This is a genomic window from Bifidobacterium biavatii DSM 23969 (genome assembly GCF_000741165.1).
GTDB classification, from domain to species: Bacteria; Actinomycetota; Actinomycetes; order Actinomycetales; family Bifidobacteriaceae; genus Bifidobacterium; species Bifidobacterium biavatii.
In genome coordinates, this window is record NZ_JGYN01000025.1 from 1 (window position 1) to 42,847 (window position 42,847).

Consider the following 42,847-nt stretch of genomic DNA (forward strand, 5'->3'; position numbering starts at 1 on the left):
GGCGCTGCCGCCCGGCGCGCGGCGATGGCCCCGCCGATTCAGGCGATGAACGAAACCGTGAATCCGGAAAAGCCGGTGTGGCCTCGCGGCGTGGCGGGCGTGCTGATGATCGCGTGCGGCGCGCTCGCATGGCTGTTCTGCTGGCGCATCGCACTGGCGAAGGCGGACAACACCGTACCGATCTCGCCGTGGCATTGGCTGAACGATTGGAGCACGCCGCTCGGCACCGGCTGGCCACTCGGCGTGGGCGCCGGGCTGATCGTGATCGGCGTGATCGTGCTCTCCCCCGCGCTGGTGGGGCCCGCGGGCGCAATACTCGGCTGGATTCCGGCGCACGTGTTCACGGTGACCGGCCGATTGGCGACGCGCAACCTGTCGCGCGGCAAGCGACGCACGGCGAACACGGCGGCCGCGTTGTTCGTCGGCGTCGCGATCGTCAGCTGCCTGTCGGTCGTCGCCTCGTCGGCGAAGGCGTCGGTGACCGGCATCGTCGACTCCGGTCTCACGTCGGACTTTTCGGCCATGTCCGTGGCGAACGGGCGCATCCCCGACGACGCGGTCAAGGCGATCGAGAACACGCAGGGCGTGGGATCCGTCTCGCGTTCGCGCATGCTGCTCGGCGTCACGTACGGTTCCGGCAGCGACAAGACCACGGCGATGACGTTCGCCGAACAACCGTCGCTGTTCACCAATGTGTTCGCGCCGGTCACGAACTCCGGCGACGCGGACAAGGCGCTGCGCGGCGGCGAACTGGTCGTCGGCATCACGGTCGCCAAGGACAACGGCTGGAAGGTCGGTGACACGGTCACGGTCAACGGCCGGCAGGTCGTCGTCGACAAGGAGGCGACCGCCAAGGCGCAGGCCGACTACCAGCAGCAGGTGCAGAGCAAGGTCGCCGCGTTGCAGGCCGAGGCGCAACGGCTCATGGCCGCGGGCGACGCGGCCGGCGCGCAGTCCAAGATCGACGAAGCGAAGCAGGCGGGCGAGGACGCGCAGCACGTCGACCCGTCCACGCTCGTCAAGACGAAAACGCTCGACACGCATGTGAAGGCTCGGATCGGCGCGATCATCGAAAATTCCGTGTACCGTTCGATGGTGCTCATGAACGATGCGCTGGCGGGCAGGATCGCGAACGACTACACGATGTTCACGATCATGCTGTTCGTTAACGCGAAGGACGGCGAGGATCTCGCCGCACTCAAGAAGCGGCTCGTCGACGCGGTGAAGCCGTATTACGTGGTGAACGTGCAGGATCGCGAGGAGTTCAAGTCGACGATGAGCTCGATGGTCGACCAGATCCTCATCATCCTGTACGCGCTGCTCGCCCTGTCGATCGTGATCGCCGTGTTCGGCATCGTGAACACGCTGGCGCTGAGCGTGTCGGAGCGCACGCGCGAACTCGGCTTGCTGCGCGCGATCGGCACGTCGAACGGTCAGGTGCGCGGCATGCTCGCGATCGAGGCGTCGATGATCGCCGTGCTCGGCACGCTGATCGGCGTGGTCGTCGGCACGGCCGCGGGCGTGGTGATCCGGCAGGTGTACGAGTCGAACGGTTTGGAACGCCTGTCGATCCCGTGGGGACAGCTCGGCGCGTTCCTGCTGTGCTCGATCGTCGTCGGCGTCGTCGCGGCACTGCCGCCGGCCCGCCGCGCCCTCAAGGTCCCCGTCCTCGACGCCGTCGCCACCGACTAAGGACCATTTCGATCGATATGACGCGTTCGCACGATTTCGGAATCGCGCTACGACGCTGGCGGAGCCTCGGCTCCCTCGGCTGAGGGAGCTGTCACGGCGTAGCCGTGACTGAGGGAGCGTCGCGGCACGCCAGTGCCGCCAACAAGCACGGCATCGCGCGATAGCGCGATTCCATCTACCGGTTCTTGAAATAGGCGAAGAGCTGGCGCTCACGGGTGAGCAGGATCGCAACGAACCCGCCGAGCAGGAGCCCCGCGAATCCGGCCGCGGGCACGCGCAGCAGCGTGTCGTACAGTGCTGGAGCGTTCGCGGGATCGCACGTCAGCCACACCCATGCCGCGAGCGGCGAGCACAGCAACATCGCCAGAAGCGCGGCGGCGAACAGTTCGAGCAGCACCTGCAGCACCAGCACGCCCTTGGGCAGCCCCGCGTGCAGTGCGGACGCGAATTCAAGCCGGCGCACGCGAATCATCACGAAGCCGAGTGCGAACGCGACCACGAGCATGACCCACGGAGCGAACGCCGTGAGCCGCTCGTTGAACAGGTTCGCCGAGGGCGGCGTGCTGCCGAACCGCGTGTTGAGCTGGCTGACCTGCGGACGCTGCTCCTTGCTGGTGACATTCGCGGCGAGATAGACGAGCGTATCGATGCTGTCCGGCACGGGCCACGTGCGCACCATGCACACGTCGAACGGTTGCGCGGAGTTGACCGGTTCGAGCACGGCGTACGAATACTGGCTGTCGCGCCCGTCGTCCGGATACTCGTAGACGCCGCGCACGCGCACCCGCCCGGAGCCTTTCAACGCCATCGTGCGCCCGGCTTGCGCGCCGAGCGCGTCCGCCACGTCCGAGGACAGGATGACGCCCATGCCGTCGCCGTCGTCGGCGAGCGCCGGCGAGAACAGGCCGACCGCGCCGGGCGTGGTTTCGTAGGTGGGGATGCCGGTGGACGGCAGGGTCGCGAACGTGATCTTGCGGTCCGCCTGACGCAATGCGCCGGCCGCCTGTACGCCGTTGACGCCGGCAAGGCCCTCGCATGCGGCGCCATCGATGCCGTGCCGCAGGGTGATCGTGACCGTGGCCGCGCCGGATTGCGCATACGTGCGCGACTCGTTGATGAGCCGGTTGGTCTGGGCGAGGTCCATGCCGAACAGGAGCGCGATGCCGAGAGCCAGCACGAGCGTGGCCGCGAACGTATGGCTGGTGCCGGAGACGATGCTGCGCCACGCTTCGCGCGCGGCGATACGCGCCTTGACCCGCGCGATCTGCCGCGACGGGCGCGCGTCATGCGATGACGAGGATGGTTCCGTCATGCCCTTGCCTCCTTTCCTACTGGTATCGTTCGAGGTCAATGACGTCGCTGGCCGCGTCGCGCGTGCGGTGGTCGTGCGTGGCGACGACCACGATCATGCCGGAGCGCGACAACGCGCCCAGATACTGGTCGACCGCGTCGGCCGTGCGCATGTCCAGTTGGGCGGTCGGCTCGTCGACCAGGAGCAGGTCAGCGTTCGTCGCGACGCCGCGCGCGAGCATCAATCGTTGGGCTTCCCCGCCGGACAGTTCGCCGAACCGTTTGCCGGCCGATTCGGACAGGCCGAAACGGTCCAACTGTTCCAACGCCAGACGTTCGGCCGTCGCAATGTCATATCCCTGGCCCAAGTACGGCAGGGTGACGTGATCCAACGCGGTGCGCCGGGCCACGCCGACCGGGTTCTGGAACACCCAACTGACCTTGCGCACGCCCCGGCGCACGACCTCGCCCTCGCTCGGCGTCTGCCAGCCCGCGATGATCGACAGCAGCGTGCTCTTGCCCGAACCGGACGGACCGACCAGCGCGTATACGCGCTCCGGCAACAGGGTCAGCGTGATGCCCCGAAACAGGCGCGTCCTCTCCCCGAACGCATGGCCCACATCCTTGAGTTCCACCACGGGTCCCATGGCGTCACCTGCACGGTTGCGCGTCGTCGCCCGGCGCGATGTCGACCCGGCCGAGCGAGTCCGCGTCCACGGTGATTTTCGTCTTGCCCAGTTCGGACGCGATGATCGTGGCCGGCACCGGCTTGCCGTCGGACGCGACGCAACCCGTCTCCCCCGTCACGTCGTACAGGGCGGACGGCGGCACCTCCCACACGTTCAACGGTGTTTTCAGCACCCACTTGAACGTGACCGACAATGATCCCGGCATGCTGCCGCCGTCCGAGACGCCCGCGGAATCGGATCCGCCGGACGCCATACCGCTGCCGGAGGCCATGCCCGCCTGCGTTTTCGCCACCAGATACTCGTTGCTCGACATGATCGCGTCCAGCTCGCCGGCATCGGTGATCGCCGTCGTGTCAGCGGGCAGGTCGAAACGCTGGTCGCCCACGACGATCACGCGATCGCCGGCCACCGCCTGCGTGTTGGGCAGGCTCACCGCCGCGCTGGTCGGCGTCGCCCCGGTGGAGAACAGTTCCGCGCCGGGTGTGACGTTCTGCCCGACCTTCGCCGTGCACGCGGCTATGGGAGCGGACGTTTGGCTGAGCCAGACGAAGTTCGCCGGGCCGATCGTCCATCCGGTCTCCTCGGCGAGCGCTTTGGCTCCGACCGACTGGGCGAGCGCGTTGTAGGCGACGATCGTGTCCCATGTCATCGTGTCGGTGTTCGGTGCGGCATAGCCCAATCGGATCAGTTCGCGGTTCAACGCCGCCGCATCGCGCCCGCTCATGCCCGACTTGAGTTCGCGGTACATCGGCACGTCGGTGTGCAGTATCAGCTGGCCGACCTCGTCGATCGCATACAGGCTCGACCCGGATTGCGCGGTCATGCCGGGCGCGCACGAACTGCCGGTGACCGTGCCCGCTCCGACGGACGTCACGGACTGGCCCGTGCCCGACGAAACCGTCACCGTCGCGTCGCGCGAATCGTCGTATTGGCCCGACACGGGGTCGACCGTCCCGCCCTTCGCCGTCGACACCAGCGTGGGCGGAATCATGCTTTTCGTCAACAGAAATCCTCCCGCCACGCCGCACGAGGCCAGCACCAATCCGACCAGCACCATCACGGACACCGTCACCGGCGTACCACCGTCACGCCGTTTACCTATACAAAACCCCATGACACCCCCTCACCACCACACTGTCCCCGGCACGGCCCATTCCGCACCGGTTCTTCTATGCTATGCCAACGAACGTCATGACGCGCCTTGCGTGGCTTTCCTCGCATCGTCAATGATGTATGGGGTCTGTGGAACATGATTGCCATAATGCACCTTGCTTCGCATCATATTGCGGGTCAGACGCATCCGAATAGCGACCGTATGCTTTATCCCATGACGTTTCGGAATGATCTCCTTTGGCTTTTCTGGCGTTGTTCTCATCAAACATTTGGAGGAATTCCGTACTGGTCATGCTCTCATCCACCAGGCCGTTACGTTGCAGGCATCGAAAGATCTCCTGTTGAAATTCCTTATCGGAAAGATGTTCCGGTGATAATCGGTCTTGTCGACCAACGCTCACACACCAAATCACTCACGATTGCGGCGCTGCCGTGATGGCGACGTGGGTACGGAGGTATTCGTCGATGGCGGTCAATCCGCTGGTGTCGCCTTGTTTGATCTGGGCGACGAGCCGGTCGTAGTCCACGGTGCCGCCCGACTGCATTTCGGTCATGGCTCGCGCGTCTTCCTGTGAGACCGAGTCGGGATCGGTGACCGCTATATATGCCCAGTACTTGACCCACAACTGTATGGGGAATCCGTTGATGTTCTTCGTTTCGATCAGTTTCTCGCTGGGATCCCCAGGGTCTTCGGACCACGACATAACGACGTGGCATAGTTCGAGGTCCGTCCTATCCCTGCCGGAGAGGTAGGCGTGCACGGTCGAATCGAGCACGTAGCTGATGTCCCATGCGTCCGGCATCGTGACCCGGTAGATGGGATATTCGATGACTTTTTGAGTCATGAGAAGATTCCCGTATTGCCATACGATGTCTAATGCCCCATTGCTGCGTCTCTGGTACACCCTGTACTGACCGGCGGTTTGCGTTTCCCACTCAGCTGGTGCGTCTGCAGGATCGGAGGTTTTGCCGAGCTGCAGGATCCTGTCCATGCACGATCGTGTCTCGTCGACGATGTTGCCGGTAGCCGTTTCGGCATGCAGCCATATGCGCGTGTGATCCTCGGAACGTTGCCATGACACAGTATTGGCATTCGTGTTCCTGGGTTCGCACTCGAGCCATACGCGGTCGAGCCCGGTGTCGATGGTGGTCGAGGCCGGCTTGTCGGTCTTCCACGTGCCGACTACTGGGTCCTCAAGCGTGTGGTCCTTCCGTTTCGGGCTGGCGTATCTCGCCAATGGGCCGGCGTTCGTGTCCGTTCCGGCAGTCACATCCGGTGGTGACGGTGCGTCGCCACCGGCGTCCGACGACGAACAGCCGGACAATCCGCACGTTAACATCAGCATTATTATCAATCCGGCTGCCAGTTTCCTCATTGAGCGCTTCATTGTGTCTCCTACGATTTGACGGTTATGAGTAACAGCGCGTTCGCCGTTACTGTCGGGAAGCTGCAGCGCATTGCTGGAATGTTTGCGCCTGCTGCGGGTCGTAGTCGAGGCTGCTGGGATCCTCGTATCGTTCAAATAGCTTGTCGCGCAGGCTCATGTCTCCGCTCTTGATGGAGTTCCAGTACTCGTCGAATGTAATCGACCTATCGATGAGGCCCTTGCGTTGAAGACAATCAAAGATCGGTTCGCTGGGATTCTTGTGTTCGGGGTTGTTACGTATCTGCCGTGCGAGTTCCAGCAATGGATCGAATCCGGTGGACCTGCCGCACTTTTCCTTGGCTTGATTGGATTCCTGTCCGGTTGCGTTCCGTGTCCGCTCGGTGCTGTTGACTGCTTCTCCGCCGTCGCCTTTGTCGATGTAGGTCCATTCGTAGCCGAGGTCGGCCATGCACTTGGTCATGTCGGATTCGATCTGGGCCTGTTCGGCGTCGTCGATGACCCCGTCTTCAAGCACCTTGCGCACGGTCTCGTTATCAGACTCGTCGCGTACCCGCTGCAGGGAAGCACCCCACGGGCCGGAAAACGGATCGGTCTGACCACTGTCAGACTCAGACCGCATGGCGCAGCCGGAGCACGCCAACACTGTAACAAGCGACAACAACGCCGCCATTCTTCTCCGCCCCATCGCCGTTCACCTCGATCATGATTCCGGACCGCACACGATCCCTGCGAGAACCCATCTCATCGTCATCTCGTCATTGAGGAATGCATCGCGCCGCTCATGGCGATGAACATTCAGACAAGGGCCAACATCGCCCTTGGAGACATAGTCCATATCCGTACGAGCATATGGAACCGGCCCCCGCAGCCTCCGGTAGGAACCAGTCTACTGCCCCATGCCAACAACACGCAAAAGCCAAGCTTGCCGGGGATCCGAAAGCTCTGGCGTAGGATGGAATAGTCCATCCGACAGCCGAAGGAGGCCATCATGCCCATTCCCAATGAGATTCCGGCCCATGCGCGCGTGGTCGTGCGCGTGTCGGAAGGCGTCGATCCGGTCGATCGTCGTATGAAATACCGCGACTATGTGGGGCATGTGCGCTCGTGGGACGGGCATCGTCTCGAACTGACGCGCGACGCGGCCGCCAACGGCTCGCGCCCCGAACAGAACGTCACCATCGATGCCGATACGATCATCACGCTGAAACCCGTCCCCGAGCGCAACTTCACCCGTCCCTGACGGCATTGCGGCCTGTCGGCACTGCGGTCGGCGCATCGCGTGCGGATGCGACCGCTAGACGGCGGAACGCACCTGCACACACACGGCATGGTCGCCGGCGAATCCGATGACGTGTTCGCCGCGGCGCGCCGACGCGAGCAGTTCGGTCTGCCAGTGCGACGGATCGAACGCGACGTCGCGTTCCTCGTACCGCACGTCGTCGGAACGCTGCATCATCTTGTAGTCGCGGAACGGCTGTCCGTCGGCGAAGAACCGGGTCATCGCGCCGTCGTCGCCGTCGCGCAGCGCATCGGCCACGGCCGTGAGCCGTCCGGCCATCGCACGCAGCAATGATTCGACGTTCGCGGCATCCTCGTCGACCATCGCGCGCGTGCGGTTCGGATCGGTGAGCGCGACGCGCGTCATGTCGCGCCACGAGCCTGCAGCGAGCGCGGCAGCGATGTTGCGGTTCGGATCGTCGACGAGCTGGTTGATGAGCGCCGTGGCGACGACGTGCGGCATGTGCGAGATGAGCGCGGCAGCCTGATCGTGCACCGTGTCGTCGAGCACGATGATGCGGTTACCCGCGCCCGAGACGATCAGGTTCGCGACGTCGCGGAACCGCTCGTACGACGTGTCGTCGCGCACGGTGACGGCCCACAGCGCGTCGTCGTAGAGCGCCGGATCGGCGGCCTGCCAGCCGGACAGTTCGTTGCCGGCCATCGGGTGCGCGCCGACGTAGCACTCCCCCAGTCCTGCCGCTTCGACCTGCTCGCGCACCATGCCCTTGACGCTGCCCACATCGGTGAGCGTGGTCGCGGCCGGGTCGAGCACGGGTTTCAGTTCCGCGAGGATCGCCGGCATGGCCTTGAGCGGATTGCACAGGACGATCACGCGCGGCTTGGCCGCGGCCAGTTGCGCGAGCGACGCGACGCAGCGGATGCCGTCGGCCTCGGCCTGCGCGTACGGATGGTCGCGATGGTTCCATGCAATGACGTGCAGGCCGCGTGCGGCGAGACGCCGGGCGAGCGAGCCGCCGATCAGGCCGAGTCCGACGATGCCGACGGTCATGTCGGCGACCGTCTTGTCGGCGATTGTCTTGTCGGCGACGGTCTCACGATCATCAGCGGCCGCGGTTCCCGTCGTCGAACCGTTCGTCTTGTCTACCACAGCAGTTCCTTTCGCGTCGTCGCCTCGTTCTGCCAGCCGCCCGCCGGCGTGGCGTTCGCATCGTTCTCCGCAATCGCATCCGGGTCGAGCCGCACACCGCCGTTGGGCAGCGACCATGCGTATACGGGCGGATTGGGCCGTTCCTGACGCGGATAGACGGCCAGCGTTTTCACCCAGTCGCCGTGCTCGGCCACTTCGGTGAGCGCCGAACGGAAACGATCCTGCCACGGCGCGGCGTCCATCGTGGCGATGAAGCTGTACGTGCCGCCGCGGCCCTTGATCGGCCGGGAGATGAAGCTGGTCATGTTCAGTCCCGCGTCGCGCAGCACGTCGAGCAGGTTGGCGAGCACGCCGGGGCCGGTGCTGAGCGGAATGAGCGTGACAATCGACTCGAATTCGTCGGTGCGTTCGCGGAGCCGTTCCAGCAGTGCGGGCATGTCGCCGCGCGGGGCGAGCACGAGGAAGTCGGTGTGCGCGCCAGGATAGTCCTCGACGGCCGTGGCGACGCGCGTGAGCCCGTACAGTTCGCCGCAGATGGACGGGCCGAGCGCGACCTGTCCGGGCTTGAGATCGCGGCAGCCGGCGCCGTTCGACGCGGCCGGTACGGCCTTGAGCCCGTGGTCGGCGGCGAACCGGCGGCATTGCGCGAGCCCGTGCGGATGCGCGGTGATCGTCGTGCAGTCGTCGATCGCTTCGCCGGGACGCACGAACACGTCGAACGACACGTCGACGCCGACACGCGCGAACGCGGCCACGTCGGCGGCGTCGATGAGCGCGTCGAGATTCGGTACGACGTAGCCTTCGATGTTGTTCTCCCACGCGATCACGCCCCAGTCGCCGCGTTCCTGCACGGCGTTGAGGATCGAGATCGCGTCTGGTTCGGCCTTGAGCTCGATATTTCCCTCCGCCAGCGCGGACAGCGAGGATGCGGCCCCGAGCGCGGCCTGATGGGTGAACGTGCCTTCCGGCCCAAGATAGTGCAGCATACGCACGGCTTGCCCCTGTTCGTAGTCCGTCATGCCGTCTCCGTTTCTTCGGCCGCACGGTAGGAGCGCACGTCATCGGCCTGTCTCGCATCATTCGCACGTCGTACGTCGTTCGTCGATGCAACGTCGTGTGCGTTCGCCGATTCGACAACGGGCTCGCCCTGCGCAGCAGTCGATTCGTCAGCGGCCGCATCGTGCGCAACGTTCGCAACCGTGCGCGTCCGTCTGCCCGATGCCGCGTCGATGCGGAACCATGCGGGAGGCATGAGCAGCAGCGCTACCTGCACGATGATGCCGCCAAGCAGCCAGATGTAGCCAGCGTGCTGGCTGAAATACGGTAGGGTGTCGGTGTTGAATCCGGCCGGCGTGAGCACGTCGCCGCCCGCCGCGCCGGCTGCGATCAGCCATGCGGTCGCCGACGAGAAGATCAGATGCACGGCGAGTCCGGTCACGCCGCAACGTGAACGCGCGCACCACGCGGACATGCCAAGGATCGCAAACGCGAGCATGAGTCCGTACGGAATGTTCATTGACGCGCCCATGCGGTGCGCGAACGTGCCGATCAGCGCCGCGCCGACGCCCGCCGCCGCGGTGACGAGCATGCGCAGCGGCATGTTCAGCTCGTGCGTCCACGGCATCATTCGATCGTTCCGAGTTGAAGTCATGCGTTTCAGTATAGGTTTACGCTGCGCTCATCGCGCACCGTGCACCGTATGACGGGCGGAACCGCGGACAATGCCGGCGGTGCACACACATTCCCTCGGCGTTGTCGGGAGAAGGTCCAACACACGCCGGCCACGGGGATGGAATGTCACGCAGTGTTGCCGTCCTGTAACTGACAATCGTCGCACAGCCGGTCACGAGATGGAACATCGCGTACTTTTACCATCGCGTGACTGCACGACCAACAAGCATCCGGACAGGGGATGGTTCATATGCGTCATCTTCCATCGCGTGACTTCTTTTTCCGATTATCAAGCGGTCACGGGATGGCAAAACGGAGTTATCTGCCATCGCGTGATTGCACGCCCAGTCACGCGATGGCAGAGTGGTCCGATTTTCCATCGTATGCCCCTCACAGCCGGTCAAGGGATGGAAAATTGGACGCAAATGCCAGCCCGTGACCGATCAAACACGGGAAGCAAGCGTCTACTGCCAATCCTCCCGAAACGCGATGGAAAAACCGGGTGATATGCCATCGCGTGACCTCTTGTGACGGTGCTCGAGCCATATAGATCCCAACACGCTCAAATCCCACACATGGAATCTTGGATGAAGCAGACGGAGGCCCGACATTACCTCCAAACTAATAAAAAGGGCACCGGAGATTGATCCCCGATGCCCCGGTCAGTTCAACGGCTAACAGGCTTACTTGTTGGCCTGATTGTTCTGACGACGCTGCTTGGCGCGCCACTTGTACCAGTCCTCGCGGCCGAGGATGATCTTGCGCACGCGGATGGATTCCGGCGTGACCTCGACGCACTCGTCCTCGTTGGCGAAGTCGAGCGACTCTTCGAGGCTCATCTTGACCGGCGGGGTCAGGGTTTCGAGCACGTCGGCGGTGGAGGAGCGCATATTGGTCATGTGCTTGGCGAGCGTGATGTTCACGTCGAGCTCGTCGGGCTTGTTGTTCATGCCGACGACCTGGCCCTCGTACACGTTGGACTGCGGCTCGACGAAGAAGATGCCGCGGGCCTGCAGACGCTGCATGGCGTACGGGGTGGCCACGCCGGCGCGGTCGGAGACCATGGAGCCGTTCTGGCGGGTCACGATGGCGCCCGCCCACGGCGCGTAGCCGGCGGACAGCGAGGAGGCGATGCCGGTGCCGCGGGTGGCGCTCAGCAGCGCGGTGCGGAAGCCGATCAGGCCGCGGGACGGCACGGTGAACTGCAGGCGCACCCAACCGGAGCCGTGGTTGGACATGGAGTCCATGCGGCCCTTGCGGTCGGCGAGCAGCTGCGTGACGGTGCCCATGTACTCTTCCGGCACGTCGATGGTGGTGTTTTCCATCGGCTCGTTGATCACGCCGTCGATGGTCTTGGTGACGACCTGCGGACGGCCAACGGTCAGCTCGTAGCCTTCGCGGCGCATCTGCTCGGCGAGCACGGCCAGCGCGAGTTCGCCGCGGCCCTGCACCTCCCACGCGTCCGGGCGCTCGGTCGGCAGCACCTTGATGGACACGTTGCCGATGAGCTCGCGGTCGAGGCGGTCCTTGATCATGCGGGCGGTGAGCTTGTGGTCCTTGCCTTCGCGGCCGGCGAGCGGGGAGTCGTTGACGCCGAAGGTCATGGAGATGGCCGGGTCGTCGACGTGGATGAGCGGCAGCGGCTTCGGATCGTTCGGGTCGACGATGGTTTCGCCGATCATGATGTCGTTGACGCCGGCGACGGCGACGATGTCGCCCGGGCCCGCGGATTCGACGGGCTGGCGGTCGAGGCCCTGCGTGCGCAGCAGCTCGACGACGCGGAAGTTCTCGATGGAGCCGTCGACGCGGGACAGGCCGTAGGTCTTGCCCTTTTCGAGGGTGCCGTTGTAGATGCGCACGAGGCCGAGTCGGCCGAGGAAGTCGGAGGAGTCGATGTTGGCGACGTGGGCCTGCAGCGGCGCGCCTTCCTCGTACTCCGGGGCCGGGATGTACTTGATGATGTCCTCGAAGAGCGGCTCGAGGTTGTCGTTGTCCGGCAGGGCGCCGTTCTCCGGCTGGTTGGCGGAGGCGTAGCCGGCCTTGGCCGCGCAGTAGACGACCGGCAGGTCGAGCAGGTGGTCGAGGTCGAGGTCGACGCCTTCCTCGACGACGTCCTGGGCGAGGCCGAGCAGCAGGTCGGTGGATTCGGAGACGACCTCTTCGATGCGGGCGTCCGGACGGTCGACCTTGTTCACGCACAGGATGACCGGCAGCTTGGCCTCGAGGGCCTTGCGCAGCACGAAGCGGGTCTGCGGCAGCGGGCCTTCGGAGGCGTCCACGAGCAGGACGACGCCGTCGACCATGGAGATGCCGCGCTCGACCTCGCCGCCGAAGTCGGCGTGGCCGGGGGTGTCGATGATGTTGAGCGTGATGCCGTCCGGGTAGCCGTACTTGGCAGCCAGCGGGCCGGTGTATTCGACGGCCGTGTTCTTGGCGAGGATGGTGATACCCTTCTCGCGTTCGAGATCGTTGGAGTCCATCACGCGATCCGGCACGGCCTCGCGCTCGTTGAACACATGGGACTGCTGGAGCATCGCGTTCACCAGCGTGGTCTTGCCGTGATCGACGTGCGCCACGATCGCCACATTTCGAATATCACCACGAACCGCCATCGAAAACCTCTCTTAATCGACTTGTCGTTGCTTGCGTAAATTCAATGCGTACGGTAATTGGTTCTACCTGTTCTTTGCACACAAACCGGCCCAATCATACCGGCATGCTTCGACGGACGCCGTCGGTCGTACGATCGTCCGCCGCTCGTCAACCGGCCGTCAGTCGGTCGCCGTCAACCGTCAGTCGGTCGTCAATGCAGACATCACCGCGTCGGCCGCGGCCCGCCGCGTTGGCTCCCCCGCTCCGCCGGCGGCCGTGCGACGCACGAGACGGTCGAGGTCTTCGCCGGCGAGCCCGTCCGTGGGCTGTTCGTCCGACACGTACCGGTAGACGGCGGCCGGCCGCTGCCGTCCTTCGCGGATCTTCTCTCCCGTTTCGACGATGCTGCCACTGGCGAGCATCTTGCGCCGGAAGTTCGCCAGGTCGACGCTGTCGCCGGTGATCGCTTCGGTCAGCCCATGCAGCTGGCGCAGCGTGAATTCGGGCCCGACGAGACGGGCGACGAGTTCGGGATAGGCGATGCGCTCGCGCAGCTGCCGCAGCGCGTGATCGATGATCTGCCGATGATCGAACGCGAGTTCCGGCAGCGCGTTTTCCGGGAACCAGCGCACGTTGTCCGCTTCGGCGAAGTCGCGCGTTTCGGCCTGTCCGACGAGCGCCCAGTAGACGATCGACACCATGGGCAGTCCGCCGCGCGACCGGTCGGGGTCGCCGAACGTGTGCAGCTGCTCGAGATATTTCGGATGCAGGCTGGTGGTCGATTCGAGCGCGAGATACGCGGATTGCTCGAGCGACCGGTCGGCGCGCAGATCGCCGCCGGGCAGCGCCCAACGGCCTTGGAACGGCTGGCGCACGCGTCTGACGAGCGGCAGCCACAGTCGGCCGCGCTCGGTCTCGTCCGAGGCCGGTCCGAGCGCGAGGATCACGACGGAGACGCCGACCTGCGGGGGCTGCATTCTGCGTTCGCTGACGTTGCAGTATCCCATGTGCCGCACTCCCTGCTCTTGCCCGGCTCGCCGCCGGAACGTTTTTCCGAGTCCGGTCGTCGACCATATATCAGCCCAACATTGTAATGGTAACGATGACTATAAGTCAGTTCGGCCGCCGGACGGTCACCGTCCCGCGGCCGCCGCGTCCGCGACCGCGTCGGCGGCGGGCAGGAACGGCGCGAGTTCGGGCAGCTGGGCGAGGCTGTCCAATCCCATTTTGTCGAGGAACAGTTCGGTGGTGACGAGCCGCGCGGCGCGCGATTCGGGGTCCGCGCCGTCCTCGTGCACGAGTCCGCGCACGGTGAGCGAGCGGATCACGCCGTCCGAGTTTACGCCGCGGATCGCCGCGACCTGCGCGCGCGTGACCGGCTGCTGGTAGGCGATAATCGCGAGCGCCTCCATCGCGGCCTGCGACAGTCGCGCGGTCTGGCCGTCGGTCACGAACGCGGCGACGACCGGCTCGAACTCGGCGCGGCTTGCGTACTGCCATCCGCGTGCGGTGCGGCGCAGCTCGAATCCGCGCTGTTCGGCGTCGTAGTCGGCGCGCATCAGCTCGAGCGTTTCGCCGATCACGGCCGCGCTGCGTCCGAGCACGCGTGCCAGATCGGCTTCCTGCTGCGGTTCGTCCGCGGCCATGAGCACCGCTTCGAGACAGGCGCGCAGACCGCCCTCGTAGTCGTCCGCGCGTCGCGCCGGCGCGGTGTCCGCCGTTGACGCGCCCGTTGCCGTGCCGGTTGGTTCCGTTGCCGTCATGCAAAGTCCTTTTCGCTGATATTCGTCATCGTGTCGTCATGATCGTCGCCGTCACCCGAGTCGGCAACATCATGCGCCCAGCGCAAATGCAGCGGCTCGTATGGCCCGTCCTGCCGGAATTGGACGACGCCCTGCTTGAAGAAGGCAAGCACGGCGAGAAATCGCGCGACGACCTGCGCCTGCGAGGCCGCGTCTTCGGCGAGTTCGTCGAAAGTGAGCGATTCGCCCTCCCCCAGCGCGCGCAATCGGTCGCGCACCAGCGCCGCCTGTTCCTTCAAATCGGCGGGAGGCACGTGCAGCTGGTGCGTGGCCACTTCCTCCGGAGGTCGGTTGGCGATGGCCCGCGCCGCGAGCCGGGCGAGGTCGAGCGGTGTCGCGGTGAGCGCGAGCTCGGGCAGGATGGACGCCACGGCCGGGTCGATCGCCGCCGGATGCGGGTATCGGCCGGCGTTGGCGCCGAATCGTGTGCGGAAGTCGGCGGCGGCCTGTTTGAACGCGCGGTATTGCAGCAGGCGCGCGAACAGCAGGTCACGTTCGCGCAGCGCCTCCATGCTCGCCTCGTCGCGCGGCCCCTCGTCGGTGCCGGGCAGCAGCGCGGCGCTTTTCGCTTCGACGAGGATCGACGCGACGTCGACGAATCCGCTCGCCTCGTCCATGTTGCGCGCGAAGTCCATGCCGCGCACGTAGGCGAGGAATTCCTCGGTGATCGCCGACAGCGACACTTCGGTCAGGTCGAGCCGGCGGTTGGCGATCATGCCGAGCATCGCGTCGAACGGGCCGGAGTAGACGTCGAGGTTCACGCGGAAGCCGCGCTCGGCCTGTACGGTCGGAGCCGCCGCAGCGGCCTCGTCAAGCGCGGTTTCGTCAAGTATGGTTTCGATCTCGGTCGTTGCCACGATTGCCGCGTTCAGGCGATCACCCCGCGGGCGACGAGTTCGCGGGCCACTTCGCGGTATTCCTTGCTGGTCTTGTGGCCGGGCGCGAAGATGGTGATCGGCGCGGCGGCGACCGTGGAGTCGGGCAGTTTGATGGACCGGGAGATGACCGTGTGGAACACCTTGTCCTGGAACGCCTCGTAGATGCGCTGGAGCACCTCCTCGCAGTGCAGCGTCTTCATGTACATGGTCACGAGCACGCCGTACACCTGCAGGCCGGGGTTGATGCGCGACTGCACCTTTTCGATGGACTGCATGAGCAGGGCGACGCCGCGCAGCGCGAAGAATTCCGCGGCCACGGGGATGATCACGCCGTCGGCCGCGGTGAGCGCGTTGACGGTGAGCAGGCCGAGGGACGGCTGACAGTCGACGATGATCACGTCGTACTCGTCCTTGATTGGGCGCAGCACGCTGGCGAGGATCTGCTCGCGGCCGACTTCGGTGACGAGCTGCACTTCGGCCGCGGACAGGTCGATGTTGGCCGGGATGATGTCGAGGTTCTCGAATTCGGTGTGCTGGATGACCTCGTGCACGTCCATGCGCGGGTTGAACAGCGCCGTGTAGATCGTGTTGTCGACGAGGTTCGCGTTGATGCCGAGGCCGACGCTGGCCGCGCCCTGCGGGTCGAAGTCGACGATGAGCACGCGGCGGCCGTACTGGCTGAGCGCGCCGGCGATGTTGATGGAACTGGTGGTTTTGCCGACGCCGCCCTTCTGGTTGCACATGGCGATTACCCGCGCGGGACCGTGCTGTTGCAGCGGTTCGGGTGCGGGGAAGGTCTCGTATTCACGTCCAAGCAGATCGGTAGGCATACTAGTTACCTTATCATCTCCGTCATCGTGGGAACCCCGTCGCGCCGAGCGTTCGCCCCGTGGGGACCGAACGCGGCGTTGCCGGCGTGTTCCGCTGAAAAATCCATGATTATTATGGTCGCACGTTTGTACGAATCGGCCGTGGGCGCATCTTCCGCGTGTCACGCGCGTCATCGTGCCCGCGGATGGGCGGTGAGGTAGGTTTCGATCAGGTTTTCCGGGCTGACGTGCGTGTAGATCTGCGTGGTGGTCACGGAGGCGTGGCCGAGCAGTTCCTGCACGGTGCGCACGTCGGCGCCGCCCTGGATGAGATGCGTGGCGAATGAGTGGCGCAGGGTGTGCGGATGGAGCGGCTTGTCGATGTGCGCGCGTTCGCCGGCGAGCCGGACGATCTCCCATACGGATTGCCGTGACAGCCGCTTGCCACGCTTGTTGAGAAAGATCGCGCGACGTTCCGGCTTGGTTTTCGCTGCGGATTCGAGCGCAGGCCGGCCTGCGGCGATGTAGCGGTGCAGCGCTTCGCATGCGTAGGTGCCGAGCGGCACGAGCCGCTGCTTCGATCCCTTGCCGGTCAGACGTGCGACGTGCTCGTCAAGGTCGATGTCGGCGAGGTCCGCGCCCACGGCTTCGGAGACGCGCGAGCCGGTGGCGTACATGAATTCGAGGAGCGCCTTGTCGCGCAGCAGCACCGCGTCTTCGGCCGAAACGACCGACGCACCGCGTTCTCCCATCACGGCGGGCTTCACGGCGGGCTGCGGCACCGCGTCCAACAGGCGCGCGACCTCGTCCACGGTGAGCACGTCGGGCAGCGTGCCGGCTCCCTTGGGCGGCTTGACGGCGGCGGACACGTCGTCGGCCACGACGTGCTCGGCCAATGCGAACCGGTGGAACATGTGCACGCTGGCGAGCCGGCGGGCCTTGCTGCGTGCGCTGTCGCCGGCGGCGTCGAGATGGGCTACGTAGTCCTCCACGTCACGCCGGCTGATGTGGGCCGGATCATCGATGCCGCGCTCCCCCAGCCACGCGAAGTACTTGCCAAGATCGGACTCATAGGCCGCGACCGTCGCCGCCGACAATCCCCGTTCCACCGCGATGTGCGCGATGAACCGTTCGCGCAGCCGCGCCAGCGCCGATGCGTTGTCCAACTCCCCCATCATCCCCCATTCCTATGCGATCGCCCGTCGTGTGGGCGAAAACAGAAAACCCCGCACGATGGCGGGGTTTTCACGATCATTGACGGCCGGCGCTCACGCCAAGCCGATCAACGCATTGAGCGAAGCTCACCGGTCAGACTCAGGCCTCGACCGGAGCGTTCACGTCCTCCGGCAGCGCGGCCTTGGCGGCCTCGACGATGGCCTTGAAGGACTCCGGATCGGAAACAGCGATCTCGGCGAGAGCGCGGCGATCCAGCTCGATGCCGGCGAGACGCAGGCCCTGGATGAAGCGGTTGTAGGTGATACCCTCGGCGCGGACGGCGGCGTTGATGCGCTGGATCCACAGCTTGCGGAAGTCGCCCTTGCGAGCCTTGCGGTCGCGGAAGTTGTAGGTAAAGGAGTGAAGCAGCTGCTCCTTGGCCTTGCGGTAGAGACGGGAGCGCTGGCCGCGGTAGCCGGAAGCCCTCTCGAGAACGACGCGACGCTTCTTGTGGGCGTTCACTGCGCGCTTGACACGTGCCATATTCTATTCCTCAGCTTTCTAATGACGTTTTGTTTCGAATCGGCTCGGCGTCAGAGGCCCAGCAGCTTCTTCATGACCTTGGTCTGGCCGTTGGCGAGCACGGCGTCGGCCTTGAGCGCACGGCGCTTGCGGGCGGACTTGTGCTCCAGGTTGTGGCGCATGGCGCTGCCGGCCTGCATCAGCTTGCCCTTGCCGGTGACGCGGACGCGCTTGGACGCGGCGGAATTGGTTTTCATCTTCGGCATTGCTGCCCTCCTTGTTGGTTACTTCGTTTCGGAAGTCTGGTTGTCTTCGGCACCGGACACCGATGCCTGCGCCTCGGCTGCGGCCGCTGCCGTCGCCTCCTGCTTGGCTGCCAGACGTGCCGCCTGACGTGCCTGGCGCTCGGCGCGCGACTGGTCGCCGCGACGACGCTGTTCGGACTGGGTGTGCACCTTCTTGCCCTTGGGCGCAAGCGTCATGATGATGTTGCGTCCCTCCTGCTTGGGGGCGGACTCGATGGTGCCGTACTCCTGCACCTCGTCGGCCAGTCGCTGCAGCAGCTCTACGCCGCCGATCGGGCGGGACTGCTCGCGGCCGCGCAGCATGATCGTGACCTTGACCTTGTCTCCGCCGCTCAGGAAGCGGGTGACGTGGCCCTTCTTGACCTGGAAGTCGTGCTCGTCGATCTTCAGGCGGAAGCGGATTTCCTTGATCTCCGCGGTGCTCTGATTGCGGCGGGCCTCACGAGCCTTGATCTTCTCGTTGTACTTGAACTTGCCGTAATCGATGAGCTTGGCGACCGGAGGCTTCGCGTTGGGCGCCACCTCGACGAGATCGAGGTTCGCTTCCTTGGCCAGGTTCAGTGCGACGGAAGTCGCGATGACTCCCACCTGCTCGCCGTTCGGGCCGATCAGACGCACCTGGGAGACGCGAATCTCGTCGTTAATGCGTGGTTCGTCGCTGATGATGACTCCAATCCTCATGTTCTCCGAAGCGGACCCACTGTCACCTTTCGCGGCATTCGAATTCGTGGCACAGCATCGTCAACACCTTTGCAGGCATCGATCATCATTCGCACAATTATCGTGTGCTCGGCGCAGCGATCATGCGCGCCCAATCACGGCCATTCTCGCCGTCATCGCTAGGCTGTTGCCTTGAACCCGAGGCCATGAAAGGCTTCCAGGTGGGGTTGCCCCGCTTTCTTGATTTCTCAAGCCTTGTAGATAGTACCACATCGCCGCCACCGGCGTGTCGCACCGCCGACGACGGCGTCGTCGTGACGTACGAACGCACGCCCCGCCGTCACTGCACGGCCTTGAGCAGTCCGGTGATCCCCTCCCGCTTCAGCAGTTCGCGGTACGGGCCGGCCTGTTCGGCGATGATGTTGTCGATCGCGCGCATGCCGAGCACTTCGACGGGCGCCTTGTCGTCGGTCAGGATCGTCGCATCCGTCTTGTCGCGCGGATCGTCGACCGTCTCCATGCGTCCGGCCACGTCGTGCATCGTCGCGGCGAGCTCGTGGCTGTGCGTGCGGTCGTACGCGCGCGTTTCCAGCGTTCCGGGATCGGACAGCGTTTCCACGTCCTCGCCCTGCTTCATCGCCGTGGTCGCGCCGCCGATGCCCATCGTCTTGGCGAACAGCTCGCGGTTCGTGGTGCCGGGCACGTCGGCCGTGCGCACGTTGGCGGAGCCGAACACGGTCGAGATCGTGTCGGTGAGCGCCTCGTTGATCGAGCCGCGCCCGTCGGAGATCATGTTCATGTTGACGACCATCACGCCGCCCGGATTGAGGTGCCGCTTCACCATGGAGAAGAATTCGGTGGAGCTCATCTGGAACGGGATGGTGATGTCCTGGTACGCGTCGACCATGATCACGTCGTACGTGTCGCGGCTGGCGGCGAGCCATGCGCGCCCGTCGTACGTCGACACGTCGATGTCGGAGGGCTCGTCGAAGTACTCCCCGGCCAGCCGCGTGATCTTGCCGTCGATTTCCACGCCGGTGATCGCCATGTCGGGATAGTACTGGCGCAGCTGCCGCGCGTACGTGCCGGTGCCCATGCCGAGGATGAGCGCGGAGCCGGCGTCGTCGGCGAGCGTGGGGGCGGCGAGCGCGGTGTCGTAGTACATGCCGGTCAGGCCAGGCTGCTTCATGGTGACGGACTGCACGCCGAAGAGCACGTTGGTGGACAGGATCGTCCGGTCGGCGAGGTTCTTGACCTGCAGGTAGTTGTAGATCGACTCACCCTCGTAGGCGACGACCGACTGGTTTTCCCAGAACGCGAAGCCGCTCATCGGCGAGAACACGCCAGACAGGATGAAGATCGCGGCCGCGACCGCGCACGCGACGCGGCGGATGCGCGCGGCGAGGAAGTAGACGATCGGCAGACACAGCAGCAGCCCGGAGAAGATGAGGAAGGTGACGAACGTGCCGACGGCGGGGATCGTCACGAACGTGGGCAGGAATGTGCCAAGGATGGAGCCTACCGTGTTGCATGCGGACAGGCGGCCGACGACGGACGCGTTGTCTTCGAGCGAGTCGGTGGCGAACTTGTTGAGGCCGGGCGTGACGGTGCCGAGCAGGAACAGCGGCGGCACGAAGATGATCATGCAGCTGACGAACGCGGCAACGACGAGGAAGTTCGTGGAGACGGTGACGATGAGCAGTCCGGAGATCGCGATGATGAGATACTTGCCGACGAGCGGGATGAGCGCGATCCATACGGCGGCGACAAGAATGCGGAAGTACAGTTTGTCGGGGTTGGGGTCGCGGTCGGCCCAGCGTCCACCGAACACGGCGCCGAGCGCGAGCGCGATCATGATGGTGCCGATGATGATGGTCCATACGATCTGCGAGCTGGAGAAGTAGGGCGCGAGCAGTCGGGACGCGCCGAGCTCTGCAGCCATGACGGCCATGCCGGAGAAGAATTCGGTGACGTACAGGAAGATCTTCGACTTGAGGATCGGCCGTTCCGTCTTCGCATCCGCCTTTGCCATGTCGTCTCCCGTTCTCTCGCGTCTTCGGTACTTCTCGCGAGACTACACCACCGTGCGTTTCGGCGCACTGCATTCGCAAGCCCGGAGCGTGGCGTACAGTGAGGCGCATGAGCGAACAGACTTGCGTGATTTTCGCGGCGGGCGAATACTACAGCGATCCGATCGACGTGCCGGACGGCGCGTTCGTGATCGCGGCGGACGGCGGGTTGGACCATACGCGCGCATTGGGCGTGCGCGCGGACGTGGTGATCGGCGATTTCGATTCATTGCACGGCGCGCGTCCGGCCGATACGGATCATACGATCGCGCTGCCGAGCGAGAAGGACGATCCGGATCTGCTGAGCGCGCTCAAGGTCGGCTGGTCGCGCGGCTGCCGCACGTTCCACATATACGGTGCGCTGGGCGGGCGCATCGACCACACGATTTCAGCGATCCAGCTCACGGCGCTGCTCGCGCGGCACGGCGGCATCGGCTTTCTGCACGGCGACGGCACGATCGTCACAGCGATCCGCGACGGCGCGCTCGCGTTCGCGGCGCATGAGGCGACGCCCGGCCGCATGGTGTCGGTGTTCTCGCATTCGGACGTATCGCGCGGCGTGAACGAGCCGGGACTCAAGTACGAGCTGGTCGACGGGACGCTGACGAGCGACGTGGTGCAGGGCGTCAGCAACGAGTTCCGCTCCGGCGTCGCGTCGGAGATCAACGTGCACGACGGCACGCTGATCGTCACGTTCCCGGCCGAGTCGCCGACGCCGCGCGTGACGCGATACCGCGAATTCGGAGGCGATCTGGGCGCGCTCGACACGCACGTCTCCCCCATTCTCGTGAAGTAGGCACGTGAAGTAGGCGCATCCCGCGCGACGGACGCGTCCAAGCGGCCGTCAAGCGGCATCCACATCCTGCGCAAGTCTTATGTGAGCGTTCACGGAAAGTTTGCCCGATACGCGAAAACACGCCCGCATATCGTTGCGAAAGGTACAGGCGACGCATTAGAGTGGGACATGTTGGTAAACAATGGCCCCAGCGTGCCTAGGCATGTGCCGGGTCACCCTACAAGGGAGAATTACATGACAGTTAAGATTGGTATCAACGGTTTCGGTCGTATCGGTCGTCTTGCCTTCCGCCGCATCTTTGACCTGCAGCAGAAGGGCGGCGAGGCCGCCGACATCGAAGTCACCGCCATCAACGATCTGACTTCCCCGTCCGCTCTCGCCTACCTGCTGAAGTACGACTCCACTCACGGCACCTTCAAGCACGCCGACGGCACCCCGGTCGACGTCAAGGCCACCGACTCCGCCATCGTGGTTGATGGCAAGGAGTACCCGGTGTACGCCGAGCCGGATGCGAACAACATCCCGTGGGTCAAGAATGACGGCGTCGAGTTCGTCCTCGAGTGCACCGGCTTCTACACCTCCGCTGAGAAGTCCCAGGCCCACCTGAACGCCGGTGCCAAGAAGGTCCTCATCTCCGCTCCGGCCAAGGACGCCACCACCCCGACCGTCGTGTTCGGCGTGAACCACGAGATCCTGAAGCCGACCGACAACATCGTGTCCGCCGGCTCCTGCACCACCAACTCCATGGCCGCCATGGTCAAGCTGCTCAACGACAAGTGGGGCATCAAGGTCGGCTTCATGACCACCGTGCACGCCTTCACCGGCACCCAGATGATCCTCGACGGCCCGCGTGGCAAGAAGTCCGGCCGCGACCTGCGCGCCGCCACGATCAACACCATCCCGCACTCCACCGGTGCCGCCAAGGCCATCGGCAAGGTCGTGCCGGAGGTCAACGGCAAGCTGCAGGGCCACGCCCAGCGCGTTCAGGTCCCGGACGGCTCCATCACCGAGCTGACCACCGTGCTTGAGAAGGAAACCACCGTCGACGAGATCAACGCCGCGTTCAAGGCCGCCTTCTCCGACACCCCGTACTACGGCTACAACGAGGATGGCATCGTCTCTGGCGACATCATCGGCGACACCCACGGCGGCGTCTTCGATCCGACCCAGACCGATGTCAACACCGTTGACGGCGTGACCATGGCTCGTACTGTCGCCTTCTACGACAACGAGTACGGCTTCACCTCCAACATGGTCCGCACCCTCGAGTACTTCGCCGAGATCTCCGAGTGAACCACCGCGGCTAGGCCGCTAGGTTCCTAAGGACCATATGAAATGGCCCCTCCAGCAATGGAGGGGCCATTTTGTTGTTGCGTGTCTGTTCTCATGGCTCATGGCACGGCAGGCAGCCGTCAACGGCGGGTGGATTCGCGTTCGAGGAGGCGGAAACCGGCGGTCTGGCGGCGGGGTTCGCCGTCGTAGGTACCTTCGATGCGCGAGACGAGCATATTGACAGCCTTGCGCGCGAGATCGGCCATGTCGACTTCAACGGTGCTGATGCTCGGCACAGTCCACCGGCCCACGGAAATGCCGTCGAAGCCGATGACGAGCGCATCGTCGGGCACGTGCACGCCGCGGTCGGCGAATCCGCGGATCAGGCCCAGCGCAATCGAGTCGGTCGCGCATACCACGCCGTCGAACGAGATGCCGGAATCGACGATGTGATGCGCGGCGTCAAGTCCGGGATCGGTCCACCAGCCGGCGGGAATCAGGCGCGCATCGTCGCATGGCAGTCCGGCGTCCAGCAGCGTCTGCCGGAACGCGTGCGTGCGGGCCGGGCCGGTGTCGCGTGAGCCTTCCGCATAACTATCGAGCTCGGCCCGTCCTCCGCCGACGAATAGCAGATTGCGGCATCCGCGTTCGATCATGTGCCGGGTCGCGGCCGTGACGCCTTCCTCGTTCGGCGTCATCACCGTATCAAGCACGGGCTTGGCGTGTGCTTCGTCGAGCAACACGACGGGTCGGTTCACGCTCAGCCGCTTGATCTCCTGCGCGGGCAGTCCGGACGGGTTGAGGATCACGCCGTCACAGTACTGGTTGGAGATGGAGCTGACGGCGGCGCTCACGTTGTCCGTATCCATGCCGGTTTTCAATACAACGGCCTGATAGCCGGCTTCGCGGATCACGTCGGACGCCACGTCGGACAGACGCGAGTAGAAGTACGGCACGTCGAGCTCATGCACGACGATGTCGATCACGTTGGTGCGGCCGCGGCGCAGGGACCGAGCGGACGGATTGGCGACGTAGCCGAGCTTCTGCGCGGCGGCCACGACCTTGTCCATGGTGTGCTTGGAGACATGTTCTCCGCCGCGCAATGCGTAGGACACGGTCGCCGGAGAGACTCCGGCTTCTTTTGCGACATCCTTGAACGTGACCATGAGTACCGCCTTTGTGTGATCGGGGCTTGCTTTCGGCAAACAATCCCCTATTGTAAGGGCCTTCCGACCTGTGACGGCACAGCTCCGGAATCGCCGTGAACGAGAAAGGAACGGAATCGTCCACGGCATTCCGGCAGGTGCACCTCCCGGGTCGGAAGGCCGAGTCTGTTTGCGTTCGTTATAGTCCGGATTACCGGTTGAGAGGGTGACCGATAAACCGGACCACGTCGTCAGTTCTGCTTGGCGTACGTGTCGACCCACTTCTGGTAGATCTTGACAACATCGTCGATCTGCAGCGTCTTCAGATTCTTCTGGAACTCATTCCACGAAGCGTCGTCGAGACCTCCCTGCGAGATCCACTTGGCGATGACCGGCATGGCGTACGAGAACAGCGGCGTGTTGATGTTGGAGATGGTGGTCTGATCGTCGGAGCTCGGGGTGACCCACTGCGGGATGGTATCGCCCTCGCCGATGTTCTTCTGGTCGGGGGCATACACCTCGGCGGCCTTGATCGCACGTTCGCTGGAGGCCATGCCCGGGCCGCCAACGGTGAAGTCGGGACGCATCCATGCCAGGGTGCGATCGGCCAGACCATAGGTGACGGACGTGTCGGCGAAGGTTTTCTCCGGAACGGAGTACTTGTTCTCCCCTTCCTTGGTGACGTAGGTGCCCATGTCGCCGTAGTAGCCTTCGATGGTCAGATCCGGGTCAAGCATGGCGTTGATGATCTTGAACGCGGCGTCCTTGTTCTTGGCGTTGGCCGACACGGCGGCGCCGTTGTACACGTCGGCGACCGGCGCCTCCCACGTGACATCGGAATCCGGCGTGGAGGCGCTTTCCTTGGGCACGCGCATGGTGATGTACTGGTCGATGTTCTTGCCGAAGTCGGACACCTCCCAACCGAAGGAGACACCGACGCGGGCAGTGTCGCCGCCAACTTCGCCGCTCCACGTGGAATCGTCCTTGGTCATGGCGTTCTGCGGGACCAGTCCCTGCTCGACGAGCGAGTGGTAATACTCGATGACGCGACGGAAGTTGTCGGTCTGCATGAAGTTGCCGACCTTGCCGTCCTTGGAGTACAGGCCCTGCGTGCCGGTGCTGAAGAACTGAGTGGTGATGCCGGTGGAGTTGAGCAACAGGAAGCTGTCGTACCAGCCAAAACCGGTGGTGCCGAGCGCGTGCGGGCTGAACGGAATCTCGTCGGCTTCGCCGTTGCCGTTCGGATCCTGCGTCTTGAACGCCTTGAGCACGGCGGTCAGTTCGTCCCAGGTGCGGGGTACTTCAAGGCCGAGCTTGTCGAGCCATGTCTTGTTGATGCGCATGAACTGGCCTCCGGCAAGGGCGGCCGGAGAATTGCCCGCATTGGAGGGGATCTGCCAGATATGGCCATTGAGATCAGTGGCGAAGCGACGCGATGCTTCGGATTCCTTGAAGTATTCCTGAACATTGGGCATCTTGTCGAGATCATCCGACAGATCTTCGAACAGCGGGTACTTCGCCAGATCCTGGTTGCTGTAGCCCCAGATGGTCAGGTCCGCGACCTCGCTGGCCGCAAGGGACGCCGTCTTCTGCTGACTCCACGCGTTTTCGGATGCCTCGCGCCATTGGATTGTGCAATCGCAGGCTTTCTCGAGGTCCTTGGCATACTTCATTTTGCTGATCGCGATCATGGGCGATCGCTTGATGATCTGCACGGTGACGATCGGCTTGCCGTTGGCGTCGGTCTTGCTGTCCTCGCCGCAGGCCGCGAGCCCGGTCAGGCAGGCGGCCGCGCTGATGGCCGCGATGGTTTTCTTCGCCGTCGAATATGACTTCCTCATCATGTGTCCTTTGTTCGTCGTTCGGTGTCGCGCCGGTTCCGTCGTCGGGCCGGCTCGGCGTGTTGTGAATTTTGCATCGCGTTTCATATCGATATAAAATTCATATCGATATCATAAATCGATGGTCGGCGAAACGCAAATCGTGACACGAGTCAACCACCGGCCAAGCAAAGGAGACAGCATCATGGCACAGCGCAATGCGGCGCCCGAACCCAACAGCCAAGCCGCAACCGGGCGCACCCCGATCACCGTCGACGTGCGCGACACGCCGGTCAAAAACCAGGGCGACCTGTTCGGCGTGTTCTTCGAGGATCTCAATCACGCGGCCGACGGCGGCCTGTACGGGGAGCTCGTGCGCAACCGTTCGTTCGAATTCGACCCGATCGACAACGCCTCCTATACGGCGCTCACCGCATGGCGCAAAATCCAGCGTGGCGACGCGATCGTCGGCCTGCACGTCGACGACGCGCATCCGCTCAACGAACGCAACCGACACTACGCGCGACTTAACGTCATCCGCTGCGGCGACGGCGCCGGTATCTCCAACCTCGGCTACGGCGACGGCATCCCCGTGCGCGACGGCGAGGAATACCGCTTCTCCTGCCAGGTGCGACTCGATGGCACCCCCGCGCATGACAGCAGGCACGGCGCCGACCCGATTTCGATCATCGTCTGGCTGGAGAACGCGGACGGCACGGAAACATACGGCGAAACTGTGCTGCCGATCCCGACCGAAGCGCACGACTCGTGGACACAGGTCGAAGGCACCGTCACCGCGTTCATCAGCGGGCGAGACGGCAGCCGCGACGGCGTCGGCATGCAGAACGACGGCGACCGGCAGCGGGCAAAGGCCGACGCCAACGACCGCGTCGACCCGGCCGGCCGGCTCACGCTGATGTTCGACGCGCCGTGCCATGTCTCGCTCGACATGGTCTCCCTGTTCCCTGCACGCACGTTCAGGAACCGCCCGAACGGCATGCGCCGCGACGTCGCGCAGCTCATCGCCGACATGAAACCGAAGTTCATGCGCTTCCCCGGCGGGTGCGTCATGCACATCGGCTCGCTGGACGCGGACGACCGCGACAGCATCTACCGCTGGAAGAACACGGTCGGACCGGTCGAACAGCGCCCGACCCGGCGCAACAGCTGGAACTACAACAGCACGTTCGGGCTCGGCTACTTCGAGTTCTTCCAGTTCTGCGAGGACATCGGTGCAGAGCCCCTGCCGGTGATCGCCGGCGGATGGGATCCGCACAATCTTGAAGCCACGCCGATCGAGGACATGCAGGAGTGGGTCGACGAGGCGCTCGACCTGATCGAATTCGCCAACGGACCCGTCGATTCCCGCTGGGGCTCCGTGCGCGCACAGATGGGCCATCCCGGCAGCTTCCATCTGAAATATCTCGGCATCGGCAACGAGGAGACGGGCGGCGAATTCTACGAGCGTTATAGCATCATGGCCAAGGCCGTGCGCGAACGGTATCCCGACATCCGGCTCATCGGCTCCGCCGGCCCCTCGATCGGCGGACAGCAGGAGGCCAAGCTGTGGGAGGACGCGGCGAAAACCGGCACCGCGTTCATGGACGAGCACTACTATCACGCGCCCGAATGGTTCATTGCGAACGTCGACCGCTACGCCTCCTACCGTGCGGACGAGGGCTGGCCGCGCGCGTTCCTTGGCGAATACGCGTCGTGCGGCAAGGCGTGGCGCAACGCGCTCGCGGAGGCGGCGTTCCTGACCGGCGTGGAGAAGGCGCCCGGCATCGGGCTCGCCTGCTATGCGCCAATGCTGTGCAACGTCGCCTACCGCAACTGGGATCCGGACATGATCTACTTCGACGGCACGCGCGCGTTCGGCACGCCGAGCTACTGGGTGCAGCGCATGTTCATGACCGGCCAAGGCACGCAGCTGCTCGCCGCCAGCGACGACATGCCGAAGCCCGCGACCGAACCGGAGCCGCTGTCATTGGCTGGACTGCTGCGCATGACCACGACGCACGCGCGAGTCGACGTCGCCGGATTCACGGTGCGCGACGCGAACGGCGACGTGCTGCTGCGCGACGACGATTTCACGATAGACGCCGACCATGCGATGCGCGACTGCGGCAGCGTGCCCGCCGACTCGTACACGGTCGAGTTCACGTTCACGCGCCACAACGGCGAGCTGCGCGACGAGCTGAACGGCAAGTACGGGTTCGGGCTCGATTTCGCCATGCACGACGACAAGAACCTGCTGCGGTTCTACATCAACGGATGGCAGCGGCTGTGCGGGCTGCACGGCATCACCAACGGCGGCCTGTGCACGACGAACTCGCACGTCGTCACCGAGCGGGGCATCGCCTACCGCTGCCGACTGTCCGTCGACGGCGCGCGCGTGCGCGGCTGGATCGACGACACGCAGATCTTCGACCGCACGTTCAAGCGCCCCGACCCGCGTCCGCTCTACTATTCGGCCGTGCGCGACGAGACGACCGGCGAGACGATCGTCAAGCTCGTCAACGTGACCGACGCGTCGCAGCCGGTGGCTGTCCGTTTCCCGCACGCCGATGACACGGCCGCGGACGGCGATTCCCCGGCGGACGGTCATCGTTGCGCCGGCGCACGGCAGGCCGTGGTCGAGTCGATCGCCGACGTGCCGCTCGACGCCGAAAACGACTTCGACGCGCCGGAACGGGTGCGCCCACACACCCGTCTCGTCGGTATCGACGCGGACGGCACGGTGTCGCTGACCGTCGGCCCCCATTCCTTCCACATGCTGCGCGTCCGCTGACCGGCGAGCTTGGGTTGAGGGCCGCATCGAACCGTATTGACGATGCGTTTGCGGCCCTCAGCCCGCGCAAGCCGGGACGGCGTCGTATGATGGGGCGACATGGGCAAGAAATCGAAGAACGAGAAAGGCAAGGGCTCGACTCCGGCGACCGTGCAGCTGGAGAAGGCGGGCGTGCCGTTCGAGACGTACGAGTACGAGCATTCCAACGACCACATGGACGACGGGTACGGCGTGGAGGCGGCCACGAAGCTCGGGTTCGACGAGCATCAGGTGTTCAAGACGCTTATGGCCGACACGGGTTCCGAACGCGTGGTGGGCGTGGTGCCGGTCAGCGGGCACATGGATCTGAAGTCTTTGGCCGCGGCGGTGGGCGCCAAGAAGGCGGCCATGGCCGACCCGAAGGTCGCCATGCGCGAATCTGGGTATGTGGTCGGCGGCATTTCGCCGCTCGGCCAGAAAGTGCACCACAAGACCGTGCTCGACGAGAGCGCGCTGCAGTACGACCGGATTCTGCTGTCGGGCGGCAAGCGCGGCTTTTCGATCGGCATCGCGCCCGAGGACCTGCTCAAGGTGCTCGACGCGGTCGCCGCGCCCATCGGCACGTGGTGAAGCGTGCCCTGCGGCCGGCATCGCGCAACGGTCATGCCGCGATGCCGGCCGCAGATGATGCGTTTACCCGAACGGCTTCCATACCGGATCGTCGGGGAAGCCGAGATTGATGCTGTTGGCGATCAGGCAGGAACGAACCTGCATATCCTTGAAGTTCACCACAGCCGACCCGCCTGTGTCGATGCTGTCCTTATCCGATTCGAATTGCGCGACCGTATAGTTCGCAGGGGCCAGATCGTTCCGCTTCAGGCAATCCACTGCGCCCTCGCTGCTGTTGCTCGACAATGACGGATTGCCGAACTGCAGACGATATACGGAGTCCACGTTTATCAGATAGGCACTGTTGCAGTCGCTAAGATCCTTGAACAACTTGTCGCCCTGCTCCTTCGTTCCGCCACTGATATCCAGACTCGCATGGTAGTACAAGCCGTTGGGATATCGGACGACGCCGGGTTCCGAATAGCCGCGATCGACCATGCACTGCCTGAAATCGGACCACGCCTGCTCATAGTCCGAGGCCGTCACCTCGCCGCCGTTCTCCTTCGCCCGTTCTAGCATGGCCCGCTGCGAATCCGACATCGAGGCCGACTTCAGCAACGTTTCGATGTAATCGCTCATCGAAGACGCCAAATGGGTTCCCTGAGCCGAATTCTGATCGCGGGATGCGGACTCATCCGACGACGTATCGCCATTGTCATTCGTGCCATGCTCGCACGAGGCGCAGCATGCGACTAGGCACCCTACCAACAGACATGATGCAAACCGCTTCGTCCTATTCATCAGTACTCCCCGAAAATGCGACTTTTCACCTTCTGTTCACCCCCTCTGGCCGACGCCGTCGAATAGCCGTCGCACGGCGTCAGCCGAAGGCGCCGTTTATCCGAACGGTTTCCACGCCTTGGTGTTGTCGTTGACGGTGATGCCGTTGGCGGCCAAGCATGATGCGACGGACGGATTGCTCACATCCAGTTCGGAATCATCGTTATGACCCATCCCCCGACTGAATGCGTCCTGCAATTGTTCGGCCGTGTAGGAGGCGCCGATAAGCTGCTCGCGACGCAGACAATCCACGGCCGCCTGATAGGAGTTCTGTTCCAGCGACGGGTTGCCCACTTGGAGCTTATATGCGGCGTTGACGGCATTGAGATACGTGAATGAGCAGTGGCTGTTGTCCTCGGACAGCTTGTCGATCTGCTCTTGGCTCATGCCTTCGACGTTCGTCACCGGTTTGACGTAAATGCCGTTGGAATACTGTATGACCGTCGGAGTGGCATATCCCAGCTGTACCATGCACTGCTTGAAATTGGACCACGCCGTTTCGTAGTCACCGGAAGACAATGTTCCTCCATTGGCCTTGGCTCGTTCCAGCATGTCCTTCTGCGACTCGTCCATCGGGATATCCGCAGGCTGGGTCTCGATCAGCACGTCAATGTAGTCGCTCAGCGACGATGCCAGCTTCTCCCCCTGCAACTCCGTCGTGGACGAATCACTCCGCGAAGAATCATGCGAGGAATCGCGTTCCGCCGCAGGGCCGGCGCATCCGAAAAGCAGCAGGACCGCGCTCATCATCACTGCCACGCCGATGCCACGAATCCGTCTCATATCATTCCTTCCGACGTATTCTCCGCTCCTGAAAACAGTCGAAACCGTCTTCTTTCTTCTTCACGGCGTCTACCGGACGAGCGCGCCCTCTCGTTGATGAGATCCTTTGCAGCGTTGCTGGGATTCTATCCGGTTAGAGATGAGTATGACATATACTGCGGCAAAGGAATACCGCCCGCATACGCATGTTGCGTACATGGGACAAGTCGCCTGCTCGTTCGCCCAACACGCTGTATTACAAGGTTTTCAGTGATGTGCAAGGCAATGGGATGGGGATATACTGGGGAATGTTCCCCGTTTCGTCAGGAGGTGCCCCATGAGGTTTGCAGCCGCACTGCTAACGTTACTATTTTCGTGTTCCGGAGTCCCGTCTGCTCCGACCGGTGCCGTCTTGTCGGCCGCGACGGTTGCCGAGCATGCCTCCATGACCTTCTTCGTGTGCCCGCCTCCCCTGAAATGGCTGTGCGGACGTTGACCGACATGACATCCCCCTCGATCGGCACTCAGAATGCCGCTCCGTATCTCGTCGGCATCGTCGACAACGATTCGATGGCCTTGCGGGCACTGACCTCATTGGTGGAATCGCTGCCCTCATGCGATGTGGCGTGGGCCGTCAGCTCCGGCACGCAGGCACTGCAGCACTGCCGCCGCAGCGAGGAAAGTCCCGATCTGCTGCTCGCCGACATGTCTCTGGAAGGCATGCAGGGGCCTTCCCTGTGCGAAAGGCTTCGCCTACACAACGGCGTCACCGCATTACTGGGCGTCACCAGTTTCTCGCTCGTCCAATACCGCAGTCCGCTGATAGCCGCGGGCGCACAGGGGCTTGTGTCCAAAACCGACGAGCCGGGCATGATCGACGCCATTCGCATGCTGTTGGCGGGAAATGCCATGCCGGGGTTCGAAACCGCTCCGATGGCTCATCTGAGATTGAACGCGAATCCGCCGAATCACACGCTCACTGGTCGCGAGGAGGAAATCCTCCGTATCTGCGCCGACGAGGGATTGAGCGACGTCGAAATCGCGGAACGACTGAATCTGTCCCCGGCAACCGTTCGCAAACACCTGCAGCACGTGCTGCAGAAAACCGGAAGCCGCACCACGCGCCAGGCCATAGCCGAATGGTGGCGACGCCATGCGTGACGGGATCATGCGCATGCTGCGCCGCATGCCTGCCCGGACATGGCCGTCGATACTGCTGGCGGCCGTCACCGTCTGGTGGCTGCTGTTCGAACGGGTATCCGGCGTCCAAATCGCCGCCTCATGTGTGCAGGCCGCATTGCTGCTCGCCTCCATCCGCTTTCCCGTCGGTGCGCTCGTCCTGTTTCTGCTGGTCGACGCGGTGCTGACGCCGCTGGGCGTCGTCACGTTCGCGCTGCCGGGCGCACTGTACTCGATCGGCATGATCGCCTATTGCACCAGCGACATCGTCGCCGTGGCGATCATTATCGCCATGAGCATGCAACAAACGGCGCAAACCGCGTTCCTCTACGATTCGGCCAGCGGTCTCGACTGGCGGAACTATCCCACGTTCATCGCCATGTACGCACTGTCGGCCATGTTCGGCGTCGTTTTGCGCCGCAACAAACAGTACTATGCCATGCTGCGGCGCAACGAGCGCATACAGGCGCGCATCGACGCGATGGACCGCAACCTGTACACGGCGATGCAGATACACGACGCGGTCACCGGCGACCTGTCATCCATCGTGCAGATGTCACGACGTGCGCAACGTCACGCCACCGACGATGCGGAAGCGGAATGGCATACCGTGGAACAGCTCGCGCTGAAAGCGTTGTCCAGCGTGCATCAGGTCATCGAACGCCTCGAAACCGGCGGAGAGGCGCCGTCGGAACCCGCCAATGTGAAGGAGGCGATCGCGCGCATACAGGAGGAAACCGACCGGTGCGAAGCATTGCTTGCCAAGCAGGGATTCGTCGGACACGCCACGCTGCAGCAGATCGGTTATCCGACCGACGTGCCGGCGGCCTCGATTGACGTCATCATCATGCTGCTGCGTGAACTGAGCGCCAACATCATCCGGCACGCCGCGCCCGGCAGCCGATACCAGATCTCCGTACTGGTCAACGTGTCCGGGTGCGACGTCTCCTCCGTCAACCCGGCAACCCGGCCGGACGAGGAGGCGGAGTTCCCGGGCGGGCACGGTCTGGCCCAACAGCGCGCCGCCGTGGAGCGTGCCGGCGGATACATGAGCGCGATCGTGGACAACGGCGAATGGCTCTTCCACGCGCACGTTCCACTGCCACGGATATGAACGTGCCACGCAAGAGGGGCGATTTGCGCCCGGCATATTCGGACGCCGCCCTGCCGCATTCGGACGCGTGAAGCACGGAACCGGCCGGCTACGGCCAGAACCGAGAGGACACCTGAGAGTACCTCGCATACTCAACATGAGTACACAAAGATTTCCCCCTTGTCGCGGTTTGTGTCATGCTTGTTCGTAATCGGACGGGATCTGAGAGCGATGACGCGAAGATCTCGTCAACGAGAGGGCGCGCTCGTCCGGTAGACGCCGTGAAGAAGAAAGAAGACGGTTTCGACTGTTTTCAGGAGCGGAGAATACGTCGGAAGGAACGATATGAGACGGATTCGTGGCATCGGCGTGGCGGTGATGATGAGCGCGGTCCTGCTGCTTTCCGGATGCGCCGGCCCTGCGGCGGAACGCGATTCCTCGCATGATTCATCACAGAGTGATTCGTCCGAGACGAAACCGCAGGGGGAGAAACTGGCTTCGTCACTGTCGGAATACATTGACGAAGCCATTGGCAATGAGCCGGAAGGCTACCCGATGGACAAATCGCAAATCGCAATGCTGGAACGAGCTCAGGCCGATGGCGGCAAGGTTTCCGCAACGGATTATGAAACGGCGTGGACCAACTATCGTCAGTGCATGGTTGCGAAAGGATATGCGGATCCTGCGCTGCTTAAGTACTCCAACGGCGTATACGAAAAGCCCGTCACAGACGCTTCCGGTTTGTCTCGGTCTCAGATCGACAAGCTGACCGCTGATGACAGATACTGCGAATGGTCGTATGTTCACACGATCGATGATGTTTATCGTCTGCAGGTCGGTAATGCCGAGCTGATATGGGATCCTTACGAAGCTGCGGTGGATTGCCTGCGTCGGAACAATCTCGTCCCTCAAAGTTATACGGATGATTCGTTACGGGAAGATCATCAGCTCAGACTCGAAGGAAAAGAGACATCCGTCGACTTTGCCGATCCGTCGATTTCTTCTTGCATCGCAGCCAACGGCCTGACCATAGGAAACCCCGACACGGCATGGAAGCCGCTCGGATAAGCCGCGTGCGCGCTATTGCGCACGCGAAGGCTGCCGGCTGCGAAGCTCAGCCGGCAGCACGAAGTGCATGTTTTCCTTGATGGTTTCGACTGCGGTGACGTCGGTGAATCCGCGGTCGCGCAGCGCGTCGATCACGCCGGAAACGAGTTCGTCGGGTACGGACGCGCCGGACGAGACGCCCACGGCTTCGACGCCGTCGAACCATGCCGGGTCCATTTCGCTCGCGTCGTCGACGCGGTGCGCGGTGCCGCGCGTGCCGAGCGCGTCCTGTGCGACTTCCATCAATCGCACGGAATTCGACGAGTTCGCGGATCCGACGATCACCACGCAGTCGGACTGTTCGGCGACGAGCTTGACCGCGGTCTGCCGGTTCGACGTCGCGTAGCAGATGTCGGAGCTGGGCGGTTCCTTGATCCACGGAAAGCGCGCTTTGAGCGCGGCGATCGTGCCGGCGGTCTCGTCGATGCTCAGCGTGGTCTGGCTCAGCAGCACGAGCTTGGTGTCCGGCGTGAAGTCGAGCGAGTCCACGTCGCCGGCGTGTTCGATCAGGTGCACGTGTTCGGGGCTCTCCCCCACCACGCCGACGGCCTCGTCGTGGCCTTTGTGACCGATGTAGACGATCTCATAGCCTTCCTTCACGAAGCGCAGCACTTCGCGGTGCACCTTGCTCACCAGCGGGCAGGTGGCGTCCACGACGTGCATGCCGCGTGCGGCCGCCTCGGCCTTGACGGCGGGCGACACGCCGTGCGCGGAGAACACGATCGGAATGCCCGCGGCGGCGGCCTCGTCGGGGATTTCAGCGAGTTCCTGCACGAACACGGCGCCCTGCGCGGCCAAGTCCTCGACGACATGCTTGTTGTGCACGATCTGGCGGCGCACGTACACGGGCGGCAGGCCGTCCTCGCGCGGCGCGCTTGCCGCCTTGAGGATCGTCTGCACGGTGAGGATCGCCCGGTCCACGCCGGCGCAGAAGCCGCGCGGGTCAGCCAATACGATTCGTTTCGCCATCACATCCGCCTTTCGTCGCCGTTTTCCGTCCATACCTTACCCGTTCCCCGTCGAAAACGTTCGCTGCCGGGCGACGAACCGCAATTTTCTCCATTTATTCCGCACGACATACGGATGCTTGCCGCCACGAGCGCGGTACACTGTGTTGTTAGCGGTAACATCCGTTGCCGAACAACCGAAATACCACGTAATTCACTATGGAGTGATGCAACATGACGAAGAACTTCCCGCCGCGCACCGGCCAGCAGTACTCGATCCACTACGGCGACTGGGCCGCGGTGATCACCGAACTCGGCGCGACGATGCGCAAGGTCACCTACCAGGGCAAGAACGTGATCGTGCCGCTCGGCCCGGACGATCCGATCACCTGCTGCCACGGCCAGCTGCTCATCCCGTTCCCGAACCGCATCAAGGGCGGCGAATACACGTTCGAAGGCAAGACGTACACGCTGCCGATCGACGAGCACGACCGCAACACCGCCATCCACGGCTACGGCTACCGCTCCTACTGGAAGCTCGAGGAGCTCACCGAAACGTCCGTCACCCAGTCGTGGCGCGTGCCGAACATGCTCGGCTACCCGTTCGACCTGATCGTCACCGCCAAGCACGAGCTGGACGCCGACGGCCTGCACATCACCGTGAGCGCCTACAACAACGGCGACGCGAACGCCCCGTGGGCCCTCGCGATCCACCCGTGGCTCGACAACGGCTTCAACGGCTACGGCGACGAGATCGACGGCCACAACGCGCAGTGCCGCCTGACCGTTCCGGCCGACACGCACGTGACCGTGGACGAGAACCTCATCCCGACCGGCACCGAGCCGGTGAACGGCACCAAGTACGATCTGCGCGAGCATCCGCTGCTGACCGGCCAGCCGTTCGACGACGCGTGGACCGACGTGCACCACGACGCCGACGGCACCGTGACCGCCACGTTCACCCGCCCGGACGGCCTCGAGATCAAGGTCGGCGGCGATGAGACGATCACCTCGTTCCAGGTGTGCACCGGCACCGGCTTCCCGGCGTACATGCACCCGGCCGGCACCGCGGTCGAACCGCAGACCGCGTACGCGAACGCGTTCAACACCGGCAACGAGCTGATCGTGATCAAGCCGGGCGAGACGAGCACCACCAAACTGTTCATCAAGGCCGCGCTCAAGTAGCCGACCTCAAGTGGCCTGCAGGCGACCGGACGGCAACGTCCGGGTTGCGAACGTCGCGCGGGTGTGCGATAATCCCGTAGGCTTAATCAATCGTCAGCAAAGGAGTCCATCATGGGTATGCGCGGACGCAAGCGCAAGGATCGCCGCAAGAAGGCCGCCAACCACGGCAAGCGCCCGAACGCCTGATCCAAGCCTGGTTCAGGCTGCGTGAACAACGCCAGAAAAGCCCCCGCGGGAATGAACCTCGCGGGGGCTTTTCGCATGTTCGCATACGCCATTATCCAGACGCGCGCCCGACCGGAACGTCCGGCGCGACCGGCGCTCCGGCGCTCACTCGTCCTGATCGCAGCAGCAGTGGTCCAGCGTCTCGCGCAGCCGGCGCATCAGGCATTCGGGCGCAACGTCCGGGCGCAGATAGGCGCGCAGTGACATGATGATCGCGCGCTCGCGCTCGTCGCAGCACGTGTTCGGGTCGAAGCATGCGTCGCCCGATGCCGGCGATGCGGCCGACGCGACCGGCTCCCCCGGATCGCCGGCGCCGGCGAGCGCGTCCGGGCTGATGCCGGTTTCGGTGACGTGCACGTCGGTGCGCACGATCGTGCCGTCGGCGGTCCGCCGCGTCACCGCAATGTGGCTGTGACGCTCGATGTGCTCGCTCATGACCGCTCCTTCCGTTCAGTCTTCTTCCCGGTTCCATTATCGCCGTCGCCGTCGCGATTCGCGGACAGTGAACCATGCGCGGTATCGGGCGAACCGCCCGCCGCCGCACCGTATCCGCGTTCGCGCGCGTATGCGGCCAGTTCGCGCTTGAGCTGCGTGCGAGCGCGGTTGAGACGGCTCATCACGGTGCCGATCTTCACGCCCTGCTCGTCGGCGACCTGCTGGTAGGTTTTGCCGTCGATCGCCGTGTCGATGAACACCTGCCGGCGTTCCGGGGACAGATGCGAGAGCGCCTTCATGATCTCCTCGGGCGCGAACGTGTCGAGATACTCCTGCTCGGCAGATTTGAGCCCTTCGGACGAATGCTCGGATGCGGAGTAGATGTCCCAGTCGTCGTATTCGCCGGTGGAGTCGTTGGCTCGCTGCGGGCGACGCTTGGCCTTCGCGTACTGGTTGAAGTAGGCGTTGCGTTCGATGGTGGTCATCCACGCCTCGAAATTGGAGTTCGGATCGAACGAGTCGAACGCCTTGAAGCCGCGCTCGAACGTGTCCTGCACGAGGTCCTGCGCGTCGTCGGTGTTGTTGGTGAGCTTCATGGCCTGCCGGTAGAGGGCGTCGACCGCGGGCATGGCGAGGCGCTCGAACCGGGCGCGTCGTTCCGCCATCGTTTCATGCTGCTGCTCGTGTTGCTCGTTTGTCACGTCTCCCCATTGTAGCGACGGCCCCACGTTCCGGCCGAAACCACGCGCCGGACGCCACGCCCCGGCCCGTCCGCCACCGAACATGCACATGTCCGACGGTAGAATGGCTAGTCGGTAACGACAAAGGGAGAATCACATGACTTTGACGCTGCGATCGGCCGCTCGGCTGCTCGACGAACATCATCTGCTGCGCGAGATCATCGCCGGGGATCTGTGGACGCTTGACGCGACGCAAGTGACCGGCAGCGACGAGCCGTTCGCCGACGTCACGTACGACACGCGCAGCGTCGGCGACGGCACGCTGCTGTTCTGCAAGGGCAATTTCAAGCCGGAGTATCTGCGCGGCGTCGACGATCGCGGATTGGCGGCGTACGTGGCCGAAACCGACTTCTCGTCCGCGACGCGTGCTCCCGGACTGATCGTGGACGACGTGCGCAAGGCGATGAGCCTGCTGTCCGCCGAGTTCTTCGGTCGCCCGCAGGACGAGCTGACGGTGATCGGCATCACCGGCACGAAAGGCAAGACGACGACCGCATATTTCGCGCAGGCCGTGCTCAACGCGCACTCCGACGGGCGATGCGCACTGTTCTCCTCCGTCGACAATTGCCTGGACGGCCATACGTACGCCGAATCGGCCCTGACCACGCCGGAAAGTCTCGACGCGTTCCGCATGATGCGCGAAGCCGTGTCCAACGGCATGCGCTACCTCGTCATGGAGGTTTCCTCGCAGGCGTACAAGGTGGATCGCGTGTACGGCCTGACGTTCGACGTGGCCGCATTCCTCAACATTTCCCCCGATCACATCAGCCCGATCGAGCATCCCACGTTCGAGGACTATCTGCACTGCAAGCGGCAGATCGCGTACAATTGCCGCGCGCTCGTGCTCGGCGAGGACTGCGATCATGCGGATCTGATCCGTCAGGATGCGGCGCGTGCCGGCGTGCCGGTCACCGCGTTCGCGCTGCGGGACGACCGTGACGCCGGCTCCGCCGTCGATTTTGCCGCAGTGCCCGATCCTTCCGATCCGACGAAGTACGTATTCCTTGACCATGGAACGCAGGTCGGCGATTTCGCACTTGAGCTTGAAGGCGGGTTCAACGCGGCGAATGCGGCCACGGCGATCGCGCTGACTCGACTGGCCGGTGTGCCGGCCGACTCCCCCGCGTTCGCCGCGATCGGCCATGTGCGCATTTCCGGGCGCATGGAACGGTTCGAGGATCCGAACGGAGGCGTCGTCGCCTATGTCGACTACGCGCACAACTACGTGAGCACCAAAACGCTGGTCGATTTCGTGCTGCGCAAGTACGCCGACCGTAATCCGAAGCTGGTGCTGGTGACCGGTTCGGTCGGCGACAAGGCCGTGGACCGCCGTCAGGGCATCATCGATGGCGCGCAGGACCATGTCGACCGGATCATCCTCACGTCGGAGGACACGGTGCATGAACCGATGACCGCCATTCTCGACGAAATGCGCGGCTACATCACGAATCCGCGGGTCTCGTGCAGCATCGTGCTCGACCGCGTCGCAGCCATCGAAACCGCGGTGGCCGAGGCTCGCACGGACGCTCAAGCCGGCCGGTTCACGGTGCTGCTGGTCATCGGCAAGGGCGAGGAGCGGTGGATCAAGGTCAACGGCAAACACGCGCCGTACGAGGGCGACGGCCACGTCATCCGCCGCCTGTTCGGCATCGAACGGCACTGACCTTCGCCGCTTTCCGCCCGCCTGACCCAACGTCAGACCGGTCGTCATTCGTATTATCATCGTCACCATTCATCGTCATCATTCATCGTTACAAGGAGCATCATGATCACGCTGGAAGCCGTCACCCCCGCCGCTTTGGAATCGTCCGCCACGGCGTTGGGCGTGAACCTGCCCATCGAGCAGACCGCCGTCTGGGCCGCCTATCAGGCCGACATTGAGGGGCGCACGCCGTGGGGAGCGTATCTGATCAAAAAGGACGGCGAAACGGTCGCGTTCATTTCGCTGATCGACTTCGAAACGCACGGATACCACTATCTGCGCTCGGTGCACGGCCCAACGTGGGTCGCTAAGCCGAGCGAGGCCGACGAGCGGGAAACCGTCGACGTTCTGGCCAAGGCTGTGCACGAGAAGGACGGCAAGGTCACGTTCCTGCGCATCGACCTGTGGTATGCGGCCGGCACGGTTCCGGTGCTGTCCACGGTGCCGTACGACCAGACCGTGGTGATCGACGTGACCGGCGGCGACGACGCGATCCTGACACGCATGAAGCGCCGCGGCCGCCGCGACGTGCGCAAGGCGCTGCGCGAATGCCCCGCCGAATGCGCGGACGAGACGACGCAGGCGATGGCCGATTTCAGCGAATACTACGACGTGATGGTCGAAACCGGCAAGCGCGACGGGTTCGTTCCCGCGCCGATGAGCGACTATTCGGACATGATCGGCGCGCTCGGCGCGGATCATTGCCGCGTGTTCGCCGCGCGCATCGACGGCCGCGTGGTCGCATGGTCGATCGTAACAGTGAACGGGACGCACGCCGTGCGCTACTACGCCGGCATGCGCAGCGAGGTGATGCGCCTGCACGTGACCGACAAACTGCTGTATCAGGAGTGCTGCATACTCGGCTCGCAGGGCATCACCGCATACGATCTGATGGGCATCGGCTCGGATTTCGCGCCGTCGCTCATGGGCCTCAACGAGTTCAAGACCAAGTTCACCGAGGAGGTCACGCCGGTGGCTCCGGGCCGTGACGTGCCGATCAAGAAGGCGTTCTACGCGACGCTGAGCGCCGTGCAGAAGGTGCGCAAGTCGCTGCGCAAGTAACGGCGCGTGAGCCGTGCGCGCGTGTCGGTGCAGTGCACGTGCATACAACAAGGGCGGGCGGATCCGATATTGGAATCCGCCGCCCTTGTTGTATTGGCGGCGATCAGTCGCGATCGGCGAGCTTCTGGCTGACGACCGCCGTCACGCCGTCCGCGCGCATGGTCACGCCGTACAGCGCGTCGGCGATGGCCATCGTGCGCTGCTGATGCGTGATGACGATGAGCTGCGCGTGCGCGCGCAGCTGGTCGAGCGCGTCGAGCAGGCGGGTCAGGTTCACGTCGTCGAGCGCCGCCTCGACCTCGTCCATCACGTAGAACGGGCTGGGTCGCGCAGTGAAGATCGCAAACAACAGTGCGAGCGCGGTGAGCGAACGTTCGCCACCGGACAGCAGGCTCAGCTGTCTGACACGCTTGCCGGCCGGGCTTGCCTCGACGATCACGCCCGTGGAGAGCATGTCGGCGGGGTTTTCGAGCCGCAGGCGGCCGGTGCCGCCCGGGAACAGCGTGGCGAACACCTGCTCGAACGCGGCGGCCGTGTCCTCGAACGCGCTGCGGAACACGTCGACCATCGTCCCGTCGAGGTCGCGGATGAGCTGCATGAGGTCGTCACGAGACTTGGCCACATCGTCGCGCTGCCCCTTGAGATACCGGTTGCGCGCCTCGAGCGCCTCGTATTCCTCGGTGGCCAGCGGGTTGACCTTGCCGAGGGCGGCGAGGTCGCGCTTGGCCTGTTCGAGCCGCTTGAGCTGTTCCTCGCGCACGTACGGGACGGTGTTCGCTACGTCGTCACTGTCACCGCCATCGTCATTGCCGTCGGACTTGCCGACACCGCCAACGGCGATCACCGGCACGGGTACGTCCGGACCGTAATCGCGGATCAGTTCGTCGACGCCGAGGCCAAGCTCGTCGGACACGCGCCGTTCGATCTGCTCGCATTCGGCGGCGTACCGTTCACGGTTCACATCGAGCACATGCTCGCGTGCGGTCAGGTCGGTGACCTTCGGCTCCAGTTCGTCGCGCCGCGCGCGCAGCGTCCTGAGCTCCTCGTCGTGGCTGGACGCAGCCGCCTGCAGGGCGTCGCGGCGTGCGGCGGCGGCATCGATCGACTTGTTGGCCAGTTCGGCGACGGCGAGCGCGTCGGCGGACACGCGGCCGGCGTGCGCGGCCTGCGCGCGTCGGCGTTCGTTGGACTGCGCAATGCGGGCGCGCCGTTCGGCGGCTTGTCTGGCCTGATCGTGCAGCAGTCCGGCCTGTCGCGCGTACGATTCGGCTTTGCGCTGCGCGTCGGTCCACGCGATTTTGGCCGCGACCTCGTGTTCGCGTGTGATGTCGAGCGCGGCTTCCAGCTCGTGTTCGCGAGCGTCGAGTTCGTCCGAATCGGCGGTGCCGTCGGCGGACGACTGCGCGGCGGCAAGCGCGCGATTCAGATCGTCGACTTTGAGCCGGTGCGCGTCGCCGTCGTTCTTGGCTGCGGCGAGACGGTTGTCGAGTTCAGTGAGCTGACGTTCGAGTCCGGCCGCGCGTCCGGCCGCGGCCTGCAGCGATTCGGCGGTCTGCCGTGCTTTGACACGGCGTTCGGTGCATGCGGCGGATGCTTGGTCGACGGCGAGCCGCAGGTTGTCGCGTTCGGTGCGGGCTCGTTCGGCGTCGGTTTCGAGGGTTTCGGCCTGCGTGGTCAGTTCGCGCACCTGCTGGAGCGCCTTGTCACGGCGGGCGGCCAGTGATAGGTCGCTTTGCGAGAGGGACGAGCCGCCGACCGCGCCGACCGCGTTGACGATTTCGCCGGCCTTGGTGACGGCTTGCGCGTAGCGGGGTTCCGTCCGGCCGTTCAGGCTGTTCGGATCGTCGGCCGCATCGGGGTCGATCGTGACGGCGGCGATGGCCTCGTCGAGTGTGTCGACGGCGGCCACGTCGGCGAGCAGCACGCGCACGGCCCGGGCCACGCCGGCGGCCTGCGCCGCGTCCTGCGCATCGGGGTTCGGGGCGATCAGGTGGGACGCGCACATACGTTCCCGCGCATCGTCGGCCATGCCGTCGTCGTCCCGATCTTCCCCGGCCTGCGCTCCGCCGATCGGCGTGAGCACGACGGCCTTGCCGAGCCGGTCCTCGCGGGCGCGGTCGAGCGCGTGCGCGAG

General features: G+C 64.3%; 40 protein-coding genes and 1 pseudogene. 14 read left to right on the forward strand and 27 right to left on the reverse strand.

Annotated elements, in window-relative coordinates:
• On the forward strand, window positions 1-1,692 hold a 1,692-nt coding region (locus BBIA_RS08885; protein WP_035138293.1), incomplete at its 5' end, for an ABC transporter permease.
• 175 nt (window positions 1,693-1,867) lie between these two features.
• On the opposite strand, the gene BBIA_RS08890 is transcribed toward BBIA_RS08885, so the two are convergent.
• The 5 genes from BBIA_RS08890 to BBIA_RS14295 all read right to left on the reverse strand — a co-directional run bounded on the left by BBIA_RS08890 (window position 1,868) and on the right by BBIA_RS14295 (window position 5,629).
• Entirely contained in the window at window positions 1,868-3,004 is a 1,137-nt protein-coding gene (locus BBIA_RS08890; protein WP_033494829.1) for an ABC transporter permease, read from the reverse strand.
• A 16-nt stretch (window positions 3,005-3,020) separates the two neighbouring features.
• Window positions 3,021-3,629, reverse strand: a complete 609-nt coding sequence (locus BBIA_RS08895) for an ABC transporter ATP-binding protein (protein WP_033494830.1) — start codon at window positions 3,627-3,629, stop codon at window positions 3,021-3,023.
• Between the two features lie 4 nt (window positions 3,630-3,633).
• On the reverse strand, window positions 3,634-4,785 hold the full coding sequence (locus BBIA_RS08900) for a hypothetical protein (RefSeq protein ID WP_033494832.1): 1,152 nt from the start codon (window positions 4,783-4,785) through the stop codon (window positions 3,634-3,636).
• Between the two features lie 109 nt (window positions 4,786-4,894).
• On the reverse strand, window positions 4,895-5,077 hold the full coding sequence (locus tag BBIA_RS14290; protein WP_152600593.1) for a hypothetical protein: 183 nt from the start codon (window positions 5,075-5,077) through the stop codon (window positions 4,895-4,897).
• Between the two features lie 120 nt (window positions 5,078-5,197).
• The gene (locus BBIA_RS14295) at window positions 5,198-5,629 is read right to left on the reverse strand and encodes a hypothetical protein (protein ID WP_152600594.1); all 432 of its coding nucleotides are present in this window, start codon (window positions 5,627-5,629) and stop codon (window positions 5,198-5,200) included.
• Between the two features lie 241 nt (window positions 5,630-5,870).
• Between BBIA_RS14295 and BBIA_RS14300 the strand changes: the two genes are divergently transcribed.
• Window positions 5,871-6,191 carry a hypothetical protein gene (locus BBIA_RS14300; RefSeq protein WP_152600595.1) on the forward strand — a complete coding sequence of 107 codons (321 nt, stop codon included), beginning with the start codon at window positions 5,871-5,873 and terminating at the stop codon, window positions 6,189-6,191.
• 27 nt (window positions 6,192-6,218) lie between these two features.
• Here the strand turns inward: BBIA_RS14300 and BBIA_RS08910 are convergent, their stop codons facing one another.
• A complete protein-coding gene (locus BBIA_RS08910; RefSeq protein WP_156103691.1) occupies window positions 6,219-6,830 on the reverse strand; it encodes a hypothetical protein in 612 nt (203 codons plus the stop codon).
• Window positions 6,831-7,160: 330 nt separating this feature from the next.
• Here BBIA_RS08910 and BBIA_RS08920 point away from each other — a divergent pair, with 330 nt between their 5' ends.
• Complete coding sequence (locus tag BBIA_RS08920) at window positions 7,161-7,412, forward strand: DUF6725 family protein (RefSeq protein ID WP_033494840.1); 252 nt, start codon at window positions 7,161-7,163, stop codon at window positions 7,410-7,412.
• A gap of 54 nt (window positions 7,413-7,466) precedes the next feature.
• Here BBIA_RS08920 and BBIA_RS08925 read toward each other — a convergent pair whose 3' ends face one another.
• From BBIA_RS08925 to BBIA_RS08985, 13 genes and pseudogenes are all read right to left on the reverse strand, one after another.
• Window positions 7,467-8,561 (reverse strand): prephenate dehydrogenase, encoded by a 1,095-nt coding sequence (locus tag BBIA_RS08925; RefSeq protein ID WP_169741505.1) that lies wholly within the window; start codon window positions 8,559-8,561, stop codon window positions 7,467-7,469.
• Window positions 8,555-9,580, reverse strand: a complete 1,026-nt coding sequence (locus tag BBIA_RS08930) for a prephenate dehydratase (protein WP_051923935.1) — start codon at window positions 9,578-9,580, stop codon at window positions 8,555-8,557. Before BBIA_RS08930 ends, BBIA_RS08925 begins: the two co-directional genes overlap by 7 nt.
• 188 nt (window positions 9,581-9,768) lie before the next feature.
• A pseudogene (locus tag BBIA_RS08935) lies at window positions 9,769-10,212 on the reverse strand (alcohol dehydrogenase); the annotation flags it as partial.
• A gap of 703 nt (window positions 10,213-10,915) precedes the next feature.
• The gene (typA, locus tag BBIA_RS08940; protein WP_033494842.1) at window positions 10,916-12,844 is read right to left on the reverse strand and encodes a translational GTPase TypA; all 1,929 of its coding nucleotides are present in this window, start codon (window positions 12,842-12,844) and stop codon (window positions 10,916-10,918) included.
• A 180-nt stretch (window positions 12,845-13,024) separates the two neighbouring features.
• Window positions 13,025-13,831 carry an NUDIX hydrolase gene (locus tag BBIA_RS08945; RefSeq protein ID WP_081892204.1) on the reverse strand — a complete coding sequence of 269 codons (807 nt, stop codon included), beginning with the start codon at window positions 13,829-13,831 and terminating at the stop codon, window positions 13,025-13,027.
• Window positions 13,832-13,957: 126 nt separating this feature from the next.
• Complete coding sequence (gene scpB / locus BBIA_RS08950; RefSeq protein WP_081892206.1) at window positions 13,958-14,587, reverse strand: SMC-Scp complex subunit ScpB; 630 nt, start codon at window positions 14,585-14,587, stop codon at window positions 13,958-13,960.
• Window positions 14,584-15,351, reverse strand: a complete 768-nt coding sequence (locus BBIA_RS08955; protein WP_081892215.1) for a segregation and condensation protein A — start codon at window positions 15,349-15,351, stop codon at window positions 14,584-14,586. The genes scpB and BBIA_RS08955 overlap by 4 nt, the downstream gene beginning before the upstream one ends.
• A 143-nt stretch (window positions 15,352-15,494) precedes the next feature.
• On the reverse strand, window positions 15,495-16,334 hold the full coding sequence (locus BBIA_RS08960; RefSeq protein WP_033494844.1) for a ParA family protein: 840 nt from the start codon (window positions 16,332-16,334) through the stop codon (window positions 15,495-15,497).
• 170 nt (window positions 16,335-16,504) lie between these two features.
• Entirely contained in the window at window positions 16,505-17,488 is a 984-nt protein-coding gene (gene xerD / locus BBIA_RS08965; RefSeq protein WP_033494927.1) for a site-specific tyrosine recombinase XerD, read from the reverse strand.
• Between the two features lie 139 nt (window positions 17,489-17,627).
• Window positions 17,628-18,011 (reverse strand): 50S ribosomal protein L20, encoded by a 384-nt coding sequence (rplT, locus tag BBIA_RS08970; RefSeq protein ID WP_033494845.1) that lies wholly within the window; start codon window positions 18,009-18,011, stop codon window positions 17,628-17,630.
• A gap of 50 nt (window positions 18,012-18,061) precedes the next feature.
• Complete coding sequence (gene rpmI, locus BBIA_RS08975; protein ID WP_033494847.1) at window positions 18,062-18,256, reverse strand: 50S ribosomal protein L35; 195 nt, start codon at window positions 18,254-18,256, stop codon at window positions 18,062-18,064.
• A gap of 18 nt (window positions 18,257-18,274) precedes the next feature.
• Window positions 18,275-18,976 (reverse strand): translation initiation factor IF-3, encoded by a 702-nt coding sequence (infC, locus tag BBIA_RS08980; RefSeq protein WP_033494849.1) that lies wholly within the window; start codon window positions 18,974-18,976, stop codon window positions 18,275-18,277.
• Window positions 18,977-19,295: 319 nt separating this feature from the next.
• Window positions 19,296-20,987 carry a spermidine synthase gene (locus BBIA_RS08985; RefSeq protein ID WP_033494851.1) on the reverse strand — a complete coding sequence of 564 codons (1,692 nt, stop codon included), beginning with the start codon at window positions 20,985-20,987 and terminating at the stop codon, window positions 19,296-19,298.
• Between the two features lie 107 nt (window positions 20,988-21,094).
• Between BBIA_RS08985 and BBIA_RS08990 the strand changes: the two genes are divergently transcribed.
• Together BBIA_RS08990 and gap are read left to right on the forward strand one after the other, a co-directional pair.
• Window positions 21,095-21,820 carry a thiamine diphosphokinase gene (locus tag BBIA_RS08990; protein WP_033494854.1) on the forward strand — a complete coding sequence of 242 codons (726 nt, stop codon included), beginning with the start codon at window positions 21,095-21,097 and terminating at the stop codon, window positions 21,818-21,820.
• A gap of 234 nt (window positions 21,821-22,054) precedes the next feature.
• Window positions 22,055-23,113 (forward strand): type I glyceraldehyde-3-phosphate dehydrogenase, encoded by a 1,059-nt coding sequence (gene gap / locus BBIA_RS08995; RefSeq protein WP_033494856.1) that lies wholly within the window; start codon window positions 22,055-22,057, stop codon window positions 23,111-23,113.
• 119 nt (window positions 23,114-23,232) lie between these two features.
• Here the strand turns inward: gap and BBIA_RS09000 are convergent, their stop codons facing one another.
• Both BBIA_RS09000 and BBIA_RS09005 read right to left on the reverse strand, forming a co-directional pair.
• Window positions 23,233-24,258, reverse strand: coding sequence for a LacI family DNA-binding transcriptional regulator (locus tag BBIA_RS09000; RefSeq protein WP_033494858.1), 1,026 nt, complete (start codon window positions 24,256-24,258; stop codon window positions 23,233-23,235).
• Window positions 24,259-24,488: 230 nt separating this feature from the next.
• Window positions 24,489-26,081, reverse strand: coding sequence for an extracellular solute-binding protein (locus BBIA_RS09005; protein WP_236023559.1), 1,593 nt, complete (start codon window positions 26,079-26,081; stop codon window positions 24,489-24,491).
• A 181-nt stretch (window positions 26,082-26,262) separates the two neighbouring features.
• Between BBIA_RS09005 and BBIA_RS09010 the strand changes: the two genes are divergently transcribed.
• The gene (locus BBIA_RS09010; RefSeq protein WP_051923936.1) at window positions 26,263-28,848 is read left to right on the forward strand and encodes an alpha-L-arabinofuranosidase C-terminal domain-containing protein; all 2,586 of its coding nucleotides are present in this window, start codon (window positions 26,263-26,265) and stop codon (window positions 28,846-28,848) included.
• A 99-nt stretch (window positions 28,849-28,947) separates the two neighbouring features.
• A complete protein-coding gene (gene ybaK, locus BBIA_RS09015; RefSeq protein ID WP_033494861.1) occupies window positions 28,948-29,457 on the forward strand; it encodes a Cys-tRNA(Pro) deacylase in 510 nt (169 codons plus the stop codon).
• Window positions 29,458-29,520: 63 nt separating this feature from the next.
• Here ybaK and BBIA_RS09020 read toward each other — a convergent pair whose 3' ends face one another.
• A complete protein-coding gene (locus BBIA_RS09020; RefSeq protein ID WP_033494863.1) occupies window positions 29,521-30,075 on the reverse strand; it encodes a hypothetical protein in 555 nt (184 codons plus the stop codon).
• Between the two features lie 258 nt (window positions 30,076-30,333).
• The gene (locus BBIA_RS09025) at window positions 30,334-31,059 is read right to left on the reverse strand and encodes a hypothetical protein (RefSeq protein WP_033494865.1); all 726 of its coding nucleotides are present in this window, start codon (window positions 31,057-31,059) and stop codon (window positions 30,334-30,336) included.
• A 252-nt stretch (window positions 31,060-31,311) separates the two neighbouring features.
• On the opposite strand from BBIA_RS09025, the gene BBIA_RS13880 reads away from it, so the two are divergent.
• The 3 genes from BBIA_RS13880 to BBIA_RS13435 all read left to right on the forward strand — a co-directional run bounded on the left by BBIA_RS13880 (window position 31,312) and on the right by BBIA_RS13435 (window position 34,378).
• Window positions 31,312-32,199: a response regulator transcription factor gene (locus BBIA_RS13880; protein WP_160268257.1), complete on the forward strand. Its 888-nt coding sequence runs from the start codon at window positions 31,312-31,314 to the stop codon at window positions 32,197-32,199.
• Window positions 32,192-33,331 carry a sensor histidine kinase gene (locus tag BBIA_RS09035; protein WP_033494868.1) on the forward strand — a complete coding sequence of 380 codons (1,140 nt, stop codon included), beginning with the start codon at window positions 32,192-32,194 and terminating at the stop codon, window positions 33,329-33,331. The genes BBIA_RS13880 and BBIA_RS09035 overlap by 8 nt, the downstream gene beginning before the upstream one ends.
• A 324-nt stretch (window positions 33,332-33,655) precedes the next feature.
• Complete coding sequence (locus BBIA_RS13435; protein ID WP_051923938.1) at window positions 33,656-34,378, forward strand: hypothetical protein; 723 nt, start codon at window positions 33,656-33,658, stop codon at window positions 34,376-34,378.
• Between the two features lie 12 nt (window positions 34,379-34,390).
• Here the strand turns inward: BBIA_RS13435 and BBIA_RS09045 are convergent, their stop codons facing one another.
• Window positions 34,391-35,419: a 4-hydroxy-3-methylbut-2-enyl diphosphate reductase gene (locus tag BBIA_RS09045; protein WP_274518582.1), complete on the reverse strand. Its 1,029-nt coding sequence runs from the start codon at window positions 35,417-35,419 to the stop codon at window positions 34,391-34,393.
• 179 nt (window positions 35,420-35,598) lie between these two features.
• On the opposite strand from BBIA_RS09045, the gene BBIA_RS09050 reads away from it, so the two are divergent.
• Both BBIA_RS09050 and BBIA_RS15260 read left to right on the forward strand, forming a co-directional pair.
• Complete coding sequence (locus tag BBIA_RS09050; RefSeq protein WP_033494872.1) at window positions 35,599-36,549, forward strand: aldose 1-epimerase family protein; 951 nt, start codon at window positions 35,599-35,601, stop codon at window positions 36,547-36,549.
• A 111-nt stretch (window positions 36,550-36,660) separates the two neighbouring features.
• Window positions 36,661-36,735, forward strand: a complete 75-nt coding sequence (locus tag BBIA_RS15260) for a 50S ribosomal protein bL37 (RefSeq protein WP_003817083.1) — start codon at window positions 36,661-36,663, stop codon at window positions 36,733-36,735.
• A gap of 144 nt (window positions 36,736-36,879) precedes the next feature.
• On the opposite strand, the gene BBIA_RS09055 is transcribed toward BBIA_RS15260, so the two are convergent.
• Window positions 36,880-37,209, reverse strand: a complete 330-nt coding sequence (locus BBIA_RS09055) for a hypothetical protein (RefSeq protein ID WP_033494874.1) — start codon at window positions 37,207-37,209, stop codon at window positions 36,880-36,882.
• Entirely contained in the window at window positions 37,206-37,874 is a 669-nt protein-coding gene (locus BBIA_RS09060; RefSeq protein ID WP_081892213.1) for a sigma-70 family RNA polymerase sigma factor, read from the reverse strand. The genes BBIA_RS09055 and BBIA_RS09060 overlap by 4 nt, the downstream gene beginning before the upstream one ends.
• 172 nt (window positions 37,875-38,046) lie before the next feature.
• Between BBIA_RS09060 and BBIA_RS09065 the strand changes: the two genes are divergently transcribed.
• Both BBIA_RS09065 and BBIA_RS09070 read left to right on the forward strand, forming a co-directional pair.
• Window positions 38,047-39,612, forward strand: a complete 1,566-nt coding sequence (locus tag BBIA_RS09065; RefSeq protein ID WP_033494876.1) for a UDP-N-acetylmuramoyl-L-alanyl-D-glutamate--2,6-diaminopimelate ligase — start codon at window positions 38,047-38,049, stop codon at window positions 39,610-39,612.
• 102 nt (window positions 39,613-39,714) lie between these two features.
• Window positions 39,715-40,713: a lipid II:glycine glycyltransferase FemX gene (locus BBIA_RS09070; protein WP_033494878.1), complete on the forward strand. Its 999-nt coding sequence runs from the start codon at window positions 39,715-39,717 to the stop codon at window positions 40,711-40,713.
• Between the two features lie 103 nt (window positions 40,714-40,816).
• On the opposite strand, the gene BBIA_RS09075 is transcribed toward BBIA_RS09070, so the two are convergent.
• The coding region (locus BBIA_RS09075) for an AAA family ATPase (RefSeq protein WP_035138298.1) at window positions 40,817-42,847 on the reverse strand (2,031 nt) is incomplete at its 5' end.

What these genes read in the sequence shown, in the direction of transcription:
- BBIA_RS14290 (WP_152600593.1), bottom strand. Translation starts at nt 5,077, where the DNA reads ATGACCAGTACGGAATTCCTCCAAATGTTTGATGAGAACAACGCCAGA.
- BBIA_RS13880 (WP_160268257.1), top strand. Translation starts at nt 31,312, where the DNA reads ATGTGCAAGGCAATGGGATGGGGATATACTGGGGAATGTTCCCCGTTT.
- BBIA_RS08990 (WP_033494854.1), top strand. Translation starts at nt 21,095, where the DNA reads ATGAGCGAACAGACTTGCGTGATTTTCGCGGCGGGCGAATACTACAGC.
- rplT (WP_033494845.1), bottom strand. Translation starts at nt 18,011, where the DNA reads ATGGCACGTGTCAAGCGCGCAGTGAACGCCCACAAGAAGCGTCGCGTC.
- ybaK (WP_033494861.1), top strand. Translation starts at nt 28,948, where the DNA reads ATGGGCAAGAAATCGAAGAACGAGAAAGGCAAGGGCTCGACTCCGGCG.
- BBIA_RS08955 (WP_081892215.1), bottom strand. Translation starts at nt 15,351, where the DNA reads ATGCTCGGCATGATCGCCAACCGCCGGCTCGACCTGACCGAAGTGTCG.
- BBIA_RS09005 (WP_236023559.1), bottom strand. Translation starts at nt 26,081, where the DNA reads ATGATGAGGAAGTCATATTCGACGGCGAAGAAAACCATCGCGGCCATC.
- BBIA_RS08895 (WP_033494830.1), bottom strand. Translation starts at nt 3,629, where the DNA reads ATGGGACCCGTGGTGGAACTCAAGGATGTGGGCCATGCGTTCGGGGAG.
- BBIA_RS08960 (WP_033494844.1), bottom strand. Translation starts at nt 16,334, where the DNA reads ATGCCTACCGATCTGCTTGGACGTGAATACGAGACCTTCCCCGCACCC.
- typA (WP_033494842.1), bottom strand. Translation starts at nt 12,844, where the DNA reads ATGGCGGTTCGTGGTGATATTCGAAATGTGGCGATCGTGGCGCACGTC.
- BBIA_RS09025 (WP_033494865.1), bottom strand. Translation starts at nt 31,059, where the DNA reads ATGAGACGGATTCGTGGCATCGGCGTGGCAGTGATGATGAGCGCGGTC.
- BBIA_RS08920 (WP_033494840.1), top strand. Translation starts at nt 7,161, where the DNA reads ATGCCCATTCCCAATGAGATTCCGGCCCATGCGCGCGTGGTCGTGCGC.
- BBIA_RS09035 (WP_033494868.1), top strand. Translation starts at nt 32,192, where the DNA reads ATGCGTGACGGGATCATGCGCATGCTGCGCCGCATGCCTGCCCGGACA.
- rpmI (WP_033494847.1), bottom strand. Translation starts at nt 18,256, where the DNA reads ATGCCGAAGATGAAAACCAATTCCGCCGCGTCCAAGCGCGTCCGCGTC.
- BBIA_RS14295 (WP_152600594.1), bottom strand. Translation starts at nt 5,629, where the DNA reads ATGACTCAAAAAGTCATCGAATATCCCATCTACCGGGTCACGATGCCG.
- infC (WP_033494849.1), bottom strand. Translation starts at nt 18,976, where the DNA reads ATGAGGATTGGAGTCATCATCAGCGACGAACCACGCATTAACGACGAG.
- BBIA_RS08985 (WP_033494851.1), bottom strand. Translation starts at nt 20,987, where the DNA reads ATGGCAAAGGCGGATGCGAAGACGGAACGGCCGATCCTCAAGTCGAAG.
- BBIA_RS08900 (WP_033494832.1), bottom strand. Translation starts at nt 4,785, where the DNA reads ATGGGGTTTTGTATAGGTAAACGGCGTGACGGTGGTACGCCGGTGACG.
- BBIA_RS08945 (WP_081892204.1), bottom strand. Translation starts at nt 13,831, where the DNA reads ATGGGATACTGCAACGTCAGCGAACGCAGAATGCAGCCCCCGCAGGTC.
- BBIA_RS09020 (WP_033494863.1), bottom strand. Translation starts at nt 30,075, where the DNA reads ATGAGCGATTACATCGAAACGTTGCTGAAGTCGGCCTCGATGTCGGAT.
- BBIA_RS09060 (WP_081892213.1), bottom strand. Translation starts at nt 37,874, where the DNA reads ATGGCGGAACGACGCGCCCGGTTCGAGCGCCTCGCCATGCCCGCGGTC.
- gap (WP_033494856.1), top strand. Translation starts at nt 22,055, where the DNA reads ATGACAGTTAAGATTGGTATCAACGGTTTCGGTCGTATCGGTCGTCTT.
- BBIA_RS09000 (WP_033494858.1), bottom strand. Translation starts at nt 24,258, where the DNA reads ATGGTCACGTTCAAGGATGTCGCAAAAGAAGCCGGAGTCTCTCCGGCG.
- BBIA_RS09050 (WP_033494872.1), top strand. Translation starts at nt 35,599, where the DNA reads ATGACGAAGAACTTCCCGCCGCGCACCGGCCAGCAGTACTCGATCCAC.
- BBIA_RS09055 (WP_033494874.1), bottom strand. Translation starts at nt 37,209, where the DNA reads ATGAGCGAGCACATCGAGCGTCACAGCCACATTGCGGTGACGCGGCGG.
- BBIA_RS13435 (WP_051923938.1), top strand. Translation starts at nt 33,656, where the DNA reads ATGAGACGGATTCGTGGCATCGGCGTGGCGGTGATGATGAGCGCGGTC.
- BBIA_RS09070 (WP_033494878.1), top strand. Translation starts at nt 39,715, where the DNA reads ATGATCACGCTGGAAGCCGTCACCCCCGCCGCTTTGGAATCGTCCGCC.
- BBIA_RS08890 (WP_033494829.1), bottom strand. Translation starts at nt 3,004, where the DNA reads ATGACGGAACCATCCTCGTCATCGCATGACGCGCGCCCGTCGCGGCAG.
- BBIA_RS09045 (WP_274518582.1), bottom strand. Translation starts at nt 35,419, where the DNA reads ATGGACGGAAAACGGCGACGAAAGGCGGATGTGATGGCGAAACGAATC.
- xerD (WP_033494927.1), bottom strand. Translation starts at nt 17,488, where the DNA reads ATGGGGGAGTTGGACAACGCATCGGCGCTGGCGCGGCTGCGCGAACGG.
- scpB (WP_081892206.1), bottom strand. Translation starts at nt 14,587, where the DNA reads ATGACGGCAACGGAACCAACCGGCACGGCAACGGGCGCGTCAACGGCG.
- BBIA_RS09010 (WP_051923936.1), top strand. Translation starts at nt 26,263, where the DNA reads ATGGCACAGCGCAATGCGGCGCCCGAACCCAACAGCCAAGCCGCAACC.
- BBIA_RS08930 (WP_051923935.1), bottom strand. Translation starts at nt 9,580, where the DNA reads ATGACGGACTACGAACAGGGGCAAGCCGTGCGTATGCTGCACTATCTT.
- BBIA_RS09065 (WP_033494876.1), top strand. Translation starts at nt 38,047, where the DNA reads ATGACTTTGACGCTGCGATCGGCCGCTCGGCTGCTCGACGAACATCAT.